The sequence below is a fragment of the Nitratireductor arenosus genome (assembly GCF_009742725.1).
Classification (GTDB): domain Bacteria; phylum Pseudomonadota; class Alphaproteobacteria; order Rhizobiales; family Rhizobiaceae; genus Mangrovimarina; species Mangrovimarina arenosa.
Genome location: NZ_WPHG01000001.1, coordinates 863402 through 918406, shown reverse-complemented (window position 1 = coordinate 918406; position 55005 = coordinate 863402). Strand labels below are relative to the sequence as shown.

Here is a 55005-nt window from a genome sequence, read left to right as displayed (position 1 = left end):
AGAACTGAAGGCGGACTGGCGCGCCAGGCTGGAAGAGGAATTCGAGGCCGGCCAAGCCTACAAACCCAACAAGGCAGACTGGCTCGACGGTGCTTGGTCGGGGCTGAGGACGGCCGACAACCAGGACGAACAGCGCCGCGGCAAGACGGCCGTGCCGCTCAAGACGCTGAAGGAGATCGGCAGGAAACTGACCGAGGTGCCCGAGGATTTCGAGGCGCACCGCACGATCAACCGTTTTCTGGACAACCGCCGCAAGGCGCTCGAGGCCGGCGAGGGCATCGACTGGGCGCTGGCGGAGTCGCTGGCGTTCGGCGCGATCCTTCTGGACGGCACACCGGTGCGGCTGTCGGGCCAGGATTCAGAACGCGGCACGTTCTCCCAGCGGCATTCGGTGCTCTACGACCAGAAGGAGGAGCGCCGCTTCATCCCGCTCAACAATCTCGGGCCGGCGCAGGCCCATTACGAGGTCATCAACTCGATGCTGTCGGAAGAGGCCGTGCTCGGCTTCGAATACGGCTATTCGCTGGCCGATCCGCGCGCATTGGTGCTGTGGGAAGCCCAGTTCGGCGATTTCGTCAATGGCGCCCAGGTGGTGTTCGACCAGTTCATCTCGTCGGGCGAGCGCAAATGGCTCAGAATGTCCGGGCTGGTCTGCCTGTTGCCGCACGGTTACGAGGGCCAGGGCCCCGAACATTCCTCAGCCCGGCTGGAACGGTTCCTGCAATTGTGCGCCGAAGACAACATGCAGGTCGCCAACGTCACCACGCCGGCCAATTATTTCCACATCCTCAGGCGGCAGTTGAAGCGAGACTTCCGCAAGCCGCTGATTCTGATGACGCCGAAATCGCTGCTGCGCCACAAACGCGCGGTGTCGACGCTGGCGGAAATGGCGGGCGAGAGCACCTTCCACCGGCTGTTGTGGGACGACGCGCAAATGCTGCCCGACCAGAAGATCAAGCTGGTCAAGGATTCCAAGATTCGGCGGGTCGTGCTGTGCTCGGGCAAGGTCTATTACGACCTTTACGAGGACCGCGAAAGCCGCGGCATCGACGACGTCTACTTGCTCAGGGTCGAACAACTCTACCCGTTTCCGGCCAAAGCGCTGATCAACGAGTTGTCCCGGTTCCGCAACGCGGAAATGGTGTGGTGCCAGGAGGAGCCCAAGAATATGGGTGCCTGGTCGTTCATCGACCCCTATCTGGAATGGGTGCTCGCCCATATCGACGCCAAACATCAGCGCGTGCGTTATGCCGGCCGTCCGGCCGCGGCCTCGCCGGCGACCGGTCTGATGTCCAAACATCTCGCGCAGCTCGAGGCGTTCCTCGAAGACGCGCTCGGCGAGTGAACCCGCCCGGGTCCAACTGAAGGCAACGGAAGTACATATCATGGCAAGCGAAATTCGCGTTCCCACACTCGGTGAATCGGTCACCGAAGCCACCGTCGGCCGTTGGTTCAAGAAGGCGGGTGAAACCGTCGCCGCCGATGAGCCGATCGTTGAACTGGAGACCGACAAGGTGACACTGGAGGTGCCGGCCCCTGCCGCCGGCACGCTCGACGAGATCACCGTTCAGGAGGGCGAGACCGTCGAGGTGGGCGCGCTTTTGGGGACGCTCGGCGAAGCCGGTGCCGCCACTCCGAAGGCGGACGACGATAAGAAGAGTGCGAAGGCGGAGGCGAGCGGCGAGAAGGCCGCCTCGGCCAGCAGCGGCAAGCTGATCGACGTCAATGTGCCGTCGGCGGGTGAATCCGTGACCGAGGCCCAGGTCGGCGAGGTCTACAAGGCCGTCGGCGATGCGGTGAAGGTTGATGAGCCGATCCTGGAACTGGAAACCGACAAAGCCGCCCAGGAAGTGATGTCGCCGGTCGACGGAGTGCTGCGCGAACTCGCTGTCAAGAAAGGCGACGAGGTCGAAGTCGGGGCGCTGCTTGCTCGCATCGAAGCGGGAGCCGCGGCCGGCGATGCCGCGCCGTCGGCGGCCCGCGATGCGCGCCACAGCGACGGTGGGACGGACTCCCCGCGCCCGCCGGCCCCGGCCGCGCAGAAGCTGATGGAGGAACACAAGCTCCAGGCCGGCGACATCGCCGGTTCGGGCAAGGACGGTCAGATCCTGAAATCCGACGTTTTGGCCGTGGTCGAGCGTGGCAAGGATGGCGGCACGCCCGCCAGGGGCGGCGACGAGCCTACCCGGCGTGCGCCGAACGCGCCGGCGGAGACGCCGAAAGCGGCGCGCGCGCCGACCTCGCAGGCGGACGAACCGCGCGAGGAGCGCGTGAAGATGACGCGGTTGCGCCAGACGATCGCGCGACGGCTGAAGGACGCCCAGGACACCGCCGCCATGCTGACGACCTTCAACGAGGTCGACATGAAGGCGGTGATGGAGTTGCGCTCCCGATACAAGGACCTGTTCGAGAAGAAGCACGGCGTCAAGCTCGGCTTCATGGGTTTCTTCACCAAGGCCGTCTGCCATGCGCTGAAGGAAATCCCGGCCGTGAACGCCGAGATCGACGGTACCGACATCATCTACAAGAATTTCTGCCACATCGGCGTCGCCGTCGGCACCGACAAGGGGCTGGTGGTGCCGGTCGTGCGCGATGCCGACCAGATGGAGATCGCCGAGGTCGAGAAGGAGATCGGCCGGCTGGGCGCGGCCGCCCGCGACGGCAAACTGGCGCTCGCCGACATGCAGGGCGGCACGTTCACTATTTCCAATGGCGGGGTTTACGGGTCGCTGATGTCGACGCCGATCCTCAACGCGCCGCAATCGGGCATTCTGGGCATGCACAAGATCCAGGAACGGCCGATGGTGGTGGGGGGCGAAATCAAGATCCGGCCGATGATGTATCTTGCGCTCTCCTATGATCATCGTATCGTCGATGGCAAGGAGGCGGTTACCTTCCTGGTGCGGGTCAAGGAAAGCCTGGAAGATCCCGAAAGGCTGGTGCTGGACCTCTAAACGTCCAAACGCCGGGAGGCGTCGCGATGAGTATCGAGTATCTGATTACCGCGCTGATCGTCATTCTGGTGCCGGGCACCGGCGTGGTCTACACGGTCGTGACTGGACTTTCGGCCGGGCGGCGGGCCAGCATCGCCGCCGCCTTGGGCTGCACGCTCGGCATCGTTCCCGCGATCCTCGCCTCCATACTCGGCCTGGCCGCGATCCTGCACACCAGCGCGGTTTTGTTCCAGGTACTCAAATATGCCGGTGCCGCCTATCTCCTCTACCTCGCCTGGCGCACGCTCAAAGACAGCGGCCCGATGCGGCTCGACGGCGATCGCCGAACGGACCGGGGTCTCCTGTCGACCGTGCGCACGGGCTTTCTGATCAATATCCTCAACCCGAAACTGTCGGTGTTTTTTCTCGCTTTTCTGCCGCAGTTCGTCGACCCGGCGGCGGCCTCGCCGATCGGCCGGATGCTGGGGCTGGGCGCGGTGTTCATGGCGATGACCTTCGCGGTCTTCGTCGTCTATGGCGGTTTCGCGGCGATGGTCGGCGCGAAGCTTTTGAAAAGTGAACGAGTGCTACGCTGGATGCGACGCGCGGTCGCCCTGACATTTACCGGGTTTGGTCTGCGTCTCGCACTCGCGGAGCGATAGGGCGCGGACGCCGCCATGCCCGGCGCATTGAAACCAACAACAGGACTGAGTTCATATGGCCTTCGAGCCGGACATTCCCCCGATCCAGTGTCATCTTTGCGTCAAGGACGGCAAGGCGGCGATCGCCTTCTACGAGGAGGCCTTCGGCGCGGTCGAGACGTTCGAGCAGATGGCCGAAGACGGCGAGCGCGTGCTGCATGCCAACCTGTCGATATTCGGTTCGGAAGTCATGCTGCAAGATGAGTTTCCCGAGTTCTCCAGCGACGTGCTGGGCCCGATCTCGCGCGGCGGCGCGAGCATGACGGTCAATATCAATCTCGCCAAGCCGGACGAGGTCGACGCGGCCGTTGCCCGCGCCGTCGCGGCCGGCGCGGAGATCGTCATGCCGGTCGACGACCAGTTCTGGGGTGCGCGCTACGGCAAGATCCGCGATCCGTTCGGCCATGTATGGTCCTTCAACGCGCCGCTGGAACAAGGCGGATAGAGATGGAGACCGCCGTGCAGAAGCGGTCCGCGTCCGCGCGCGGCCGGCGCGGAGCCCTTGCCGCGCTCGCGGTGCTGGCTTTGCCGGCCACCGAGGCGGGCGCGGCCTGTCCGCAGGAACTGGCCGTCTATTCCGAGCGTGAGGCGGCAGCGGCGATCGATTTCCGTCCCGCCCTGCCGGGCGCGGCCCTGCACGCGATCGAATTCAAGCTGACGTTCGCGCAGAACGGCGTCGTGCTCGACGGCATCGTGATGCACACCGACCCCGGCGCCCGGCCGTACGGTCTGGTCATGCACCAATGTCCCGAGGGCGACGTCACCGGCGAGGAACTGGCGGTGTGTACGATCTGGGAAGGGCCGATCTACGGCATCGACGCCGGTGGCACGGTCGCGACGATGCCGGAACGCGGGACGTCAGCGGCCGCGCAGCTGCTTTTGCCGGGTTTCGGTACCGCTGTGCGCCACTCGCGCATTTACGGCGCCGATGGCGTGAGCGTCCTTCCCTGGGACGTTTTTGCGCTCGGCGGGTGCCAGGAATGAGAGGCGGCAATGTGCTGCTGATTACCGGCGGGCTGTGTCCTGGCGGGAAGCGGCTCCATCTACGGACGCCGATCGGCTCTGGCGCCTGCGCGGAGCCGTGCCGATGAAACGGAAAGGCAGACCGGACGAAATTGCATCGCCCGTGCTCTGGCTTTTGTCAGACGAGGCGTCCTATACCACGGGCGCGATCCTCACAGTGGGCGGCGGCCGCTGAAAGAACCGAACGAAAGGAAGCAGGCATGACATATGACGTTGTCGTGATCGGGGGCGGGCCGGGCGGATATGTCTGCGCCATCAAGGCCGCGCAGCTTGGACTGAAGACGGCGGTGGTGGAAAAACGCCAGACCTATGGCGGAACCTGCGTCAATGTCGGCTGCATTCCCTCCAAGGCGTTGCTGCATGCCTCGGAGGCCTTCATGGAAGCCGGGCATGGCCTGGAGGCATTGGGTGTCGAGGTCGGCAAGCCGAAGCTCAATCTCAAGGCGATGATGGCGCACAAGACCCAAACGGTGGAGCAGAACACCAAGGGTCTCGATTTCCTGTTCAAGAAGAACAAGATCGACGGCCTGCGCGGCACCGGCCGGATCATCGGCGAGGGCAAGCTGGAAGTGACCGACGCCGATGGCGCAACCAAGGAGATCGAGGCCAAGAACATCGTGATCGCCACCGGCTCCGACGTTGCCGGCATTCCCGGGGTCGAGCTGGAATTCGATGAAAAGGCGATCGTGTCGTCGACGGGCGCGCTGGCGCTGGAGAGGGTGCCGTCCTCGATGGTGGTGGTCGGCGGCGGCGTGATCGGGCTCGAACTGGGCTCGGTATGGGCCCGCCTCGGCACCAAGGTCACGGTGGTGGAGTATCTCGACACCATCCTCGGCGGCATGGACGGCGAGGTCGCCAAGCAATTCCAGCGCATGCTCGGCAAGCAGGGTCTTGTCTTCAAGCTCGGCCAGAAGGTGACCGGGGTGAAGAAAGCCAAAAAGGGCGCGACCGTTACCTTCGAACCGGTCAAGGGTGGCGATGCCGAAACGCTCGACGCCGATGTCGTTCTGGTCGCGACCGGGCGCAAGCCGTTCATCGAAGGTCTCGGCTGCGAAAAGGCCGGCGTCGTGCTCGACGAGCGCGGTCGGGTCCGCACGGACGGTCATTTCCGCACCTCGATCCCGGGCATCTACGCGATCGGCGACGTCATCGCCGGACCGATGCTGGCGCACAAGGCCGAGGACGAGGGCGTTGCGGTTGCCGAGATCATCGCCGGCCAGGCCGGCCATGTGAACTATGACGTCATTCCGAGCGTCGTTTACACAAGCCCCGAAGTCGCCTCGATCGGCAAGACCGAGGAGGAGCTGAAAAAGGCCGGCGTCGACTACCGGGCCGGAAAGTTCCCGTTCTCGGCCAATGGGCGGGCGCGTGCGATGCTCAAGACCGACGGATTCGTGAAAATCCTCGCCGACAAGAAGACCGACCGCGTGCTTGGCGCGCATATTGTCGGTTTCGGTGCCGGCGAACTGATCCAGGAAGTCGCGGTTCTGATGGAATTTGGCGGCTCGTCCGAGGATTTGGCCCGTACGTGCCACGGTCATCCGACAATGTCGGAATCGGTCAAGGAGGCCGCGCTTGCGACCTTCGCCAAGCCGATCCACATGTAGTTCGAGGGTTCGCCCGGGCGGCTGTAACGACGTACGAAAAAGGCCGACCCCGAGGGGCCGGCCAGTGCTTGGGGGAGGAATTACTCGGCCGGAGCGGTCTCCACCGGCGCGTCGTTCTTCGGTTCGATCGGCGGGATTTCCTCCCGCGGCTGGTCGGCCTCGGTGCCGACCGCGCTCGTCGTCGTGTCGTCGACGCGTTCAGCCACGGGCGGGTTGCCAGTCGTGTCGGCGGTCTGCGTGTCGCCGCCGCCGATCATGCTGAAGACAACGATGGCAAGCAGCACGACGACAACCGCGATCGTCGCCGCCATCAGTCCGCGCGGGCCGGGGTTGATCTCGGTCTGAAGGCGCGGATCGTATGGTCGCGTCGGATCGGCGATATCACGATCGATGCCGCCGGGACCGAAAGGACGCGTCGGATCCTGTTCGGGACGTCTGTCTGGAGCGTTCATGACACACCTCCTTCGTGCATTGCTCGCCGGGTAAACGTGCTTGGAGGCGGCCGGTTTCATCACGAAGTGGCGCGGTCGATTATACATCGTGAAAGGCGGGGTTCGGCAAAACCCGGAAAAAACGCCTGCTAAATGCCCTCTCGCTTTGAGAGCCGACCTCTTTGAAGATCGATATCGCTAGCGTTGAAATTGCTAAAGGTCGCTTGTCGCTCGACATCCCAGCCGCGGATGCGCGCGTGCGGGCCCGTCCAATGCCGTCCGGCAGGCCATTGGCGGCCTTATTCCGCCAAGTCCGCTTTTGCGGCTTTCTCCGCCGGCTTCTCGATCGAGGCGGTCTTGGCGTCCTCGTCGACCGTTGTCATCGGCGCCTTTTTATCCTCGACGCCGGCAACCGTCATCTTCCCGGCGCTGGCCGAATTGTGATCGTTGTGCATCGAGCAAGCCTGCGCGCCGGCTGTCGAAAAACCCAGCGCCGCTGCCAAGAGGAGTGCGGTCTTCATGCGGAAGTCTCCCTGATCGTCGGATCGTACGGCGCATCATAGCAATGCGGCGCGAGCGCGCCAAATCACGCTTTTGGTGATCGGTCCGCACCGGCCTCGGCCTTGCCCGCCGGGCCAAGCCGGTTTCGCTCCGCACGGACGCCTCAGGGAATACGCGTTACGCGGTAGCCGCGTTCGCGTAGCAGGGCGACGAGCCCCTTTTCGCCCGGTAGATGAAGCGCACCGACGGCGATGAAGGCGTTGCCCTCGTCGAGAAAGGCAACGGTATTGTCGGCCATGGTGCGATTGCGCGTGGTGATCATCGCTTCCTCGAAAGCGGCGTAGCCAGTGGCATCTCCGTCGTCGCCGGCCGGGAGCACCACCTTGAACAGCGGCCAGATCATGTCGATGCGTTCCTGCTCGTAAAGCAGGATCATGGTCTCGAAAATATCGTCCATGCGTGGGCCGAGCTTGAGGGTCTCGATCAAGCCCCGCACGTGGAATTCCATCGGCAGGGACGCCATCGCGTCGAGCTGGCCGACCAACGTCTCGAGCCCGCCGAGCGTCTTGCCTTCTTCCTCGGCGCGCCTGGCAAGCTTGATGTCGAGGAACGGCGCGCCGGTCGCCTTGCGCGCCATCTCGCAGGCCGGCAGAGCGATCGCGGAGGCGAGCATCCAGGGTTTCATCTTCTGGATGCTCACGGGGGGAATGCCACGCTTTTCCAGCGCCGTGCGGACGTCTGTTTCCTCGTCGTCGCTCATGAAGGAAAAGATCGTCTTATCGTCCGTGAACATCATCAAATCCGGACGTTCCATCATCGCCGTCATTGCCACGGCGGGGTCGACCACCTCGGTGGTCTCGATGACGATGGTGGACGCGCCTTCAAAGGCGGCGTCGGCGGCGGGCGTGAGCTCGATCACGCGCGGATCGGTCAGGTGCATAGTGCCGAAAAGAAAGGAGGGCGCGGTGCCCTCCTTTTCGACTTTCCAGAGCAAACCCTGGCCGTTCGGCGTTCGTTGCGCCTCCGCCTTGAGCCGGTCGAGCGCGGCGGGATCCTCCTTCGCAAGCATTTCCAGGAGGTCCTGTCCGGTGCAGGCGGTCTCCTGCGCGTCGGCGCGTGTCATGGCGAGCGCCGTAACGAGAAGAAAGGTCAGCAAAAACAGGATGTTTACGGCCGCGATCAGCTTCAGCGACAGTCCTGCGAAGTGCTCGGCGGTGGCAATCGAACGGTTCATGGTCGAAAACCTAGTGGGAAAAAGCGGCGAAACCGTTAAAGCGAGGAGGTAAATTCGCGGGGTTCAATCCCGGTCAGGCGCGCGGATGGGCTTTGCCGTAGACTTCGAGCAGCCGCTCGGTGTCGACGCCGGTATAGATTTGGGTGGTCGACAGGCTGGCGTGGCCGAGCAATTCCTGGATGGTGCGCAAATCGCCGCCGCGGCCGAGCAGATGCGTGGCGAAGGAATGGCGCAGCGCGTGCGGGGTCGCATCGTCGGGCAGGTCGAGTGCGCCGCGCAGCCGGCGCATGGCGCGTTGCACGATCGCGGCGGCAAGCGGTCCGCCGCGCACGCCGCGGAAAAGCGGTCCGTCGTCAGCGAGCGCATAGGGGCACAGCCGGCGATAGGCGGCCACCGCCTCGGCGACCGCGGGCAGCACCGGTACAAGGCGCTGCTTGCCGCCCTTGCCGGTAATGCGCAGGCTGGCCGGCGGCCGCGCGCCGAAATCGCCGCCGGCCAGGCCGAGCGCTTCGGATATCCGCAGGCCACAGCCGTAGAGAAGCGCCATCACCGCAGCGTCGCGCGCCGCGATCCAGGGCTCTTCGGCGAGCTGTTCGTTCGCCGCCGTCAGCCGGCGGGCCTCGTCGGCCTTGAGGGGTCTCGGTAGCGAGCGCGGTTGTTTCGGCGCCCGGAGCGCGCCGGCGCCGGCGGCGTTGACCAGGCCGCGCCGTTCCAGATGCCTGAGCAACGAGCGAATGCCGGCCAGGCCACGGCCGAGGGAGCGCGCGCCCACGCCCTCGCGGCGTCGCCAGGCCAGAAAGGCGCGCAGATCGGCCGGGCGCAAATCGGCAATGGCCGCGAGCCCGGGCGCGCCGCCGCAATGGCCGGTCAGAAATTGCAGGAACTGGCGCGTATCGCGCTCATAGGCATCGAGTGTCAGCGGCGCGAGCCGCCTTTCATGCCTGAGCGTGCCCAACCATTCCTCGCGGGCGGCGATAAGGTCGGGCCGGGCGATGACGAGATAGTCGGTCATGCGTGAGATGCGAACTCCATCATGGGCACAGAGTGTCGCCCGCCCGGGTTAGCGCAAGGTGAAGCCGATGCGAATTGAATTGCCGGGCGTCAGCCGATAGGGAAGGAAACAGGCCGCCGGCGAGGGCGCGGCCTTCTCGAACGGTTCTGGAACAGGCGCGATGGCAAGACCCGAAACACCCGTGCAATTGGCCGTGATCGGAGCGGCGCAAGGCATCAAGGGCGCGGTTCGGGTCAAAACCTTCACCGGCGACCCGATGGCCATCGCCGACTACGGTCCGCTTTACGACGAGACCGGCAGGCGTTTCGATATTCTCGATCTGCGTCCGCACAATTCGATGCTGGTGGCGCGTTTCGAGGGGGTTTCGGATCGCACGGCGGCAGAGGCGCTCAACGGTACGGCGCTGTTCGTGGATCGCACCGCACTGCCGGGCGACCTTGACGAGGAGGAATTCTATCATGCCGATCTCGTCGGCCTCGACGCGGTCGACCGGGAGGGCGCGACGGTTGGTACGGTCAAGGCGGTGCTCAACTATGGCGGCGGCGACATTCTCGACATCACCCGGCCCGGTGGCGGCAGCGTGCTGGTGCCGTTTACCAAGGCGGCGGTGCCGTCCGTCGATCTCGGTGGGCGGGTCGTGGTGCTCGACCGGATCGCGGCCGGGCTCGACGACGCTGACGAGGATGGTGCACGACCCGGCCGGCGCGGACGCCCCACCGCGACCGGACGTTCGCGCGGGTCGAAAACGTCGGGGGGCAATCGCTGATGTTTCGGGTCACGGTTCTCACGCTCTATCCGGATATGTTTCCCGGCGCGCTCGGCCTGTCGCTGGCGGGCAAAGCGCTCGAACGCGGCGACTGGGCGCTGGAGGCAGTGCAGATCCGCGATTTCGCCAGCGACCGCCATCGCACGATCGACGACACGCCGGCCGGCGGTGGTGCCGGCATGGTGATGCGGCCCGACATTCTGGCCAAGGCGATCGACGCTGTCGCTCCGCAGGGCGACGCACGGCCGAAACTGCTGATGAGCCCGCGCGGCCGGCCACTGACGCAGCAGCGGGTGCGTACGCTGGCCACCGGTCCGGGCGCGATGATCTTGTGCGGGCGCTTCGAGGGCGTCGATCAGCGCATCATCGACGCGCGCGATCTGGAGGAGGTGTCGATCGGCGACTATATCCTGTCGGGCGGCGAGCCGGCGGCGCTGGTGCTGCTCGACGCCGTGGTGCGGCTCTTGCCCGGGGTGATGGGCAACGCGGCCTCCGGCACGGAGGAAAGTTTCGAGAACGGCCTGCTCGAACATCCCCATTATACCCGCCCGCAGGATTTCGAGGGCCGGCCGATTCCGGAGGTGCTGACCTCGGGCAACCACGCCAGGATCGCCGCCTGGCGGCGTGGCGAGGCGGAAAGGCTGACGGCCGAGCGCCGGCCGGACCTGCTGTCCGGGCCTCAGCCGGTGACGAAATAATAGCCGGCCAGGAACAGCCCGACCGCGATCACGAAGGCGCGTACGCTCCATAGCGGTACGCGCCTGGCCGCCCAGACGCCGGCATAGCCGCCCAGCGCCACGCCGGGCACCATGAAGGCGACCTCGAGCCAGGAGACCACGCCGCCGGAAACGAAAACCACGATCGCCACGATCGCGATGATGATCGACAGCATGTTTTTCAGTGCGTTGAGGCGGTGATAGTCGCCGTTTTCGGTCAGGCCGAGCGTGGCAAGCATCATGATGCCCATGCCGGCGCCGAAGAAACCGCCATAGATTGCGGTGACGAACTGGACCAGCCAACCCTTCAGCGAACCGGTTCGCGCGGGCGTGGCATCGCCGCGCGGTTTCGGTTTCAGCCACGGCCCGGCGGCAAACAGCGCGGTCGCGGCGATCAGCAGCCAGGGCACCAGCGCACGGAAGGAGGGGTTATCGAGCGACAAAAGGATCAGCGCGCCAGCCAGGCCGCCGACGGCCGAAACGGCGCAGAAGATCAGCACGCCGCGCCACATTTGGCGGATGTCGCTCCAATAGGCGAGCGTTGAGGTGACGTAGCCCGGAAACTGGGCGATCGAGGAGGTGGCGTTGGCCGAGATCGGCGCGACGCCGGCAAGCGTCAGCGCGCCGAACGTCAGGAACGTGCCGCCGCCTGCGACGGCGTTGATGGCGCCGGACAGGAACCCGGCCAGGAAAAGCAGAACGGCTGAAAGAATATCCAAGGTGCGATCCGGAACGATTTCGAGTGCAATGCGCCGGTGTTAGGCGCAGACGTCTTGCTAGGCAAGGGCGTGGCTCTATCTGGAGACGGGCAATGCGCGCCGCCGCGTCGATCCGGCGAGAAATCGCGGTTCGGCGGGTGACAAACCGGCTTGAAGCGTGTATGAGCCCGCCGACCGGAGGAACCGTCTTCCGGAGCCGTCAACAAGAACGGTGAATTCGCCCCTGCCGCCGCGCCTTTCGGCGTGACGGCATTGCCGCCCGGTCACAGGACTGAGGGCAAACGCTGGGCGCTCTGGCTGTCGAGAACAAGGAAGAGGTTTGAGACGATGGACATCATCCGTCAGCTTGAGGCCGAGCAGGCCGCGAAGATCGAAGAAAAGCGCAAGCTCCCCGAATTCGAGCCCGGCGACACCGTGCGCGTCCAGGTGCGCGTCACCGAGGGCACCCGCACCCGCGTGCAGGCCTATGAGGGCGTGTGCATCGCGCGTTCGGGATCGGGCTTCCAGGAAAATTTCACCGTCCGCAAGATCTCCTACGGCGAAGGCGTGGAGCGCGTCTTCCCGGTCTTTTCGCCGATGGTCGAGGGCGTTGAGATCGTGCGTCGCGGCAAGGTGCGCCGCGCCAAGCTCTATTATCTGCGTGACCGCCGCGGCAAGTCGGCCCGCATCACGGAGAACACCAGCGTGCGCGCGCGCAAGCTGAATGAAAACGATCGCCAGGCCATGCTCGCCGAAAAGGCGCGTGTGGAGGCTGAGAAGGTCGCCGCCGCGCAGGCGCTGGCTGCCGAAAAGGCCGCCGCGGAAGCTGCCGAAAAGAGCGGCGGCGAATAGAACGGAGCCTCGCTCCCAATCGAAAAGGCGGCCTCGGGCCGCCTTTTTTAGTGGTGTCGGCAGTATCGGCCGCTTGCAGCCTTGATGCTGTGAGGCGCGGCTATTGCGCGGCGAGCGCTTTTTCGATCGCGGGCATGAGATCGCCGGTCAGGCTTTGCGGGCTGAGCGGACCGACATGTTTGAAGCGGATGGTGCCGTCCCGTCCGACCACGAAGGTTTCGGGAACGCCGTAGACGCCCCAGTTGATCGCCGTGCGGCCGGTGCCGTCGGCGCCCACGGCGGCGTAGGGATTGCCGAGCTCGCCGAGGAAACGACGCGCGTTCTCGGCTTCGTCCTTGTAATTCAACCCGGCGATCGTGATCCGCTCGTCGCGGGCCAGTTGCATCAGCAGCGGATGTTCCTGGCGACAGGGCGCGCACCAGGACGCCCATATATTGACCACCGTCACGCGGCCGGCGAATTCCTTGCTCGACAGGCCGGGCATCTCGGTTCCCTCGATCGGCGGCAGGTCGGTCTCGGGCGCCGGCGCGCCGATCAGCGCGGAGGGGATGGTGGCGCCGTCGCGGCCCGACAGAAGCTGGAGCAGAAAAAGTCCGGCCAATGCGACGAACAGAGCCAGCGGCACGAACACCATCCAGCGCCGGCTGCTGCGCGGCGGCGTGACGGAACCGGTGCTCATGAGGATGCGTCCTTGGTCTTGGCGTCGGAACGACGGCGTACGCCCTGCGCCTCCAGCACGGCCAGTTCGGCCTTGCGGGCGCGCTGGTCGAACAGCGTCCATACAACCAGGCCGCCGATCGCAAGCGCGGACAACCCGTAGGCGGCGGCGACGTAGAGCGCGTGGGTCATGCTCCCGCCCCTTGCTTGCGGTCGGCGCGGCGCGCGCTGATGCGGTGCATGGCGATAACCCGGCGGCGCCAGATTTCGACGCGCATGGCCATCAGGTGCAGGGTGAAGAACAGCAGGGTGAAGCCGGCCGCGCATATTAGCAGCGGCCACAAAAGGCTGGAATGGATGGTCGGGCCGTCGAGCCGGAAGACCGAAGCCGGCTGGTGCAATGTGTTCCACCAGTCGACCGAGAATTTGATGATGGGGATGTTGATGGCGCCGACAAGCGTGACGATGGCGGCGGCGCGCGCCGAACGCCCCGGATCGTCGAGCGCGCGGGTCAGCGCGATCAGGCCGAGATACATCAAGAACAATACGAAGACGGAGGTCAGGCGCGCGTCCCAGACCCACCAAGTGCCCCACATCGGCTTGCCCCAGATCGAGCCGGTCAGAAGCGCTAACGCGGTGAAGACGGCGCCGATCGGCGCGGCCGCCTTCAAGGCGACGTCGGCGAGCGGATGGCGCCACACAAGCGTGCCGAGCGCGGAAATGGCCATCACCGAATAACACATCATGGCCAGCCAGGCGAAAGGCACGTGGATATACATGATCCTGACCGTGCTGCCTTGCTGGTAGTCCTCCGGTGCGGTGAAACCCAGATAAAGCCCGATCGCGATGACGAGCACGGCCAGGCCTGCCAACCATGGGATGACCGCGCCGGCAAAGGCGAGAAAACGCGTCGGATTGGCCAGATCCATCCAGCGCGAGGAAGAAATCGCGGTTTGGCTCATGGTCTTGTCAATAACTCCACTCGGTAGCCTCTGCAATCGACGTCAATCAAAGCAGCGTGATTGCAGCGGGCGGATTTGCCGTCAGCCGAGCCCGCCGCGCGCTTTTTCGGCGATCCCTTCCAGGATCGCCACCGCCTCACCGGCGCGGTCGGCCGGCACGAGAAGATGATCATGAAAATAGGCCGAAACCGGGTTTACGCCGATGCCCGCGGCAGCCAAAGGCGGCAACAACGCAGCCAGGAAGCCAACCGCCTCGAGCGCGGAATGGACCTCCAGTGTGATCATTTTGCAGGCAAAAACGGGATCGAGGCCACTTTGGAGCGCCTGCCGGCGCGGCACGACCAGCGTCGTGCCTTCCGGTTCTTCGAAGCGCAGAACCGGCTCGAGTCCGTCCGGTTCGGGCTTTCCCGGCGTTATCGTTACGTAGGCGAAAGCTTCGTCATGCAGCCTGGGAGCCATCGTGGCGAGCAGCGTTTCAAGGTTGGTTTCGCCCGGCATGGCGCGTCAATCCGTCGCCCATCGCAAGGCGGTGGCGGCTGCCACGGGGCCGATCACCGCGAAAAACAACGTCAGGGCCAGCATAAGCAGGAAAGGCGGCAAAAACGGGTCGGGATCGGCGATGGCGGCATAGCTGGCCGAGACGCCGAAGATCAGAACGGGGATCATCAGCGGCAGAACAAGCACGGAAACCAGCAGCCCGCCGCGCGGCAGGCTGATGGCAACGGCGGCGCCGGTGGCGCCGATGAAGGCGATCGCCGGCGTGCCGAAGAGAAGCGTCAGCGTCGCCGCGCCGATGCCTGCGGGCGACATGTTCATCAACAGGCCGAGCAGAGGCGCGGCAACCACCAGCGGCAGGATGCTCGCCGTCCAGTGTGCCAGGCATTTGACAAAGATGGCCAGGGCCAGCATCTGCCGGTCGCGGTTCAGGACCATCAGGTCGAGCGCGCCGTCGTCCCGGTCGGCTTGAAACAGACGGTCGAGCCCGAGCAGGCCGGCGAGCAGCGCCCCGATCCACAGGATTGCCGGACCGATGCGGGCAAGCAGGTTCAAATCCGGGCCGACGCCGAAGGGAATGACGGCGACGACGGCGAGGAAGAACAGGATGCCGACCAGCGCGCCGCCGCCGGCGCGGATGCCGAGCCTGAGATCGCGACGGAAGAGCGCTAGCATTGCGCGCCTCCCCCGTACGCTGGAAAAACGAGGTGCTGCATCCGGGCTACCCGCTCCCCATCCGCAGTTGCTGCGCGTTTTCCAAGGCGAGCGGCAGGTGAGTGGCGGCGACGATCATGCCGCCATCCTCGCAATGGGCGGCCATCAGGTCGGCGAACTGCGCCTCGGAGGCGCGGTCGAGGCCGGCCGTCGGCTCGTCGAGCAGCCAGACCGGGCGGTAGGCGACCAGCAGGCGGGCGATCGCGATGCGCCTGCGCTGGCCGGTCGACAGGTAGCCGAACGGCAGATGGCCGATATCGGCGAGGCCGACCATGTCGAGCGCATCGGAGAGCGGCAGATGCGCCTCGCCGAGGAAGTCGCGCCAGAAGGCAAGGTTCTCGGTGACCGTCAGCGCCGTCTTCATCGCGTTCTGGTGGCCGAGATAATGACATGCCGAGGCGAGGTTCGGCCATTTTTCGCCGCCGCCTTCCAGCGCCAAACGGCCCGCCGCCAGCGGCAGCAGGCCGGCCACGGCGCGCAACAGCGTCGACTTGCCGATGCCGTTCGGTCCGGTAACGACCAGCGCATCGCCGCCGCCAAGCGTGAAGCCGATGCCGGAAAAGACGGTTTCGCCGCCGCGTTCTCCGGCAAGGTTGTCGGCGACCAGACGCATTCCACCCCTGCCATTCCCTCCGGCGCCCGGCCGGCTATGCGGTGCGGCAAAATTCCCCGCACCCAGACTGGAAACCTGTTTAGAAAGTCTCTAAGAGATCGGCAACCGTGCCAGCGGTCGGCATGGTAACCAATTTGCGCCGAACCGGCGTCCGCCGCCTTGAACGGACGTGACGCCTGGGAGCGGACAGCGGAAATGGCCGTACCCGCACCTTTGCGCAGCATGCCACAGGAGTCCGTTCCCGCTTTGGCCGAACAGACCAGGATGGGATCGCACGTGTCAAAATCTCTCGACAGCTTCAAGTGCCGCCGCACGCTCAAGGTCGGCGACAAGGATTATGCCTATTTCAGCCTGACCGAGGCCGAGAAAAACGGACTGGACGGAATTTCGCGCCTGCCCTTCTCGATGAAGGTGCTTCTGGAAAATCTGCTGCGCAACGAGGACGGGCGTTCAGTCACCAAGGCCGATATCGTGGCCATAAAGTCCTGGCTGGACGATAAGGGCACGGCCGGCCACGAAATCGCCTACCGCCCGGCGCGCGTGCTGATGCAGGATTTCACCGGCGTGCCGGCAGTCGTCGACCTTGCCGCCATGCGCGATGGCATCAAGGCGCTTGGCGGCGACCCGCAGAAGATCAATCCGCTGGTGCCGGTCGATCTCGTCATCGACCATTCGGTGATCGTCGACGAGTTCGGCAACCCGAACGCCTTCGCGCGCAATGTCGAGCTGGAATATCAGCGCAACGGCGAGCGCTATCGCTTCCTGAAATGGGGCCAGCAGGCGTTCAAGAACTTCCGCGTCGTACCGCCCGGCACCGGCATCTGCCACCAGGTCAATCTCGAATATCTCGGCCAGACCGTGTGGACCAGGGACGAGAACGGCGAGACGGTCGCCTATCCCGATACCTGCGTGGGCACCGATTCGCACACCACGATGATTAACGGCCTGGGCGTGCTCGGCTGGGGTGTGGGGGGCATCGAGGCCGAGGCGGCCATGCTCGGCCAGCCGATCTCCATGCTGTTGCCGGAAGTCGTCGGCTTCAAGCTGACCGGCAAGCTGAAGGAAGGCGTGACGGCCACCGACCTGGTGCTGACCGTCGTGCAGATGCTGCGCAAGAAGGGCGTGGTCGGCAAGTTCGTCGAATTCTTCGGTGACGGTCTCGACGATCTCACCCTCGCCGATGCGGCCACCATCGGCAATATGGGTCCCGAATATGGCGCGACCTGCGGCTTCTTCCCGGTCGATTCGGAAACGCTGAACTATCTCAACGTGTCCGGCCGGACCAAGGAGCGCATCGCGCTGGTGGAAGCCTACAGCAAGGCGCAGGGCATGTTCCGCGAGACCGGCAGCGCGGACCCGGTCTTCACCGACACGCTGGAGCTCGACCTCGGCGAGGTCGTGCCGTCCATGGCCGGTCCCAAGCGTCCGGAGGGCCGCATTCCTCTCGAGGGCATCGCCGCCGGCTTCGAGGAGGCGCTGGTTTCGGAATACAAGAAGGACGCTTCCGAGAAGGACAAGCGCTGGCAGGTCGAGGGCCAGGACTACGATCTCGGCCATGGCGACGTGGCGATCGCGGCGATCACGTCATGCACCAACACGTCGAACCCATCAGTGCTGATCGGCGCCGGCCTTCTGGCCCGCAACGCCAACCGGCTCGGTCTCAAGCAGAAGCCGTGGGTCAAGACGTCGCTGGCGCCGGGCAGCCAGGTAGTGGCCGAATATCTGGAAAAATCCGGCCTGCAGACCGAACTCGACCAGATCGGTTTCAACCTGGTCGGTTTCGGCTGCACGACCTGTATCGGCAATTCGGGCCCGCTGCCCGGCCCGGTCTCCAAGACCATCAACGACAAAGGCTTGATCGCGGCCGGCGTGCTGTCGGGCAACCGTAATTTCGAAGGCCGGATCTCTCCGGACGTGCAAGCCAACTATCTGGCCTCGCCGCCGCTGGTGGTCGCCTACGCGCTCGCCGGTTCCGTCACCATCGACCTGACCAAGGAGCCGATCGGGCAGGACAAGGACGGCAAGAACGTGTTCCTGAAGGATATCTGGCCGTCCAACCAGGAAATCCAGAGCTTCATCCAGAAGCACGTCACGCGCGACCTGTTCGAGAAGAAATATGCCGAGGTCTTTGCCGGCGACGAAAATTGGCGCGCGGTCGAGGCACCGCAGTCCGAGACCTATGTCTGGGACGACAACTCGACCTATGTGCAGAACCCGCCCTATTTCGCCGGCATGTCGAAGACGGTCAGCGATATCAGCGACATCAAGGGCGCGCGCGTGCTCGGTCTGTTCGGCGACAAGATCACCACCGACCATATCTCGCCCGCCGGCTCCATCAAGGCGCAGTCCCCGGCCGGCAAATATCTGATGGATAACGGCGTCGGCGTGATGGATTTCAACCAGTACGGCACCCGGCGCGGCAATCACGAAGTGATGATGCGCGGCACGTTCGCCAATATCCGCATCCGCAACTTCATGCTGGGCGAGAACGGTCGCGAGGGCGGCTATACGATCCACTATCCCTCCAAGGAGGAGATGTCGATCTACGACGCCGCGATGCGCTACAAGCAGGAAGGCGTGCCGCTGGTGATCTTCGCCGGCGTTGAATACGGCAACGGGTCGTCGCGCGACTGGGCGGCCAAGGGCACCAACCTGCTGGGCGTGCGTGCGGTGATAGCCCAGTCCTTCGAGCGTATCCATCGTTCGAACCTGGTCGGGATGGGCGTGATCCCCTTCGTGCTCGAGGACGGCGCCTCCTGGGCGTCGCTCGGCCTGAAGGGCGACGAGACCGTCACGATCGAGGGATTGGAGACGATCAAGCCGCGCCAGAAGGTGACCGCCAAGGTGACCTATGCCGACGGTTCGCAGAAGGATGTGCCGATCCTGTGCCGGATCGATACGCTCGACGAGCTCGATTACTTCAAGAATGGCGGCATCCTGCAATATGTGCTGCGGGACCTGGCGGCCTGACGCCGCCGCAAACCGACAAAGACGAAACGCCTCCCCTGCCGCGGGCCGGGGAGGCGTTTTTGACAAGCGGACCGATCGGGGGGCTGAAATGAAGGTAAAACGTATCGTCGCCAATATCGCCACGCCGGACGCCGCCGCCGCCGGCCGGTTCTATGGCGACGCGTTGGGACTCGACCTACTGATGGACCATGGCTGGATCGCGACCTATGGTTCTCCGCAGGAGGCGCGCGTGCAGGTGAGCTTCGCGTCCGAAGGCGGTTCCGGCACGCCGGTGCCCGACCTGTCGATCGAGGTCGACGACGTCGAGGCCGCGCTTGAACGGCTGACCGCCGCCGGGTTCAAACCCGAATACGGGCCAGTCGACGAGCCCTGGGGCGTGCGGCGGTTTTATGTGCGCGACCCGTTCGGACGCCTCGTCAATATCCTGGCCCACCACTGAGGGTGGCCGACCGGAGGTCGGCGCCGTCAGTGCCGGTTGCCGGCAAAACGCGTCGTGGCGGCCAGAAGCACGCCCAGCATCAGCCCGTTGAGGGTGTGCCATAGGAAATGCGTGCCGATCGGCAGGGCCGAACACATATCGGGATCGATGGCGCGGAACGTTGCCGAGACGACGAAAAGCATCGCCGCAGCGAGATTGTAGCGACCGGCGGGGTGGCCGCGGACGACAAGCAAGGCGCCGAAGAACACGAGCGCCAGGAAAGCCGGCAAATAACCCAGCGTGCCGTTGGTCGCCGCGTTCAGCTGGTCCGGAACCAGCCACGTGACGAGGCCGGCCACGGCGTAAAACGCTACCAATGCTAGCAGTGACGAGGCCGGCGACAGGCGCAGGAAATGGCGTAGATTGTAGAGCGTGTAAGCGAGTACGAAGGTCGCGATCGGCACGATGTCGGCCCAGATGGTGAGGCGGTTGGCGAAGCTGTGAAACAGGCCCGAGCCGATGCCGATCGCTATCACCCACCAGCACAGGACGGTCGCGAAGAGACCGGCGTCGCAGCGTCGCGCCTCGCGCAGGCCCCAAAGACCGGCCGCGACGAAAGCCAGATTGGTCAGCGCGTTCAGCGGTTCAGACCACAATTCCGGCCCGGTGCGTTCGCAATAGATATCGATCGGATCGAAAAGCGCGCTCGTCATACCTTAACCTTCGGACCGTCGCGACGGCGGCAAAGGGTCACCGCAACGTGACTTCCTGTTGAAGTTCTCGCCGGCCTAGTCTTCAAGAGTTGGGTAACCGCGCATTGGCGCCGACGCAAGACGATCGGATACCGGATGGACCTCTTTCGCGGATTGAGGCTGGCGTTCGCCGCCGCCGCGTTCTTTGGCTTGGCTTCGGCCGCCAAGGGCGAAGAACAGGCGCGGCCGCGCGGTGTCGTTGAGCTCTTCACGAGCCAGGGCTGCAACTCCTGCCCCAAGGCCGATGCCTATCTCGGCGAACTGGCACGCAGCGGCGACGTGGTGGCGCTGGCCTACCATGTCGACTACTGGGACTATCTCGGCTGGCGCGACACGATGGCGACGGCGGACAATACCGGGCGTCAAAGCGAATATGCGCGCGCTCTCGGCGAACGGTCGGTCTATACGCCCCAGGCGGTCGTCAACGGCCGGGTCCACATGAACGGTGCCAGTCGAGGCAAGGTCGAAAAGGCGCTCGGCTCGCTCAAAGATGCCGGCAAGGGGCTGACGGTCGATCTTTCCCTGTCCGAGGGTGTCGAAAGCGTGATCATCGAGGCGGGTGCTGCGCCCGGAACCGCGCGCAAGGCGAACCTGCTTCTGGTGTTTTTCGATCCGGTCACGCCGGTCGAGATCAAGCGAGGTGAAAACGCCGGCAAGACGGTCACCTACTGGAACGCCGTCTCGGGCATCCAGTCCGTCGGCATGTGGAGCGGGCAGGAAATCCGCGTGGAGATTCCGGCGAGCGAACTCAAGAAACGCGGCGCAGCGGGCTGCGCGGTGCTGTTGCAGTCGCTCGACGAAGACGGCAATCCCGGTGCGATCATCGGCGCGGCGATCCTCGACACGCCGCAAGGCTGAGGTGGAGTTGCCGACCGCGCGGCCGTAGTGGCCGATTTTAGCAAGCGTTCGCTTTTTAAGGAATTGCCGCCTGAGGTTGGTTCGGCCCAGCGAGGACACCGTGGGCGGGGGGCTTGGGGTTACAGTGTCAGCGCCAGACCGAACCGTCTCAGGCAACGAGTGAATGTTCGCCATCTATTGGGGCCGGAAACGGGATAATTCGCGGCAGGAATGTGGCGGCCAATCACCAATTTCGACATCGTGTTCCCGAACGTGACCGCAGCCGCTGCGTCCACCGCCGCCTACGCGTTTGTCGCTCAGGTCAAGTCTTTGATGATACAAGATTTTTGCCCGAAGACTTGCAATTCCCCCATGAAAGGGCGACGCTTTTGTCGCGAAACTGTCATGGAAGGAAATCGCCCATGGTCGAACGCGCCGATTCCGCGGAGGATACGGACGGTTCCGCTATCCTGATCCCGCTTCACGAGGCGAGGCGGGATCGAAAAAAGGAAGGCCCCGTCACTTTCGAGCGACGCGAACTCGACCAGATCCTGAGGCTGTATGGCCGCATGGTCGCGGCCAATGAATGGCGTGACTACGCGATCGATCACCTCCCCGACCGGGCGGTGTTTTCCGTCTTCCGACGCGCCAGCGAGGTGCCCCTTTTCCAGATCGTGAAAAATCCGAAACTGGCGCGCAAGCAGGGCGCCTATTCGGTTGTCGCCGCGACCGGGCTGATCATGAAACGCGGCCACGAGTTGACGCGCGTGCTCGGCGTTTTCGACAAGCGGCTCAGCCTGGTGGAAGCCTGAGGAGCGCTTTCAGGCCGGATGGCGTCGTGACCGGTTCACAGCCCGTCGCGGAAATTGCGCTCAGGAAGGGAGTCCGGGTCGGGCGACGCGTCGGCGCCTTCATTCAGTGCCAACTGCATGAAAATGGTGTCGAGCCAGCGGCCATGCTTGAAGCCGGAGCCTTTGAGCTGTCCGGCATGGCGGAAGCCGAGCGCCTCGTGCAGTTTCACCGAGCCGAGATTGCGGGCGCCGTCGCCGATCACAGCCGCCATCTGACGAAAGCCGCATGCCGTCGTGTCCTCGATCAGGCGGGCAAGCAGCAGGCGGCCGAGCCCGCGCCCTTGTGCTGACGGGGCGAGATAGATCGAATCCTCGACCATGAAACGGTAGGCGCGACGCGGGCGGAACGGCCCCGCATAAGCGTAGCCGACGACGATGCCGTCGCCGGTTCGGGCGACGAGATAGGGGTATCCGGGTTCGCTGACGGCTTTGAAGCGAGCCGCCATGTCCGCTTCGCCGGGCGGCTCGAGCTCGTAGCTCGCCGTGCCATTTAGCACCGCGTCGGCGTAGATTGCGGTTATGGCCGGGATGTCGGAGACGGTGGCGGGTCTGATGGCGACGTCGGGCATGGATCACGCGCTGTCGGACGAAGGGGCAGAAACTCAAGCAGACGGGCGGGCAAAAGAAAAGGGCGGCCGCCGGGCCGCCCTCGTCGCTATCGTGCCTGTCCGGCCGAGCTATTCACGATTGCCCAGGAAGTGGAGCAGGAACATGAACAGGTTGATGAAGTCGAGATAAAGCCGCAGCGCGCCCATGATCGACTTGCGGCCGGCCACCTCGGCGCCATCGCCCTCATAGTACATTTCCTTGATCTGCTGGGTGTCGTAGGCGGTCAGGCCGGCGAAGATCAGCACGCCGATCACCGAGATCGCGAACTGCAGCGCGGACGATCCCAGGAAAATGTTGACGATCATGGCGATGATCAGGCCGAACAGGCCCATCACCAGGAACGAGCCCATCGCCGACAGATCGCGCTTGGTCGTGTAACCGTAGAGCGACAGACCGCCGAAGGCGGTGGCGGTGATGAAGAAGGTGCGTACGATGCTGGTCCCGGTATAGACCAGGAAAATCGTTGACAGCGACATGCCGACAAGGCCCGCATAGACCCAGAACGTCGTCTGTGCGGCCGAAACGCTCATCTTGTTGATCCTGAAGGACAGGAAGAACACCATCGCCAACGGTGCCAGGATCACGACCCAACGGAAGGCCGAGGCGTAAACGAGCTGCCCGAAGGCCGTAAGCTGCCCGTCGACGACGGCGAAGTTGAAGGTGCCCCATGCGGCGAGCCCGGTGATCGCAAGGCCGAGCGCCATCAGGTTGTACACCTTCAGCATGTAGGCGCGCAGCCCCTCGTCTATGTCCGCGCCGGCGCGGGCGGGCGCCGATGCGACACGCGCATTGTAGTTGCGAAGGTCAGCCATGTTTTCCTCTTAACTGCTCATGTCTCGTCCGGTGTCGGGCGGGACCGCGCGGTCATACGCCCAGGCGCCGCTGGCGAGACTCCAGCATGCCTGCGGAGAATATGATTATTCTTTAGGCCAAGAACAAGCCCTGTTCGCCGCGCCCGGGCGTCGCACAGGCCCGGTTTTTGAACTTTAGGCCTGCGTCGGATGAAAAAGGTTCATCAATGGTTAGCGCCGCCTACCGTCAGCTACAGATTGCGCAACACCGGCGCGGCCTTGTGGCCGAGCACCCGCCAGGTCCCAATCAGGCCGAAACCGACGGTCAGCACCAGCGCGATCAGGATGGTCGACAGCGCGATCTCGGGCATGAAAATGGCGGGCAGTCCCATGATCTGCGACAGTACATACCAGGCCGCCGCCCCGCCGGCGGCGAGGGCGAAGGCCGCCGTCGACAGGCCGATCAGCCCGTATTCGAGCGAAAAGGCGGTCATCAGGGTCCTGCGGGTGGCGCCGAGTGTCTTCAGGACCACGGCGTCGTGAATGCGCGCGCGGTTGCCGGCGGCGAGCGCGCCCGAAAGCACCAGCACCGAGGCGATCAGCGCCACCGCGGCCGCGCCCCGGATCGCAGTGGCGAGTTGCCCGACCAGCCGGTTGACGATGTCGAGCGCATCCTTCACCCGCACGGTGGTGACGGTCGGAAAGGCGCGGGTGACGGCGTTGAGGATGCGCGCTTCGTCCTGCGCGCTCGTATCCGGCGTTGTCAGCGTCGCAAGCCATGCGTGCGGTGCGCCGGCAAACGTGTTGGGTGAAAACACCATGACGAAATTGATTGCCAGCGATTCCCATTCGACATTGCGGAAATTGGCGATCCTGGCGGTGATGTTGCGGCCGAGTACGTTGACGGTGATGGTGTCGCCGAGTTTCAGGCCGAGCTCGCGGCCCTCCTCCGCCGCAAACGACACCAGCGGCTCGCCGGCGTGGTCGGGCGCCCACCAATCGCCTTCGGCGAGCGTCGAGTTCTCGGGAATATTCTTGGCATAGGTGATGCCGCGGTCGCCGCGCAGCACCCAGCGGCCTTCCGGCGGGACGTCGATCTTCTGCACGTCGACGCCGTTGAACTCCATGATGCGGCCGCGCAGCATCGGCACGCGGATCAGCTTGCCGTCGCCGGCCTCTGCCTGCACGAGTTCGGCGAAGGAGTCGACCTCGGTGTTCTGGATGTCGACGAAGAAGAAATTCGGCGCCCTTTCGGGAAGATTGCCGGCGATCTGGCGGCGCAGATTGCCGTCGATCAGCGCCAGCGCGACCAGGAGCGTGAGGCCGAGGCCGAGCGCCAGCACGACCGAGGGCGTCAAGGCGCCGGGACGGTGGATGTTGCCGATCGCCAGGCGAAGCGCGGTCGAGCGCACGCGCGGGCTGCGCCGGGCGAGCGCCTGTACCAGCATCCCGACGAGGCGCAGGACGATGAAGGTGACGATCGTGGCGCCGACGAACAAAGCGGCGAGGAGGCGGTCGGTCGAATACCACACGGCCAGTCCCGCCAGGAAGGCGCTGATCGCCAGTGTGGCGGCCAGATAGGCTGGAGCGGGCAGGCCGCGCGCCTCGAACCCCATTTCACGAAACAGGGCGGTGGCCGGCACGGCGCGGGCGCGCCCGAGCGGCAGCAGCGCGAAGGCGAGCGTGACCAACAGGCCGAACAGCGCCGCGATCGCCAGAGCGCCCGGATAGATTGCCGCCTCGGTGGGAACCGGCAGGACGGTGGCGAGCGCGGCGCCGGCGAAGAATGGTACCGCCACGGCGATGACCAGTCCGGCGGCGATGCCGAGCGCGGCAATGATCATGATCTGCACGAGATAGACGGTAAAGACCAGACCGCTCGAGGCGCCGAGGCTTTTCAGCGTCGCGATCACGCCGCGCTTGCCGTCGAGATAGGCGCGCACCGCATTGGCCACGCCGACACCGCCCACCACCAGCGCGGTGAGACCGACCAGCGTCAGGAATTGCGAAAAGCGGGTGATGTTGGACGACAGCGCCGGCGCGGCGTTGGCCCGCGAACGGATGCTCCAGCCGGCTTCGGGAAAGGCCTCGCGCGCCTGCGCGGCAAGCGCCTGGATGCCGGCCTCGCCGGTCGCCGCGGGCAGGCGCAGCTTGTAGGCGTGCTCGACCAGGCTACCGGGCTGCATCAGTCCCGAGACCCGCAGGCCGTCGAGCGAAATCATCAGCCGTGGCGCGAAGCCGAAACCGTCGGAAACGAGGTCGGGTTCGGTTTCGATCACCGCGCGTAGCTCGAATTCGGTGTTGCCCAGCTTGAGCCGCGCGCCCGGCTCAAGCGCCAGCCGCTCGAACAGGAGCGCCGGCGCGGCGGCGCCATGGACACCGTTGCGGGCGGAAAACAGTGCCTCGTGGTCAAGTTGCGGACTGGTGTCCAGCGCGCCGTAGAGCGGGTAGAGACCGTCGATCGCCTTGACCTCGACCAGCGTCTGGTCGGAACCGTCGGGCAGCCGCGCCATCGAGCGCATCTTGGCGCTGGAAGCGATGGCGCCGTAGCTCTCAAGGAAAGTGCGCTCCTCGGGCGTCGCTTCGCGATGAACCAGTTCGAAGCGGATATCGCCGCCCAGAAGCACCTGGCCTTCATTGGCCACGCCCGAAGTGATGGCGCGCGCCAGCGAGTTGACGCCCCCGATCGCGGCGACGCCAAGCGCGATGCAGGCGAGAAAGATCATGAAACCGGACAGGCCGCCGCGCATTTCGCGCAGTGAAAAGCGGGTGGCGAGGCGGAGCGTGCGGACAAGGCTCATCGGCGCGGCCTCAGGCGGAGACGGCGTGGGCCGGTGCCGGCTCGATGCGGCCGGAACGCATGGCGATCTGTCTGTCGCAGCGTTTGGCCAGCGCGGGATCGTGCGTGACCAGGAGCAGAGTCATGCCGCGTTCGGCCGCCTCGGCGAACAAAAGGTCGGCGATCTGGCGGCCAGTCGTCTGGTCGAGATTGCCGGTCGGCTCGTCGGCGATCAGGATTTTGGGATGCGGCGCGAGCGCGCGGGCGATCGCAACGCGCTGCTGCTCGCCGCCGGACAATTCGCCCGGATAATGGGTGACGCGGTCCTTGAGCCCGACCGCCTCCAATTCCGCCGCGGCGCGGGCGAACGGATCCTCATGGCCGGCAAGCTCCAGCGGCACGGCGACGTTTTCGAGCGCGGTCATGTTGGGAATGAGGTGAAAGGACTGGAAGACGATGCCGATATTACGGCCGCGAAAGGCCGCGATCTCGTCCTCGCTGCGGCCCACCAGCGCCTCGCCCGCGATATGGACCAAACCCGCATCGACGTTTTCGAGCCCGGCGATGACCATCAAGAGGGTGGACTTTCCCGACCCCGACGGCCCGACGATGCCTGCGCGCTCACCGGCCGCGACTTCGAGGTCGACGCCCTTCAGCACGTGAACGGACGACGCCCCGCGGCCCAGCGTGAGTGACACGTTCTTCAGTTCGATAACCGCTTTCGTCACGGAAAAGCCATCCTATATGGTGAAGCGACAAGGCGAAATCCCAGGGCGCGCCCGACAGGTCGCGTCCGGCTCATATGGGAAATACAGCATGGGTTTCAAAGGAATCTTACGCGCGTTCACGTTCGGTGGATTGGCCGTGCTTGTCCAGCTTGGCGTTGCCGCGGCCTCCACAACCATCGTCGGGCTCGGCGACAGCCTGATGGCGGGCTACCAGCTCGCGCCGGGAGAATCCTTTCCCGAACGGCTCGAAGTCGCGCTTCGCAAGAAGGGCCACGATGTCGCCGTGACCAATGCGGGGGTTTCCGGCGACACGACCAGCGGCGGCTTGGCGCGCCTCGACTGGTCGGTGCCGGACGATACCGATCTCGTCGTTCTCGAACTCGGGGCGAACGACATGCTGCGCGGCCTGCCGCCCGAGATCACCGAGAAAAATCTCGATACGATGATCGCCCGCCTGAAGGGACGCGGGGTCGAAGTGGTGCTTGCCGGCATGCTGGCGGCGCCCAATCTTGGCCCCGACTTTGCCGCTGCGTTCAACGCCATCTTTCCGCGTCTGGCCGAAAAGCACGATATCGCGCTGATCCCGTTCTTCATGGAGGGGGTCGCGGCCAATGGTGGTCTGCTTCTGGCCGACGGCATGCATCCCAATGCCGAAGGAGTGGACCGGATGGTTGAAATTGCGCTGCCGGTCGTCGAGGACGAACTCGGCGCTTTGCAGTCTGCGCCTGGCGGTCTCGATTGAGGCTAAATTGACCTAGTCCCGGCCTTGTGGGCTTGCCGGCGCGGCAAATCGATGATTCGCTGAGGTCCGAAGAGCGATTCGAGGAGGTAGCCATGCCGCGACTTTTCACCGCCCTCGAGATACCGCGCGATGCGAGCCTTTCGCTCTCCCTGCTGCGCGGCGGCCTGCCCGGCGCGCGCTGGGTCGACGTCGAGAATTATCACATCACCCTGCGTTTCATCGGCGATGTGCCTGGCCGCGTCGCGGACGACATCGTCAACGGCCTCGACCGGGTCCGTCGGCAGGGTTTCCAGATCAACCTGTCGGGCGTCGGCACGTTCGGGTCCAAGAAGCCGCATGCACTGTGGGCCGGGGTGGCGTCGTCGCCGGAGCTTTTCGCGCTGCAGTCGGAGATCGACCGGATTTGCCTGCGCCATGGAGCGTCGCCCGATCCGCGCAAGTTTACTCCGCATGTGACCCTGGCGCGCCTGCGCAACGCAGCCCCTCAAGAACTCGCGGCCTATCTTTCGGGGCGCGGAAACTTCGCAACGGTGCCGTTCAAGGTCGGCCGTTTCGTGCTGATGTCTTCGCGCGAATCGGTGGGCGGCGGCCCTTACCTCGTTGAGGAGGCGTGGCCCTTGTCGAGCCCGTCCCAGGGCACGGCGAGTTTTTCGGCCAAGGCCTCGGATGCCGTCCGGATCATGCGGTAGACCGTTTCGAAACCTTCGGCGCCGCCATAATACGGATCGGGCACGTCGCGTTCGTCGCCGAGCGCGACGTGCATCAACAGTTGGACCCGATCGCGATTTTGCGCTCCCGCCCGCGCCTTCAGCTCGGCCCGGTTGCTCCGGTCCATGGCAAGCACGAGGTCGAAGCGTGCGAAATCCTCGTCCGCGATCCGACGCGCGCGCTGCGCCGTCAGGTCGACGCCGTGCCGTGCGGCGATCTCGACCGAGCGCGGATCCGGCGGCGAACCGGCATGCCAGCCACCGGTTCCGGCCGAATCGACCAGAAAGCGCCCGGCGACGCCACGGTTTTCCAGCACATGCCGGAAAACGCCCTCGGCCAGCGGCGAGCGACAGATATTGCCGAGACAGACGAACAGGACGGAATGGCGGGGCTGCGCGGTCATGGCGTCTGGGTTATCATGAAAATCGGCAGCCGACAGAACGGGATTTGACGATGACACGCGAAAAACTCGATGCGGCGGCAGTTGCCGCGGCTCTCGCCAGCCTGGAAGGTTGGCAACGGGCTCCGGATCGGGACGCGATCCAGAAAAGCTTCGTGTTCAGAAACTTCAGCGAGGCTTTCGGCTTCATGACGCGGGTCGCGCTCGCGGCGGAAAAGATGGATCACCATCCCGACTGGTCGAACGTCTACAAGACGGTCGATATCGCGCTTTCGACGCATGATGCGGGCGGCCTGACCGAGCTTGATATCACGCTTGCCAGGAAGATCGATGCCTGCGCGGATGGCCGGAGCCGCCCATCCTGACGCGGATAACGCGCGATGGATCGCAGCGCGCTTCACTCGGGTTCGACGATGACGACGCCGATATTGAGCCAGAAATCATCGCGAAATCATTAGCTTGTCTGTGTCCGCGGCGATTCCTGGATGTCGGTCGGTCTTGCATGCCGGCGCAAACGGCACCACATTTGCGGCGATGGAGAGCATGATGGACGATAATCGCATCGCCGAGATGCTGGTCCCCGCCAGCGACGCCGAAAACGGCAGGCGCAGGCAGCGTGTGCGGGACAATCTGCGCCGTACGGTCCGGCGCGCGGCGCGCCAGATCCCGTTCATGGACGAGGTGATCGCCGCCTATTATTGCGCGCTGGACGACAAGACCCCGACCCGCGTGCGGGGCGTTTTGCTCGCCGCGCTTGCCTATTTCGTGCTACCGCTCGACACGATCCCCGATTTTCTGGTCGGGTTCGGCTTCACCGACGACATGGCCGTGCTGACGGCCGCAATGACGGCGATTCGCGGCCATATCAAGCCTGCCCATCGCAAGGCGGCGCGGGAATTTCTCGACGAACAGGACTGACGGCCTTTTGTCAGCCGTCGGCATCGACCTTGGGATCGGTTTCCAGTGCCCGGCGCAGCCGCGCGAAGGCGAGACGGATGCGCGACTTCACCGTGCCGAGCGGAAGTCCGGTGCGCTCTGCGATCTGGCTGTGGGTGAGCCCATTGAAAAACGCCAGCCTGATTAAGCCCATTTGCTCGTCGGGCACGCTGGCCAGCGCAAGGCGAACTCGCTCGTCGCGCTGGCGCCCGTCGAGACTCGTATCGGGCGCTTCGGCGGGGTCGGGCTGGAAAAATGGGTCGTGCGGATCGATCAGATGGGAGCGGTCGCGCCGCAACCCGTCGATGCGACGGTTGCGGGCGACACGAAACAACCAAGTTGCGAGCGAGGATTTCGCCGGGTCGAAAAGATGCGCCTTGTGCCACATCACCGCCATCACCTCCTGGGTCAGGTCCTCGGCGGCGCCGGTTTCCATGCCCTGCTTTTGCAGAAAGCCGTTGATGCGCGGGGCGAAATGGTCAAACAGGGCCGTGTAGGCATTCCGGTCGCGGCCGGCCGCCACCCGCGCCATGAGGCTGGCATGTTGTGACTGCGGCGCATGATCATGATCGCGCAATCTGCTCCCCGTCTTCGCCTGTCGGGCGACAGCCGCCCGTCACGACCCTACGGGTGCGGATGCTGTGGCGCAATATGGCCTTAGGCGTGTCGCGGCGGCGGGCCGGGTCGGACGCCTTTGCCTGACAAACTGTTGCCGTTTTCCTGCGCTCTTTCCTTGAATCATGATGTTTCGGCGCAAAATATGCCGTGAGCGCGGTTGTGCCGGAACCGGCGGAAACGGGCGCATTATCGTCGGTCGGGTTCACTCTTTGGTAACTCCGATTAATTAAAATTAAGGCAAGTGCGGCCCGCGAAGGGCGCCCGGCAACGGGTTGAACAGGCCAAACACAGGAAAAATGGTATCGACATGCGTGCACTGATTTCGTTCCTCGCGGGAGCAGCCGCCATTCTGGCGGTGGCAGGACCGGCCGGAGCGCAGACCGCGACGAAGGTGGGACAGCACAATGCCTGGGGGACCTATTCCTACCAGTCGGGAAGCGGAAAGGTCTGTTATGTGTTGTCGGTGCCGACCGACAAGCAGCCACCCTCGCTCGACCATGGCGATATCTTCTTTTTCGTCAGCCAGAAACCGGGGCAGAACATCGCTTACGAACCGCAGTTCATCGCGTCGTACAATTTCAGGGAAAACTCGAAAGTGTCGGTGAAGGTGGGCGACCGCTCCTTTTCGCTGTTCACCAAGGGCAAGTCGGCTTGGCTGGAGAACGCAGCGGAAGAGCCGCAGCTCGTGGCCGCGATGAAGGCTGGCTCCGAAATGTCGGTCAAGGCGGTGTCTGGCCGCGGCAACGACACCAATTATGCCTTTTCGCTGCGCGGCATCACCGCCGCGCTGCAATCCATCTCAAGCTGCAAATAAGACCGGACCTATCCGAAGGCGGTTCGCCGGCTCAGCCGGCGTTCCTGCGCAGATGGGCCAAGCCGGCCAGGATCAGTCCGGCGATCTCGGCCACGCGTCCAGGTGTGTCGGCTTCGTAAAACCGCATGATCTGCCCGGGGTCGCGGAAGCGCACCGTCATCGCCTCGACGAGGTTCGCCGCTTCGCCCGGTTCGCGGCCGCCGAGCAACCCTTTTTCACCGCAGCGCTGCATGATCGCCTCAAGCTGGGCGTGTATGCGGTTCAAATGGCGTTCCACGATCGACGCGTTGGCCGCGCCGAGCGCGAAATAGGCGCGAAACAGTTCCGGATCCTCGGTGTAGCGGGCGCGCTTCAGTTCGTACTGGCGCGCCACGAAACGCACCAACTGCTCGGCCGGGGGCTGGCGGGAGGCGGCGATGTCGGCGAGTTCGCGCTCGATCTCCGCGAACCAGCGTTCGCCGACCGCCTCGAGCAGATCACGCTTGCTGTGAAAGAAGCGGTAGGCGTTCGATTGCGACATGCCGCATTCGGCGGCGATATCCGACACGGTGAGCTTTTTCGGCCCATGGGCCTTGATGTGGCGCTCGGCTGCCTCGAGGAGTTTTTTCCGGACGGCGGCGATGTCGGTTTTCGGTCTCGGCAAATATCAGATCCATCCGCAGGTCCGGCGCCGGCAGCCGCAAACGGCCTCGCCGAAGAGCGACTGGACCCGCAGCCCTTGACGGCGGATTTTGTCAGAAGTCGCTGACGAGGGCCGAAGCGGCCGCGAGCGCGCAAGTGATCGGCGCGTTCACCTTGATTGCAAGGCCGAATGGCGCCAGCGCCAGACCGAAATACATCGGAATTCGGCAAATGGAATAAAATCCGTCGGTTATCAGCCTGTTTGGCCGTTGAAAGATGTGGATAGCCGTCCCGGCATGAGGAAACACCGCGTGCGACCAAAAACCCGAACCGGTGTGAAAACGATCAGCAGGGTTCCAGGAAAATTGGTGCCGCGAAGCGGGCACCACGGCCGCGCCGGACCTGGAATGTCGCGATTATCATCGGGAAACGGACTGGGGCCCATCAGTCATTTCCTCCCAGCTCACCGCCGACTGCAAGGAACGCTGAAACCTCATGGGCAGACGTTCATGATAAGAGATAGCGTTCATCAGGATTCTACAGCCCGCAGAGCGCTAGTCGCAAGGCGGATGACGCGGGCGCGCGGTTCTGATAAAGCCGCTGAAACTGGAAACCGGCATCAGCCGACCATATTTTGACGCCCATGGCCCTGACGATCGATCTGACCTCCGTCGAGACGCGCAACGCTCTCGCCGCCGAACGCGCAAAATCGGACACACCGACCCTGGTCGGCCTGACCCGGGAGGAGCTTGCCGCCACCCTGGTGGACAGCGGGCTCGTGCCCGAGCGACAAACCAGGATGCGCGCGCAGCAGCTGTGGCACTGGCTTTATGTGCGCGGCGTGTCCGATTTCGACGACATGTCCAATATTTCGCGCGATTTGCGAGGCGCGCTCGGTCGCCATTTCACCGTGGCGCGGCCGGAAATCGTCGAGGAGCAGATCTCGGCCGACGGCACCCGCAAATGGCTGTTCCGCTTTCCGCCACGCGGTGCCGGACGCCCTGTCGAGGTCGAAACCGTTTATATTCCCGAGCAAGGCCGCGGTACGTTGTGTATTTCCTCGCAGGTCGGCTGCACGCTGACCTGCTCGTTCTGCCACACCGGTACACAGAAACTGGTGCGCAACCTGACGGCCGAAGAGATCCTGTCGCAGCTTCTGACCGCGCGCGACCGGCTCGGCGATTTTCCCCAGCGGGATACGCCGATGGGGGCGATCGTGCCGGCGGAAGGGCGCAAGATTTCCAACATCGTCATGATGGGCATGGGCGAGCCGCTTTACAATTTCGACCATGTGAAAAAGGCGCTGCTGATCGCCTCGGACGGTGACGGGCTTTCCCTGTCGAAACGCCGGATCACCTTGTCGACCTCTGGCGTGGTGCCTGAAATCTACCGTACCGGCGAGGAGATCGGCGTCATGCTGGCGATCTCGCTACACGCGGTGCGCGACGATCTGCGCGACATGCTGGTGCCGATCAATAAGAAATATCCGCTGAAGGAACTGCTGGAAGCCTGTCGACGCTATCCGGGCCTTTCCAACGCGCGGCGCATCACCTTCGAATATGTGATGCTGCGCGACGTCAACGATTCGCTTGCCGACGCCAAGGAGCTGGTACGGTTGCTCAGGGGTATTCCGGCCAAGATCAATCTGATCCCGTTCAATCCCTGGCCGGGCTCGAACTACCAATGTTCTGATTGGGAAACGATCGAGACCTTCGCCGACTATGTCAATCAGGCCGGTTACGCCTCGCCGATCCGCACGCCGCGCGGGCGCGATATTCTCGCCGCCTGCGGGCAGCTTAAATCTGAATCCGAACGGCTGAAGAAATCGGAACGGCTGGCGCTCGAGGCGATGATGATCGCCGGGCACGGCGAGGCTTGATCCGCATCCTCGTCCTGCTGGTCCGCTTCGCGGTCATCATAGTCGGTTATGCGGCGGCCGCGCTGGCGGCGAGCGGGTTCTTGCATGCGATCCTGCTTGGCCGGGCCCAGACTGAACTCGGACAGGGTTCCGGTGCTCCCGGCGCCTGGTTCTTCTCGGTTCTGTTCGTGGCGCTGCTGGCCTCCTACTACGCCTTCATTCCCGCGATCGCGGCCATTCTGTTCGGCGAGTTTTCGCGCCGCCGTGAATGGCTCTATTACGCGGTCTGCGGCGCGGTGATCGCGGCCGCGGTGTCGGCCCTGCTGAATGGCGGGGGGATGGCTGATACCGGATCCTTGGCCGACAGGCCGATCCTGTCCCTGCTCGGGGCCGGCATCGTCGCAGGTATCGTCTATTGGGCCTTCTGCGGCCGAAGCGCCGGCCGCTGGCGCGACCGGGCCGAATTCAACGCGCCTGAGCAGTCAGAATCTTGATCGCAAAAGCGGAAAACACACCCGCGAAAAGATAGTCGATCAGGCGCGTCACCCGCGGACTTTTCTTCAAAAGCCCGGCAAACCCGTCGGCCGCCAGCACCATGGGGATGGTCAGCGGCAATGACAGAGGAATGAACATCAGCCCGAGAAAGAACAGTTTCCCCGACGCGTGCGGATCGGACACCGAAACGAATTGCGGCAGGAAGGTCATGAAGAACAATATGATCTTGGGGTTGAGCAGGTTGATGCCCAGTCCCGTCGCCCAGTTGCGGTAAAGCGAACGCGATTTGCGCGCACGGGTCTCCGGCGAAAAGGCCGAGCCGTTGCGGATCGCCTGCCAGGCAAGCCAGACCAGATAGCCGGCCCCGACGATCTTCAGCGCCAGAAAGGCCTGGGGCGAGGCGACGATGAGTGCCGACAGGCCGAGCGCGACCATGCAGGTGTGGATGACGATGCCGGTCATGGCGCCGAACATGCAGGCGAGGCCCGCCGCGCGCCCCTCCGACAATGCGCGACCCACAAACAGTGTCATGTCGGGTCCCGGTGTGATCGCGATGATGAAGGTCGCGACGGCGAACTGCAGCAGGACGGAAAATTCGGGTGCGAACATTGGAACCTGGCGCCGGAACGTTGTCACATTGTCGAGATCGCGTTCTACAGGACGGACGGCGCCGCGAAAAGACCACCGGTGACGCGCTCCCGGTTCCGCACGGCGTGAACTCGGGGTGAGGCTCATATCGGCCACCGTTCAGCCCACCCCTGCAGCCGGGTTCGCAGGCTACCGTGACGGCAAGCTGTTGAATCGAAGTGGTAATCCCCCATTCATCGCTGCTTTTGCAGTGCAAAATCGGATGATCACTTCCTAAGCTGCGAGTGTTCCGCCAAGTCAAACATTTGATAAAACATTTTCGGAATTAAAACTTTAGTATTAGACGCAGATGCAGTAAAATTGATCAAAATCACCGGATTGCGCAAATGTTCATATAGATTATTCTTGTTTTGCTGAAACATCGCGATACGCATATCAGGGAGGAAAAAATGACGACCGACAAAATTTCGCGGCGGCACTTTCTGAAAAACACCTCGATCGCCGGTGCTGGCGTGGCGGCGACGACCGCGCTGGCCGCTCCGGCCGTTCTCGCGCAGGCGCCGATCACGTTGAAGATGCAGTCGTCCTGGCCGTCCTCTGACATATTTCAGGAGATGGCCCAGCAATATGTCGAACGCGTCGAGGAGATGGCCGGCGGGCGACTGAAAATCGATCTGCTTCCGGCGGGCGCCGTCGTCGGCGCCTTCCAGGTCCAGGACGCCTGCCATGACGGCATCCTGGATGCCGCGCACACGGTTCCAGTGTATTGGTACGGCAAGAACAAGGCCGCCTCGCTGTTCGGAACCGGACCCGTCTTCGGCGCCAATGCGACCGAGATGATCGCGTGGATGTACCATGGCGGGGGCCACGAGCTTTACCGCGAACTCACCCAGGACGTTCTGGGTCTGAACATTGTCGGCTTCTTCGCCTTCGGCATGCCGGCGCAGCCTTTCGGGTGGTTCAAGGAGGAAATCACCAGCGCCGATCAGGTAGCGGGCCTGAAATACCGCACAGTCGGTCTGGCGGCCGATCTGTTCCAGGCGATGGGGGCGGCGGTGGCGCAATTGCCCGGCGGCGAGATCGTGCCGGCGATGGAGCGCGGCGTGATCGACGCGTTCGAGTTCAACAACCCGACCTCCGACAGCCGCTTCGGGGCGCAGGACGTTGCCAAAAACTATATGCTTGCGTCCTATCATCAGGCTTCCGAATCCTTCGAGTTCATCTTCAACAAGGACAAATATGAAAGCCTGCCGCCCGACCTCCAGGCGATCCTGAAATACGGCGTCGAGGCCGTGCATCTGGCAAACACCGCATTGGCTCTCAATCAATATTCCGCCGATCTGGAGAAGCTGCAGAACGAGGCGGGCGTTAACGTCAAGCGCACACCCGACGATGTGCTCAAGACCCAGCTCGACGCCTGGGACGAGATCCTGCCGCCGCTGATGGAAGATCCGTTCTTCGCCAAGGTGGTGGAAAGCCAGAAGGTCTGGTGCGAGCGTGTGGTATTCTACAGCCTGCAGAACGCACCGGACTACCGGCTGGCCTACCAGCATTATTATCCGGGTAAGCTCTGATCGTCTCGCAAGACCTAACCGAGGCCGATCTCCGTTCGGGATCGGGAACGTGGTATAGGTTGGAAGCGGCGGGTTTCGAACTGGAGACCCGCCGCGCGCCGCGCCCGCAACCCCGACGGCGACCGGCCTTGGTGCGTGACGCGGCCCGTCAGCGCTCGTGTCACGTCCGCACGGCTTCTCATCGAAGCGAGCGGGGATAGAAGCGGGGCAAAAGGCGATGCAAAGCTATATCCGATTTGCCGACAAACTGTCCGCCTGGTTCGGCAAGGTGTTCGCATGGTGCGTGCTCGTGATGACTTTCGGGGTCGGCTACGAGGTTTTCGTGCGCTACGCGCTCAACGCGCCGACACCGTGGGCGTTCGACCTGTCCTACATGATGTATGGCACCATGTTCATGATGGCCGGCGCCTACACTTTGTCGCGCGACGGCCACGTACGGGGCGATTTCGTCTATCGGCTGTGGAAGCCGGCGACGCAAGCCAAGGTCGAACTGGTCCTGTATTTCCTGTTCTTCTTCCCTGGCGTGCTGGCGCTGGTCATTTCCGGCTGGAAATATGCCGGGCGGTCCTGGCGCTATTTCGAAGTCTCCAGCATGAGCCCGGCCAATGTTCCGATCTTCCAGTTCAAATCGGTGATCATCGCGGCCGGCGTCCTGCTGGTTTTCCAGGGCGTGGCACAGGTTTTCCGCTGCGTGCTTACGATCCGCACCGGTGAATGGCCGCTTCGCGAAGAAGACATCGAGGAACTCGAGACGACGTTGCAGAAGGCCGGCCGCTCGGTTCTGGCGCACGGTTCCGAAGCGATCGACATCGTCACCCCGAAGGAAAGGCGCCCATGACCGATCCGCAAATCGCGATTCTTATGCTGGGCCTGTTCATCTTCGTGATCATGCTCGGCTTTCCGATCGCCTTCACCTTGATGGCGATGGGTATCGGTTTCGGTTACTACGCCTATTTCGACGCCGAGCGCATGCGCACGCTGGTCGACAACCGCATCTTCGACCTGTTCGTCAACCAGACCTACTCGGTGATGGCCAATGACGTGCTCACCGCGATCCCGCTGTTTTTGTTCATGGGCTACATCGTCGAGCGGGCCAATATCGTCGACCGGCTGTTCGAGACGCTGAGCGTGGCGAGCCGCCGCCTGCCCGGCTCGATGGCGGTCGCCGCGCTGATTACCTGTGCGCTATTCGCCACGGCCACGGGTATCGTCGGCGCCGTCGTGACCCTGATGGGGCTGCTTGCCTTTCCGGCCATGCTCAGGGCGCGCTACGACGAGCGTTTCGCCTCCGGCGTGATCTGTGCGGGCGGCACGCTCGGCATCCTGATTCCACCCTCCATCATGCTGATCGTCTATGCCGCGGCCTCCGGCGTGTCGATTGTGCGGCTTTATGCCGGCGCGTTGTTGCCGGGCTTCCTGCTGGCCGGAATGTATCTGATCTACATCGTCGGCCGCGCCACGCTGCAGCCGTCGCTCGCCCCGCGCCCGGAAGAGCCAGACGAACCGATCCCGACGACACGGCTGGTCGTGATGTTGCTGACATCCTTCTTTCCGCTGGCGATCCTCATCCTGTCGGTTCTGGGGGCGATCCTGTTCGGTCTGGCCACACCCTCGGAGGCGGCGGCGATCGGGGCGCTCGGCGGGCTCGTTCTGGCCGCCGCCTATCGCGCACTGACCTGGGACAGGTTGCGCGAGTCGGTCTATCTGACGGTGCGTACGACGGCCATGGTGTGCTGGCTGTTCGTCGGCTCGTGGACCTTCGCTTCGGTGTTTTCCTATCTCGGGGGGGAACAGGTGGTACGCGAGTTCGTCATCGGCATGGACCTGACGCCGCTTCAGTTCCTGATCCTGGCCCAGATCATCATTTTTCTGCTCGGCTGGCCGCTGGAATGGTCCGAGATCATCATCATCTTCGTGCCGATCTTCCTGCCGTTATTGCCGTTGTTCGACATCGATCCGTTGTTCTTCGGCATCCTGATCGCGCTGAATCTGCAGACGTCCTTCCTGACACCGCCAATGGCGATGTCGGCCTATTATCTCAAGGGCATCGCGCCGCCGCATGTGCGCCTGACGCAGATCTTCGCCGGCTCGCTGCCTTATGTCTTCATGGTGTTTATCACCATGGTCGTGCTTTATGTGCTGCCCGATATCGTGCATGCGCTGCCAAAACTGTTCTACGGGCGGTGACGATGGCCAAGCGCGGGTTCGGCCGCGGAACGAGGAGGCTCCATCATGCTCGTTGATCGCATATTCGCCCTGCTCGCCTATGCGCTTCTGGCCGGGTTCCTCGGTATCATCGCCATCAAGGTCCACCGGATCGATCTCTATGTCGCTTGCCTGGTTGGCCTCGGACTGGCCGGTTACGACATGTGGCGTTCGCTGTTTCGAGGCGACAGATAGCCGGAGGCGACCGGCTGGAGCAGATGTCAGTCGGCCGCGCGGAGGTCCGGCGGAACCTGCAGCGCGTAACCGCCGCCGTCCCAGAACCAGACGAATTCGTCGTCTTCGCCCGGCGGCAGGGTCACCAGATTGGGCCAGCCGTCGATCGCCGCGTCAGCGTCCCAATGAAGCGCCACGCCCTCGCTGTTGAAAACCTCGCGCCAGTCCGTCATGGCGTCCGAGCGGGCGTGTACGGTCACGTTGCAACCGGTGTCGCCGAAATAGGAGCTCGCCCCGCACAGGCTGGCGACCAAAAGCGCGCGTTGCACATCGAGATCGACGCGCCGCGCCTGGACCTGTGGGGCAAAGCCGGCGGCGGCGCGGAAACGCGCGATCTCGTCGGCAAGCAGCTTCGTTGCGGTGTCGACGGCCTCGCCGGTCTGTTCGAGCGTGATCGCCTCATAGGCCGACATGTCGCGCGGCGAGCATTCCGGCGCGACCGCTTCGATGGCCTTGCGCGAGCCGCGCAGCGACAGGCGCGCTTGCACGACAGTCAGGCCTTCCCCGACTTCAACCGACATTTCGCCGCCGCTCTTCAGCGGATCGAGCAGTTCGCGCGGTACCTTCAGCGCCACACCTCGCTCGCTGGAGAGGCGCGTAAGCTCGAAATCGGATCGGTCGATCCGCAGCCGGGCGGTGTCGGGCAGGGCCTGGGTGTCGGTGTCGGCGGCAACGCGCAACAGCAGCGTCCAGCGCTGTTGTCGGCAGTCGAGCTGCACGGCCTCGACGCCGCGGGCGGCAACAGGCGGGGGGGCGTATGCGATGGCGCCGAACGGGGAGACGGTCCAGCGTTCGGCTGCCGGTGCCGGATCCACCGGTGCGAGCAGTGCCAGCAGCGCGGCGCCCGCGAACGTCATGCCGCGAATCCGGCGGCCGCGCGGATGGCGCCGCGTGGCGCGTGTGTCAGTGTGTGGCAAGGTTGTGTCCCGCTTCCCGATTCGAGCCCGATAAAGATTAGCCGATCGCGAAACAGGCGCAAACCGGGCCTCGACAGCTGCGTCGGATGGCCGTCTCAGCCTACCAAGGGCGCCGCGGCCGAAGGCGCGGCGACAGCCTTGCCCGGCCGCGCTTTCCTGATAAAAGGGCAGCGACTTCAAGGGGCGCATCCGGCTTTGCCGTCCGGCGCCGGCAATTTGAAAGACGAGAAATCCCATGAGCAAGTGGAAAGACGTCAAGAAGGTCGTGCTCGCCTATTCCGGCGGCCTCGATACCTCCATCATCCTGAAGTGGCTGCAGACCGAGCTCGGCGCGGAGGTGGTGACCTTCACCGCCGATCTCGGCCAGGGCGACGAACTGGAACCTGCGCGTCGCAAGGCGGAACTGATGGGGATCAAAGACATTCGCATCGTGGACGTCCGCGAGGAATTCGTGAGGGATTTCGTCTTTCCGATGTTCCGCGCCAATGCGCTTTACGAGGGCGTCTATCTGCTCGGCACCTCGATCGCCCGGCCACTGATCGCCAAGCATCTGGTGGAGATCGCGCGGGAAACCGGTGCGGACGCTGTCGCGCACGGATCAACGGGCAAGGGCAACGACCAGGTTCGTTACGAATTGTCGGCCTACGCGCTCAATCCCGACATCAAGGTGATCGCGCCGTGGCGCGACTGGGAGTTCAAATCGCGCACGGCGTTGCTGGACTTTGCCCAAGCACACCAGATTCCCGTGCCAAAAGACAAGCAGGGCGAGGCGCCGTTCTCGGTGGACGCCAATCTTCTGCACTCCTCCTCGGAGGGCAAGGTGCTGGAAGACCCGTGGTCGGAGGCGCCCGAATATGTCTACCAGCGCACCATCTCGCCGATGGAGGCGCCCGACACGGCGACCGAGGTCACGATCTCTTTCGTCAAGGGCGATGCGGTTGCGATCGACGGCAAGGCGATGTCGCCGGCCGCGATCTTGACCGCGCTCAACGATCTCGGCCGCGCCAACGGCATCGGCCGCATCGACCTGGTGGAAAACCGCTTCGTCGGCATGAAATCGCGCGGCGTCTACGAAACGCCGGGCGGCACGATCCTGCTTGCGGCGCACCGGGCGATGGAATCGCTGACGCTCGACCGCGACGCGGCGCATCTGAAGGACGAGTTGATGCCGCGTTACGCCGAGTTGATCTATAACGGCTTCTGGTTCTCGCCGGAGCGGGAAATGCTGCAGGCGCTGATCGACAGGAGCCAGGACGATGTTGAGGGCGAGGTGCGGCTGAAGCTCTACAAGGGCAATGTCATCGTTACCGGCCGGCGCTCGCCGAAATCGCTCTATTCCGAAGCGCTCGTCACCTTCGAGGATGATCGCGGCGCTTATGACCAGAAGGATGCCGAAGGCTTCATCCGTCTCAACGCGCTGCGTTTGCGCACGTTGGCGGCGCGCGACCGGCAACGGTAGCGCGTCGCGGCGGTCCTGCCGCGCCGCCTCGGCAGGTTCTGGCGCAATCGTTGGCGGAACCTGTCGGTTGACGTTTTTCTAAATCGATTTAGAAAACACGGCGCAACAGGAGGCCTGCCGATGCCGGCAACCGAGACGTCCTTCGAAGATTTGCGGCGCGGCCGCTGGGCGGTCGCCGCGATCTTCCTGGTCAACGGGTTTCTGGTCGGGTCCTGGGCGCCGCAGATTCCGGTCACGCTCGACCGCCTGCAGATCAGCGAATTCACGCTCGGCCTTCTGATCCTGGGTTTCGGCGCCGGCGCGCTTATCGCCATGCCCACGGCCGGCTATCTTATCGCCCGGCACGGCTCTACGCCGGTGGTGCGCGCGCTGGCGTTCGCCTGCTCGTTCGGCCTCTTAGGCGTGGCGCTGGCGCCGGGTCTTGCCAGCGTAGCGCTGGCGCTGTTGGTGTTCGGGGCGCTGATCGGCGGCACCGATGTGTCGATGAACGCCAACGCGGTGGCGGTTGAGCGCCGGCTCGGCCGCGCCATCATGTCGTCCTCGCACGGCTTCTGGAGCCTTGGCGGTTTCGTCGGCGGCGGGCTCGGCGGGTTCGCCATCGTCGCGCTCGGTCATGTCGGCCATGCGCTTGTCGTGACCGCGATCGCGCTTCTGGCCACGCTGGTCGCCACGCGGCATTTGTCGGGCGAGGCCTCGCCGGAGGTGGCGTCCGGCAGGCGTTTTTCCCTGCCGCGCAATCCGCTCGTCTATCTGGTCGGCCTGATCGCGTTGTTTTCCATGGTGCCCGAGGGCGCGGTTCTCGACTGGGCCGCGCTTTATCTGCGCCAGGAGCGCGGCGCCGATCTTGCCACCGCCGGGCTGGCCTTCGCCGGGTTTTCCGGAACGATGGCGCTGATGCGGTTCGCCGGCGACATGGTGCGCGACCGGCTCGGCGCCGTCGCGACCTTGCGGGTTTCGGGGCTTGTCGCCGCGGCGGGCATGATGGTGGCGGCCTGGTCGCCAGATCCGGCGCTGGCGATCGTCGCCTTTGCCCTGTCCGGACTCGGTATCGCCAATATGGTACCGATCGCCTTTTCCGCCGCCGGCAACCAGGACGACATTTCCGCCGGCGCCGGGCTGAGCACGGTGACGAGTATGGGCTATGCCGGGCTGCTGGTGGCGCCGTCGGTGATCGGCTTCATCGGGGAGCACACCGGTTTTGCGCCGATCTTCGCTGTGCTTTCGGGGCTGCTGGTGCTGGTTGTACTGATGGCGGGCTTGGCCAGAAAAGCCGAATTCGCACAAGGCGGGCCGTCTCACTCGGCCGCGTAGCGCTTCAGCCCCTCATGCAAAAAGTCGGCGACCCGGCGGATGCGCGGGCTCGTGCGCACGTCGCGATGCATGGCGAGCCACATTGGCAATACCGGCAGCCGCATTCCGGGCAGCAACGCCTCGACACCGTCGTCGCGGTCGATCAGCGGCCGTTGAAAGAACCCGACACCGTTGCCGGCGCGGATCGCCTGCCAATAGACGATCTGGCTGTCGCAGCGGAAGCGGAAGGCATGACGGTCGGCCTCGACGCCGAAACGGGCAAAACCCTCGATGATGCTTGTGTCGCGGTCGAAGCCGACAAGGTCGTGGGCGACGAGTTCGTCGGGTTGTTGCGGCCGGCCGCGGCGCTCGAGATAGGCCGTGGCGGCGCAGGCGACGAGCGGGATGTCGGCGATCTTGCGCGCGACAAGGTCGAGCTGGGCGGGTTTTACCATGCGGATCGCGATATCGGCGTCGCGGCGCAGCAGGTTTTCGACCTGATTGGAGGCGACGATTTCGATCTCGATGCCCGGCTCCTCGAGTGCCAGTGCGGCGGCAAGCGTCGGCAGGGCGTAGGCGGCCATCACCTCGCTGGCGGCGATCCGCACCGTTCCCGAGACCTGTTCGCTCGCGCCCAGCGCAAGCCGGGACAAGGCCGCGGCCTGTTCGCGTACGGCCCGAGCCCGGTTGAGGAGCGCGGCGCCGTTCTCGCTCAGCACATAACCGCCGCGGCCGCGGCGGAACAATGTCACCCCGAGCGCACGCTCCAGTTCCGCGATGTGCCGGCCGAGCGTGGGCTGGCTTGCCCGCAGCGTGCGGGCGGCCGCCGACAGGCTGCCGGTCTCGGCCACCGTCACGAAACTCTTGATCAGGTTCCAATCGAGATCGTCGGCCATCGGTTCAAGGGTGTATTCATTTTCGAATAATTGAACTGCATTGATGGCAAATTTCAATTCAAGGAAGAATAAAGCACCTTACTCCCGACATGACAAGGGAGCTTCACATGCAGACAATCGTCATTCTCGGCGCGGCGGGGCGCATCGGTGACGCGGCCGCCCGTGCTTTCCTGGATGCCGGTTGGCGGGTGAAGGGCGTGGCGCGGGGTTCCAAGGGAACGGCTTTGGCGCCGGGCGTCGAAGCCGTGCAGGCGGACGCGTTCGATCGCGAGGCGCTGGCGGCGGCCTGTCTTGGCGCCGACGTTGTCCTCAACGCGCTCAACCCGGCCTATACGGAGTGGGAGGAAAAAGTGTTGCCGATGGCCGAAAACGTCATCTTCGCCGCTGAAAAGGCGGAGGCGACGCACATGGTGCCGGGCAATGTCTACAATTTCGGCTACGAAATCGGGATCGGCATGAAGGAGGACGCGCCCCAGGTCGCCTCGACGCCGAAGGCGCGCATCCGCATCGCCATGGAGGAACTGTTCGCGGCACGGGCTCGCGAGCGCGGCGTGCGCACGATCGTGCTGCGCGCCGGCGATTTTTACGGCGGACACCGACCGGAAAGCTGGCTCGACATCTTCATCCTCGCCAAGCTGCGCAAAAATATCTTCACGTGGCCGGGCCCGATGGACGTGCCGCACGCCTTCGCCTATCTGCCGGATCTGGCTCGTGCCTTCGTCATGCTCGCCGAGCGGCGCGCCGGGTTTTCCACCTTCGAGCGTTTTCATCTTGCTGGCCACACTCTTACCGGCGTCGACTTTAAGACAGCGACCGAAAGGGCTGTTGGCCGTCCGCTCACGCGGCGCGGCGTGCCTTGGACGCTGGTGCGCGCCGGCGGACTGTTCATGCCGCTTTTGCGCGAGGTGGCGGCGATGTCTTATCTATGGCGCACGCCGCATTCGCTGGACGGAAGCCGTTTCGCCCGACTGGTCGGGCCGGAGCCGGTCACAGAACCGGCCGCAGCGATCGGCCAGGCGATAGACGATCTCGGTCTCGACGGCCCGCGCCGGCGAGCCGCCTGAGACGAGAGACGGCTGCAAGCCGGATCAGATCCGGCCGAGAAGGGCCAGGACGAGGATCACCACCAGGATCACGCCGACAAGACCGGACGGGCCGTAACCCCAGGCGCGCGAATGCGGCCAAGCGGGGACCGCGCCGATCAGGATCAGGATCAGGATGATGATGAGAATTGTGCCGAGCGTCATGATGCTCCCTCCAATGCGTGGCTAACACACATCAATGCGCGAAGGGTCTGGTGGTTCCCGAGCGCTCGAGGAGAACCGGTACTTGATCGTCCGCCCCGGCCTGCTACTCCGCCGCCTTTGGATAGCCCGATGTCAGGTCGACGTCGGGTTTTCCGGCCGTCGGCTCGGCCTCTTTCCTTCCGCTGCGGCGACGGAAGATGCGATTGAGGAAAGCGGAGACCTTGGAATCATTGCTGCGGGTGAAGATCATCAGCAGCGATGGGGTGACCACCAGTGTCAGCACGGTGGAAAAGGCGAGGCCGAAGACGATCGAGCTCGACAGCGCGATCCACCATTGCGTCGACGGCGCGCCGTAGGTGGTTTCGTGGTTCATCAGTTCCAAATTGACACCGAAGGCGATCGGCAAAACGCCGAGGATCGCCGTCACCGCAGTCAGCACGACCGGCCGGGCGCGCTCGCGGCAGGTCTGCAGCACGGCATCGAGTTTGTCCCAGCCCTCGTGGCGCAGGCGGTCGTACGTGTCGATCAAAACGATGTTGTTGTTCACCACGACGCCGGCCAGCGCGATGATGCCGATGCCGGTCATGACCACGCCGAAAGGCTGGCCCATGATCAACAGCCCGAGCAAGACGCCAATGGTCGACATCACCACTGCCGACAGAACCAGGCCGACAGACATGAACTTGTTAAGCAAGGCGAGCAGGACCACGAAAATCAAGAAGATCGCGGCGCCGAACGCCTTCGACAGGAACTCGCCCGCTGCCTTCTGCTCCTCGTCCTCGCCCGCGAGCTTCCAGCGGATGCCGCTGGCGTCGAGATCCATCGCCTCGAGATTGGCGATCACCTTCTGACGCACGGCATCGGCCTGAACGCCCTCGCGGATGCCGGCGTCGACGGTGACGGTGCGCACGCCATCGATGCGGGTCAGAATGCCGGTGCGCAGCGCCGGCTCGCGGCTGACGAAGTTCGAGATCGGCACCGAGCCTTGCGCCGTCTCCACCCGCAACTGGTCGAGCGTGGCGAGCGTGCGCCGGTCCTCCGGCAGCCTCAGCCGGATATCGACGGCGTCATCGGCGCCCGCCGGACGATAATCCGACAGTTTCAATCCGGTGGTGACGAGCTGGACCACGGTGCCCACCGAGCCCGGACCGATGCCGTATTGTGCCGCCTTGGTGCGGTCGACCTGGATCTCCCAGTCGATGCCGGGCGGCGGCAGGCCGTCGCCGATGTCGATCACATCGGGAATGGTGGCGAGCATGGCCGCCGTCTTGCCGGCGACCTCGTCCAGCCCGGACGGGTCGTTGGCGGAAAGCTGGACCTGGATCGCCTTGCCGGTCGGCGGGCCGGCGTCGGGCACCGACACCTCGATCTCGGCGCCGGGGATACCGGTCATGGCGACGCGCAGGTCTTCCAGGATGGCGCTCGCCGGCTTGCGCTCGCGCCAGTCGAGGAATTCGTACTGGATGACGCCGACCACATCCTCGTCGACTTCGGCCCCGCCGCCGCGCACGCTGCCGACGCGGGTATAGACGGTCTCGATCCCGGGCCAGCCGAGGATGCGCTCTTCGGCCTGATGCACCAGCGCGTCCTGCTCTTCGAGCGAGAGGTTGCCGCGGGCATGGACGTAGAGAAGGCCGTATTCCGGCTCGACATTGGGGAAGAATTCGACCCCCTTGCCGTAGGTGCCGTAGGCATAGGGCACGGCGACCAGCGCGGCGAGCGAGGCGAAGGTGACGATGAAGGGGTGGCGTACGGCGCGTCGCACGAAACGCATATACCAGCCGTCGCGATGCTCTTCCTCGATCACCGGCTTTGCAAACAGCGCGCCGAGCGCGGGCGTGAAGACCAAGGCGTAGATCAACGACGACGATAGCGTGACGATCAGCGTGATCGGCATGTATTTCATGAACTCGCCGACGATGCCGGGCCAGAACAAGAGCGGCGAGAAGGCGGCCACGCGCGTCGCCGTCGCGGCCACCACCGGGCCGGCCATGCGCTTTGCGGCCAGCGAGAAGGCTTCTGCCTTGGGCATGCCCTCCGTCATGCGCCGCTCGGCGAATTCAGTCACGATGATGGCGTCGTCGACCAGCATGCCGACGGCCAGGATCAGCGAAAACAGGACCACGATGTTGACCGTGTAGCCGGCCAGCGACAGCCACATGATGCCCATCAGGAAGGATGCAGGGATCGCCAGGCCGATCAGCATCGAGGCGCGCCCGGACAGCGCGTACAGGATGACCACGAAAACCAGGATGACGGCGGTCAACACGCTGTTTTCGAGATCACCGAGGAGCTGGCGGATAACGGTCGACTTGTCCTGGCTGAAAGAGACTGTCGCGCCCTCGGGCAGGATCTGCTGGAACTGGGTGGCGACCGCCTTCACCTTGTCGACAGTTTCAACCAGATTGGCGCCCGTGCGCTTGGACACTTCGATCGCGATCGCGGGCCGCCCGTTGAGCCGGGTGATCGTCTCGGCGTCCTTAAAGGTGGAGCGAATGGTGGCGAGATCGCGGGCACGTACCACCGCGTTGCTGTCGGCGACGATCGGCAGGTTGGCGACGTCCTCCACCGTCTCGATCAGGGACGGCACCTTGACCGCGTAGCGACCCTGATCGCCCTGGAGCGCGCCGGCGGCGACGAGCGAATTGTTGGCGTTGACGGCGGCGATCAACTGGTCGAGCCGCAATCCGTAGGACGACAGTTTCACCGGATCGATGATGACCTCGACCAGATCGTCACGCGCGCCGCGCAGTGCCGCGTCGAGGACGCCGGTGACTTCCTCGATGCGGTCGCGCAGCTCGCGCGCCGCGGCCGTCAGCGCGCGTTCGGGCACGTCGCCTGACAACGTCACCACAAGGACCGGGAATTCCGAGATATTGACCTCGTTGACGCTCGGCTCGTCGACGCCCTGGGGCAGGTCCTGCTCGGCGTCGGAGACCTTGTTGCGCACGTCCTCGAGCGCCTTGTCGAGGTCGGCGCCGGCCTGGAACTCGACCACGACGTTGCCGCCGCCCTGATAGGCGCTCGACCGCATTTCCTTGATGCCGCTGATCGATTTCAGCCGTGTCTCGACCGGCCGCAGAAGCAGGCGTTCGGCATCCTCCGGCGAGATGCCCTGATAGGTCATGCTCACATAGATAATCGGAATCTGGATGTCCGGCTCGGCTTCCTTGGGGATGGCCTGATAGGCCATCGTGCCCGCCACCAGGAAGAACAGCAGGATCGAGATCGTCAGTCTCGCATTGCGAATGGCGTAGTCGACAATGCCCATGTCGCGACCGTCAGTTGACCGGGCCGGCCAACTGGCCGACCAGGCGTTTGACCGTTTCGGCATCGGCTTCCACGGCGTTGACCGCGTCGCCCGTCTTCACCAGATCCTGGCCGGCGACGATGATGCGCGCGTCGTCGGGAATGCCGCCCAGCACCAGACCTTGGGGGGTGTCGTCGATCAGGTCGATCGGCACGAAATCGACGATGTTGCGCGGCGTGACGATGCGCACACCGAGATCGCCGGTTTCCGACAGCGTGACGACGGAACGCGGCAGGAAGACCGATTGCACCTTGTCGGCATGCAGGCTGATCTCGGCGGTCATGCCGGCCGGTATCTCTAACTCCGGATTGGCGATCGCGATCTCGACGCGGAAGGTGCGCGTCTGGGGCGATGCCTCGCGGCTGATATAACGCAGTGTGCCTTCCAGACTTTTGCCGTTCACCAGCTTCACCTCGGCGGTGTTGCCGATCTCGAGTTCGGCGAGGTCATGTTCGCTGACCTGGCCGACTGCCAGGATCGGATCGAGGCTGAGCACCGTCGCGATTTCCGCACCCTGCATGATGGCGCTGCCCTTTTCGACCGGGACACGGTCGACAAGGCCGGCGAAAGGGGCGTGGACCTCGTTGCGGGCGAGCTCGGCGTCCGCCGCCTCCAGCTGCGAACGGGCCTGTGCCAGCGCGGTATGAGCACTGTCGAGCCGCAGCTTGGCCATATTACCCGATTTGGCCAGCCGCTCGGCGGCCTTGGCCTCGGCCTCGCGCTGGGCGAGCATGGCCTTCGCCATCTCCACGGCGGCGACCTTGCCCTCCGCGTCGAGCCGCATGATCAGGTCGCCCTCCCTGACGGGGCTGCCCTTGTCGACCGGCAGGTCGGAGACGATGCCGCCCACGCGGGCGGCCAGCTTGGTGTGCTTGTTGGCTTCCGTCGTTCCCGAAACGCGGATGGTGCGGGCATGCATGGCGCGCGGCGGCACGACCACGGCTACGGTGCGCAGAGGCGTCTCGACCGCAGCCTTCTTGTCCTGCGCCGGCGGGGCTTCGGGCTCGGGGATCGCGCTGCCGACCGAGGTGAATTCACCGGTCAGAATCCAGCCCGCAGTTGCGGCGAGCACCACGATCGCGGCGAGCTTGTGAAATCTGATCCTGGGCATGCGTGGTTCCCGCGCAAACGTTCCGCCATCGGCGCGCCGGATGTCGGGGCGCTGGGCTCATGTGGTCTCTGAAGCAGCCGGATTCAATCGGCGAGGGTTATCCACCTTCTCCCGGCGGCGGTTGTGTACCGCAATTGTTCCCGCGAAAAAAGTCACTTTTGTCGATTGACCGGATCGGTCCCGATGATGGGTGTTCAATCGGCGGGACAGGGGGCGCCGGCCGCGGCCCATCGTTCGATGGCCCGGAAAGTCTCATCGGCCGATCCCGGCGCGGGTTCGCGGCCGGGCCCCGGAACCCAGCCCCAGCCGACCAGCGGATCGTCGCGGACATGCGTCGCCACCTCGTCGAGCGTGCGCCCGCCATTGCGCTCAGGATCCTTGATCTGGGCGCAGATCTCAGCCGACGACTTTTGCCACCAGGCCATTTCCGCCGGCGCGAGATGCCACAGCGGTGCGCCGGGCGGTCCGTGCAACTTGCTGGAATTGCTTGAGAAATGACACGAGGTACAGCGCAGGGCGGCATTGCCGAAGCCCGAACCATCCTCGCCCCGGGAAATGTTGAAGGCGTGGATGCGCGTCGTGCCGTAATGCGCGCCGGACCAGCGCGGATAGGCATCCTCGACATGGCAATTGGCGCAGCGCGGATGCGACAGGACGGCGACGATCTTGTCCCATTCAGGCAGGCCCTTTTCGCGATCGACGGCGATCGCATCGTCGTCGACGGCCGGCGCATCCTGCGCGTGGACGGGGCTTGCCGCCAGCATCGTGATGACAGCTGCTGTCAGCAATCTCGCCAGAACGGTCATGCGAAATCGACCTCGCGCGTGAGCGGCAGCGAGCGAATTCGCTTGCCAGTCAATGCGAAGACGGCATTGGCGAGCGCCGGCACGGCGGGCGGCGTGCCGATTTCGCCGACGCCGCCCATCTTGTGGTAGTTCTGCAGGATCGCCACCTCGAAGGCCGGACACTGGTGGATGCGCATGGCGTCGTAGTCGTGGAAATTCGACTGCTCGGCCATGCCGTCGGTGAAGGTGATTTCCTGGCCGATCGCCGAGGACAGGCCGAAGACCGCGCCCGACGTCAATTGCGCCTCGATGATGCCGGGATCGAGCGCGGTGCCGACATCGGCGACGATCCAGACCTTTTCGATGCGGATGCCGGCGTCGGTTTCCGCGACCTCGACGACTTCCGCGACCCAGCTTCCGAAGGAAAGCGTAAAGGCGAAGCCTCTGGCGCGGCCGGCGGGAAGGGTTTCACCCCAGTTGGAGAGCGCGGCCGCCTTCTCGACCACTTTGACGGCGGCTGGATGGTCGGCCATCAGCGTCAGCCGCATCTGGACCGGGTCGAGGCCGCCTGCGGCCGCGACCTCGTCGAGGAAGGATTCGTGGAAATAGCCGTTGAAGGAATTGCCGACCGAACGCCAGAAGCCGACCGGCACGCCGGTATCGGCCTTGACCGCCGCCACCCGATAATCGGGGATGGTGTAGGGCTGGTCGAACGCGCCTTCGGCGATCGTCTTGTCGGGTCCCAGCGGCGAGAGCGAGGGGAAGGTGCGCCGCAAGGTGCTGGCGATCGTCGATGGCGAGGCGATCTTCATGTCGACCGCCTCGGGCAGTCCATCGGCGCCGAGGCGGGCGCGAAAACGCCCCATCGCCGCCGGGCGGTAGGTGTCGTGACGGATATCCTCCTCGCGCGTCCAGATGACCTTGACCGGCCGGCCGTCGGTTTCCCTGGCGAGCAGGGCAGCGAACATGGAATAATCCATCTCGCCGCGCCTGCCGAAGCCACCGCCCATAAAGGTTGTGTGCACGCGGGTATCTTCGGTGTCGACGCCGGCCACGTCGGCGCAGAGCTGACGGGTGATGGTCGGCATCTGGTTGGGCGACCAGACCTCCAGCAGGCCATCCTTCAGTCGCGCGGTCGCATTCATCGGCTCCATGCAGGCGTGGGCCAGGAAGGGCACCTCGTATTCGGCCTCCACGACCTTGTCGTGCGGCGCGTCGGCAAACGCGGTGTCGACATCGCCGTCGTCGCGCAGCGCATCGCCCGTGTCGGCGGCAAGCGCATCGCGCAGAAAGGCCGACATCGCGGCGCTGTCTTGCGGATAGTCTGCCTCACCCCATTCGACCTCGATCGCCTCGGCGGCGCGGAAGGCGGCCCAGGTGTTTTCGGCGATGACGCCGAAACCATGGCCGTAGCTGGTGTCGATCGGCACGATCTTGACGACGCCGGGCATCTTTTCGGCCTTGCTGAGGTCGGCCTTGACCGGCTCGACCCAGAAGCGCGGGCTCATCCTGACGGTGCCGTAAAGCATGTCGGGTAGGCTGACATCGACGCCGAAGATCGGTGCGCCGGTTACCTTGGCGTGCATGTCGGTGCGCGGTTGCGACTTGCCGAGCAGGCGCCAGTCGGCCGGCTGTTTCAGGCGCTGATCGGAGGGCGGGTCCAGGCGCGCGGCCTGTGCCGCGACCTCGCCATAGGAAAGCGTGCGGCCCGATGCCTCGTGGGTGATCGTGGCGTTCGCGGTCGCAAGCTCATCCGCCGGCACCTCCAGCCTTTCGGCGGCCGCGGCAAGCAACATCTGCCGGGCGACGGCGCCGGCGGTGCGCATCTTGTCAAAACCGTCGCGCACCGACGACGATCCTCCGGTACCCTGGAGGCCGAGAAACTTGCCGAAGGCGCCCATGCCGCCGCGCATCAGCTCGGCGACCACGCCTTCCTCGAAAAACGGGAACGGTCCGCCCTCGGCCAGCATCTCGGAATTGTAATAGGCATAGGAGGCCGGGCCGTGCTCGACGGTGACGGCTGCCAGATCGACGTCAAGCTCCTCCGCCACAAGGGCGGCCAGCGTTGTCGCCACGCCCTGGCCCATCTCGGCGCGCGGCGCGATCACCGTAATGGTATTGTCGGCGCCTATCTTGACATAGGGATTGAACGTCGCCTCACCCTCGGCGAGTTCGTTCTCGAGCGGGTTGGGATAGGGGCGGCGATAGACATAATAGCCGACGGCCACACCGCCGGCGATGGCGGCGGCGCCGATCAGGAAGGTGCGCCGGGCGATCTTTCCGAGATTGGCCATGGCTCAGGCTCCCGTCTTCGCTTTTTCGACCGCCGCGCGTTTGATGGCGGCGCGGATGCGTGGATAGGTGCCGCAACGGCACAGATTGCCGGCCATCGCGTTGTCGATGTCGTCGTCCGAGGGATCGGATATCTCCTCCAGTAGCGCATGCGCGCTCATGATCTGCCCGGCCTGGCAATAGCCGCATTGCGGCACCTGCTCGTCGAGCCATGCCTGCTGCACGACGGAAAGCCCGTCCGCGCCGGACAGCCCCTCGATGGTCACGATTTCTCCCTCGACCAAACCGACCGGGAGCGAGCAGGACCGCACCGGTGTGCCGTCGACAAGTACGGTGCAGGCGCCGCAGGCGGCGATGCCGCAGCCGAACTTGGGCCCGGTGATGCCGGCCAGATCGCGCAACGCCCACAGCAGCGGCATGTCCGGGTCGGCGTCGAGTTCGATAGGATTTCCGTTGACGGTGAGGCGCATGGGGATACCCTTCGTTGTCGTCCAGTGCCTTTCGGGCCTCGTCGAGGCGAGGGCGCCATTGGACATACTGACGTTTTCTGTTATTTTGTCAATTGATTTGGTTGCGGGGACTTCCGGGTATCGTTGTGAAGCGGGATTTGAAGACGGCGCAGGGCGCGGACGAGGCACGCCGCGAGCGCATCGTGGAGGGCGCGGTCAAGGTGTTTCTCGCTTATGGTTTCCAGCGCACGACCATGGACGACATCGCGCGCGCGGCGGATCTGTCGCGGCCGGCGCTTTATCTCGACTTCAAGAACAAGGGCGACATCTACCGGGCGATCGCCGCGCGGAAGTTCGCCGAATCGACGTTGGTGCTGGAACGGGCCCTGAACGGCGACGGCGATATCGAGGCCAGGCTGATGGACGGTCTGGAGCAAAGTCTGTTTTCGATGATGCGGGTGTTTTTCGAAGCACCGCACGGCGCGGAAATCCTCGATGCCAAGAACAGTTTGGCGGCGGTTGAAATGGCTGAATGGCGCCGCCGCTTCATCGCCGTCATCGCCACGGCGCTCGCCGCCGAGGCGGCCGCGCGTTCCGTCGACCTGGAGGCACGCGGCTTTACGGCCGACACGTTGGCGGGCCTCCTGCTCGACGGGATCGAGGGCATGAAGGCTCGCGTCGAGGGGCCGGATGAATGGGCGCCGGCGGCGCGCCGGCTGGTGCGACTGGTCGGTCTCGCCCTTCAGCCCTGATCGCGCATGGCCGCCGGCCTGGGCCGTCCGGCCAGGAATTCGCGCACCCTGTGGCCGAGGGCGCGCGGGTGTCCGAGCGGGGCCTTGTCGAGTTCCTCCTCGATCGGCAGGGTCTGACGCACGCCGACGGCATCGAAATTCTCGTCCAGCCAGTCCTGGGCGGCGGAACGGCCGAGATCGCGCAGATATTCCAGGAAAGCCCATTCGGCATTGACCTTGGAGGCCGCCGTCAGACCTTTCAGCGCTTCGTCGGCATCGATGCGGTGCATACGGATGTCGCGATAGTCGCCGTGGCCGAGCTTGCCGGTGGCGATCAGCTTCTTGACGAAAGCGATCGCGCGGAACTCGCTCAAAAGCGCGGCATTGAAGGTGATTTCGTCGATGCGGTTCTGGATCTCGGTCGCGGTGACCGGCGTGGTGTCGCGGGTGACCGGATTGATCTGAACCAGAAGCAGGTCCTCGACCCGGTTCGCCTCGAAGAAGGGGTAAAGGGCCGGATTGCCGCCATAACCGCCGTCCCAATAGGGGGTGCCGTCGATGGTCACCGCCTGGAACATCTGCGGCAGGCAGGCCGAGGCCATGACCACGTCGAGCGACAGATCGGCGGTGGAAAACACTTTCAGCTTGCCGGTATGGACATTGGTGGCGGACACGAAGAGCTGGATCGCGTCGCAGGCGCGCACGCGGTCGAAATCGATTTCGTGTTCGACCACGTCGCGCAGCGGGTTGATGTTGAGCGGGTTGGCGGCATAGGGCGACACGGTGCGCGACATGGCTTCGAACCACAGATAGCCGGGGGTGTTTTCCACCGACCAATTGCCGAGCGCCACATCCCACGGCATGCGCTGGACCGGGCTGAAGCGGCCCTTGCGGGCGACCGCGCGCCAGAAGTCGTGCAGCTTGGCGCGCGCGCCGTCGGCACCGCCCCGGACCCAGCCGTCGGCGAGCGCGACGGCGTTCATCGCGCCCGCGCTTGTGCCGGAGATCGCGGCAATGTCGAGCCGGCCGTCCTCGAGCAGGCAGTCGAGCACACCCCAGCTGAAGGCGCCGTGCGAGCCGCCGCCCTGAAGCGCGACATTGACCGACTTGCGCTCCGCCCCGTCGCCTTTTTTAGTCATCGGTCCAACTCTCGTCGTCGCCAGCGCACGGCCGGTTCACGCGGCCGTCCAGCCGCCATCGACCGATATATGCGTGCCGGTGATCTGGGCGGCGGCGTCGGAAGCGAGGAAGGCGGCGGTCGCGGCGATCTGCTCGACGGTGGCGAATTCCTTGGTCGGCTGCCTGTCGAGCATGACCTCGCGGATGACGGTTTCGCGGTCCATGGCGTGCGCCTTCATTTGGTCGGGAATCTGCGCCTCGACCAGCGGGGTCAGCACATAGCCGGGGCAGATCGCGTTGCAGGTGATCCTGTGCGTGGCGAGTTCGAGCGCCACCGTCTTGGTCAGGCCCATGATACCGTGCTTGGCCGACACATAGGCCGATTTGAAAGGCGAGGCGACGAGGCCGTGCGCGGAGGCGATGTTGACGATGCGCCCGGTTCCGGCCTTCTTCATCAGCGGCACGGTGGCGGCGATGGTGTGGAAGGCCGAAGACAGGTTGATGGCGATGATCGCGTCCCATTTCTCCGGCGCGAACTCCTCGACCGGGGCGACATGCTGGATGCCGGCATTGTTGACGAGCACGTCGACCGTGCCGAAACGCTCGGCGGCGGCCGCAACCAGCGCCTGGCACCGGTCGGGTTTCGACATGTCGGCCTGGATGTAAACCACCGCGCCCGCATGTCTTTCCGACAGTTCGGCGGCGAGCGCGTGATCCTGGCCGTCGTCGGTGTAGGAATTCAGCACCACGTTGAAGCCGTCTGTGGCAAACCGTTCGGCGATGGCGAGGCCGATGCCCGACGTGGACCCGGTGACGAGGGCGGTCTTGCGCTGGCTCATGGGTCGAATCTCCTTGCGTGTTCGATTGACTTCGTTGTCTTGCGCGTCATGCTGCGATGCATTAGCAAACTTTGTGCGATGCACAAATGGCGCGGCGGAACCGGCATTTCCAGTCGC

General features: G+C 64.6%; 60 protein-coding genes (1 of these 60 running past the window's edge). 29 read left to right on the top strand and 31 right to left on the bottom strand.

Annotated features, from left to right (window positions below):
• The 7 genes in view from GN330_RS04405 to lpdA are tightly spaced (at most 55 nt apart) and all read left to right on the top strand, a layout consistent with a single transcriptional unit that may run on beyond the window.
• Window positions 1–1345, top strand: the final stretch of a protein-coding gene (locus GN330_RS04405) for a 2-oxoglutarate dehydrogenase E1 component (protein ID WP_156711424.1). 1643 nt of this gene lie to the left of the window's left edge; only the last 1345 of its 2988 coding nucleotides appear in the window; its start codon lies beyond the left edge, outside the window; its stop codon occupies window positions 1343–1345.
• Window positions 1346–1385: 40 nt separating this feature from the next.
• Window positions 1386–2954 carry a 2-oxoglutarate dehydrogenase complex dihydrolipoyllysine-residue succinyltransferase gene (gene odhB / locus GN330_RS04400; protein WP_156711423.1) on the top strand — a complete coding sequence of 523 codons (1569 nt, stop codon included), beginning with the start codon at window positions 1386–1388 and terminating at the stop codon, window positions 2952–2954.
• 26 nt (window positions 2955–2980) lie between these two features.
• Entirely contained in the window at window positions 2981–3595 is a 615-nt protein-coding gene (locus tag GN330_RS04395; protein ID WP_156711422.1) for a LysE family translocator, read from the top strand.
• Window positions 3596–3650: 55 nt separating this feature from the next.
• Window positions 3651–4079 carry a VOC family protein gene (locus tag GN330_RS04390; RefSeq protein WP_156711421.1) on the top strand — a complete coding sequence of 143 codons (429 nt, stop codon included), beginning with the start codon at window positions 3651–3653 and terminating at the stop codon, window positions 4077–4079.
• A gap of 14 nt (window positions 4080–4093) precedes the next feature.
• On the top strand, window positions 4094–4618 hold the full coding sequence (locus GN330_RS04385; protein WP_343040255.1) for a hypothetical protein: 525 nt from the start codon (window positions 4094–4096) through the stop codon (window positions 4616–4618).
• A gap of 34 nt (window positions 4619–4652) precedes the next feature.
• Window positions 4653–4832 carry an SDR family oxidoreductase gene (locus GN330_RS04380; protein ID WP_425487151.1) on the top strand — a complete coding sequence of 60 codons (180 nt, stop codon included), beginning with the start codon at window positions 4653–4655 and terminating at the stop codon, window positions 4830–4832.
• Window positions 4833–4857: 25 nt separating this feature from the next.
• Entirely contained in the window at window positions 4858–6264 is a 1407-nt protein-coding gene (lpdA, locus tag GN330_RS04375; protein WP_156711419.1) for a dihydrolipoyl dehydrogenase, read from the top strand.
• 80 nt (window positions 6265–6344) lie between these two features.
• Here the strand turns inward: lpdA and GN330_RS04370 are convergent, their stop codons facing one another.
• From GN330_RS04370 to GN330_RS04355, 4 genes are all read right to left on the bottom strand, one after another.
• Window positions 6345–6716, bottom strand: a complete 372-nt coding sequence (locus GN330_RS04370) for a hypothetical protein (protein WP_156711418.1) — start codon at window positions 6714–6716, stop codon at window positions 6345–6347.
• A 278-nt stretch (window positions 6717–6994) separates the two neighbouring features.
• On the bottom strand, window positions 6995–7216 hold the full coding sequence (locus GN330_RS04365; protein ID WP_156711417.1) for a hypothetical protein: 222 nt from the start codon (window positions 7214–7216) through the stop codon (window positions 6995–6997).
• Between the two features lie 143 nt (window positions 7217–7359).
• Window positions 7360–8430, bottom strand: a complete 1071-nt coding sequence (locus GN330_RS04360) for a TraB/GumN family protein (protein ID WP_156711416.1) — start codon at window positions 8428–8430, stop codon at window positions 7360–7362.
• Window positions 8431–8503: 73 nt separating this feature from the next.
• Window positions 8504–9442, bottom strand: coding sequence for a tyrosine recombinase XerC (locus GN330_RS04355; protein WP_156711415.1), 939 nt, complete (start codon window positions 9440–9442; stop codon window positions 8504–8506).
• Between the two features lie 160 nt (window positions 9443–9602).
• Between GN330_RS04355 and rimM the strand changes: the two genes are divergently transcribed.
• Window positions 9603–10208: a ribosome maturation factor RimM gene (gene rimM, locus GN330_RS04350; protein WP_156711414.1), complete on the top strand. Its 606-nt coding sequence runs from the start codon at window positions 9603–9605 to the stop codon at window positions 10206–10208.
• Complete coding sequence (gene trmD / locus GN330_RS04345) at window positions 10208–10906, top strand: tRNA (guanosine(37)-N1)-methyltransferase TrmD (protein ID WP_425487150.1); 699 nt, start codon at window positions 10208–10210, stop codon at window positions 10904–10906. The genes rimM and trmD overlap by 1 nt, the downstream gene beginning before the upstream one ends.
• On the opposite strand, the gene GN330_RS04340 is transcribed toward trmD, so the two are convergent.
• On the bottom strand, window positions 10888–11643 hold the full coding sequence (locus GN330_RS04340) for a sulfite exporter TauE/SafE family protein (RefSeq protein WP_156711412.1): 756 nt from the start codon (window positions 11641–11643) through the stop codon (window positions 10888–10890). The two genes, trmD and GN330_RS04340, sit on opposite strands and share 19 nt — an antisense overlap.
• A 327-nt stretch (window positions 11644–11970) precedes the next feature.
• On the opposite strand from GN330_RS04340, the gene rplS reads away from it, so the two are divergent.
• A complete protein-coding gene (gene rplS, locus GN330_RS04335) occupies window positions 11971–12474 on the top strand; it encodes a 50S ribosomal protein L19 (protein ID WP_156711411.1) in 504 nt (167 codons plus the stop codon).
• 100 nt (window positions 12475–12574) lie between these two features.
• Here rplS and GN330_RS04330 read toward each other — a convergent pair whose 3' ends face one another.
• The 6 genes from GN330_RS04330 to ccmA form a co-directional block, all read right to left on the bottom strand.
• Complete coding sequence (locus GN330_RS04330; RefSeq protein ID WP_156711410.1) at window positions 12575–13153, bottom strand: DsbE family thiol:disulfide interchange protein; 579 nt, start codon at window positions 13151–13153, stop codon at window positions 12575–12577.
• Window positions 13150–13323: a heme exporter protein CcmD gene (gene ccmD, locus GN330_RS04325; RefSeq protein ID WP_156711409.1), complete on the bottom strand. Its 174-nt coding sequence runs from the start codon at window positions 13321–13323 to the stop codon at window positions 13150–13152. Before ccmD ends, GN330_RS04330 begins: the two co-directional genes overlap by 4 nt.
• A complete protein-coding gene (locus tag GN330_RS04320; protein ID WP_156711408.1) occupies window positions 13320–14093 on the bottom strand; it encodes a heme ABC transporter permease in 774 nt (257 codons plus the stop codon). The genes ccmD and GN330_RS04320 overlap by 4 nt, the downstream gene beginning before the upstream one ends.
• 81 nt (window positions 14094–14174) lie before the next feature.
• Window positions 14175–14591 carry an ACT domain-containing protein gene (locus GN330_RS04315; protein WP_156711407.1) on the bottom strand — a complete coding sequence of 139 codons (417 nt, stop codon included), beginning with the start codon at window positions 14589–14591 and terminating at the stop codon, window positions 14175–14177.
• Between the two features lie 6 nt (window positions 14592–14597).
• Window positions 14598–15263, bottom strand: coding sequence for a heme exporter protein CcmB (gene ccmB / locus GN330_RS04310; RefSeq protein WP_156711406.1), 666 nt, complete (start codon window positions 15261–15263; stop codon window positions 14598–14600).
• 46 nt (window positions 15264–15309) lie between these two features.
• The gene (ccmA, locus tag GN330_RS04305; RefSeq protein ID WP_156711405.1) at window positions 15310–15915 is read right to left on the bottom strand and encodes a heme ABC exporter ATP-binding protein CcmA; all 606 of its coding nucleotides are present in this window, start codon (window positions 15913–15915) and stop codon (window positions 15310–15312) included.
• A gap of 276 nt (window positions 15916–16191) precedes the next feature.
• On the opposite strand from ccmA, the gene acnA reads away from it, so the two are divergent.
• Together acnA and GN330_RS04295 are read left to right on the top strand one after the other, a co-directional pair.
• Window positions 16192–18885, top strand: a complete 2694-nt coding sequence (gene acnA, locus GN330_RS04300) for an aconitate hydratase AcnA (protein WP_343040254.1) — start codon at window positions 16192–16194, stop codon at window positions 18883–18885.
• Between the two features lie 88 nt (window positions 18886–18973).
• A complete protein-coding gene (locus GN330_RS04295) occupies window positions 18974–19324 on the top strand; it encodes a VOC family protein (RefSeq protein ID WP_156711403.1) in 351 nt (116 codons plus the stop codon).
• A 26-nt stretch (window positions 19325–19350) separates the two neighbouring features.
• Here the strand turns inward: GN330_RS04295 and GN330_RS04290 are convergent, their stop codons facing one another.
• Window positions 19351–20016 carry a ceramidase domain-containing protein gene (locus tag GN330_RS04290; protein WP_156711402.1) on the bottom strand — a complete coding sequence of 222 codons (666 nt, stop codon included), beginning with the start codon at window positions 20014–20016 and terminating at the stop codon, window positions 19351–19353.
• Between the two features lie 135 nt (window positions 20017–20151).
• Between GN330_RS04290 and GN330_RS04285 the strand changes: the two genes are divergently transcribed.
• Both GN330_RS04285 and GN330_RS04280 read left to right on the top strand, forming a co-directional pair.
• Window positions 20152–20913 (top strand): DUF1223 domain-containing protein, encoded by a 762-nt coding sequence (locus tag GN330_RS04285; protein WP_156711401.1) that lies wholly within the window; start codon window positions 20152–20154, stop codon window positions 20911–20913.
• A gap of 401 nt (window positions 20914–21314) precedes the next feature.
• Complete coding sequence (locus tag GN330_RS04280) at window positions 21315–21704, top strand: DUF2794 domain-containing protein (protein WP_156711400.1); 390 nt, start codon at window positions 21315–21317, stop codon at window positions 21702–21704.
• A gap of 35 nt (window positions 21705–21739) precedes the next feature.
• Here the strand turns inward: GN330_RS04280 and GN330_RS04275 are convergent, their stop codons facing one another.
• From GN330_RS04275 to GN330_RS04260, 4 genes are all read right to left on the bottom strand, one after another.
• A complete protein-coding gene (locus GN330_RS04275) occupies window positions 21740–22312 on the bottom strand; it encodes a GNAT family N-acetyltransferase (RefSeq protein WP_156711399.1) in 573 nt (190 codons plus the stop codon).
• Window positions 22313–22420: 108 nt separating this feature from the next.
• Window positions 22421–23164, bottom strand: a complete 744-nt coding sequence (locus GN330_RS04270) for a Bax inhibitor-1/YccA family protein (protein ID WP_156711398.1) — start codon at window positions 23162–23164, stop codon at window positions 22421–22423.
• 230 nt (window positions 23165–23394) lie between these two features.
• On the bottom strand, window positions 23395–25944 hold the full coding sequence (locus GN330_RS04265; protein ID WP_156711397.1) for an ABC transporter permease: 2550 nt from the start codon (window positions 25942–25944) through the stop codon (window positions 23395–23397).
• A gap of 10 nt (window positions 25945–25954) precedes the next feature.
• Window positions 25955–26650 (bottom strand): ABC transporter ATP-binding protein, encoded by a 696-nt coding sequence (locus GN330_RS04260; RefSeq protein WP_343040252.1) that lies wholly within the window; start codon window positions 26648–26650, stop codon window positions 25955–25957.
• An 88-nt stretch (window positions 26651–26738) separates the two neighbouring features.
• Here GN330_RS04260 and GN330_RS04255 point away from each other — a divergent pair, with 88 nt between their 5' ends.
• Together GN330_RS04255 and thpR are read left to right on the top strand one after the other, a co-directional pair.
• Window positions 26739–27392: an arylesterase gene (locus GN330_RS04255; protein ID WP_156711396.1), complete on the top strand. Its 654-nt coding sequence runs from the start codon at window positions 26739–26741 to the stop codon at window positions 27390–27392.
• A gap of 92 nt (window positions 27393–27484) precedes the next feature.
• On the top strand, window positions 27485–28081 hold the full coding sequence (thpR, locus tag GN330_RS04250; protein WP_156711395.1) for an RNA 2',3'-cyclic phosphodiesterase: 597 nt from the start codon (window positions 27485–27487) through the stop codon (window positions 28079–28081).
• Here thpR and GN330_RS04245 read toward each other — a convergent pair.
• Window positions 27985–28503: a low molecular weight protein-tyrosine-phosphatase gene (locus GN330_RS04245; RefSeq protein WP_156711394.1), complete on the bottom strand. Its 519-nt coding sequence runs from the start codon at window positions 28501–28503 to the stop codon at window positions 27985–27987. The two genes, thpR and GN330_RS04245, sit on opposite strands and share 97 nt — an antisense overlap.
• Window positions 28504–28553: 50 nt before the next feature.
• Here GN330_RS04245 and GN330_RS04240 point away from each other — a divergent pair, with 50 nt between their 5' ends.
• Both GN330_RS04240 and GN330_RS04235 read left to right on the top strand, forming a co-directional pair.
• Window positions 28554–28865: a 4a-hydroxytetrahydrobiopterin dehydratase gene (locus tag GN330_RS04240; protein ID WP_156711393.1), complete on the top strand. Its 312-nt coding sequence runs from the start codon at window positions 28554–28556 to the stop codon at window positions 28863–28865.
• Between the two features lie 181 nt (window positions 28866–29046).
• Window positions 29047–29418, top strand: a complete 372-nt coding sequence (locus GN330_RS04235; RefSeq protein ID WP_156711392.1) for a YkvA family protein — start codon at window positions 29047–29049, stop codon at window positions 29416–29418.
• 10 nt (window positions 29419–29428) lie between these two features.
• Here GN330_RS04235 and GN330_RS04230 read toward each other — a convergent pair whose 3' ends face one another.
• Entirely contained in the window at window positions 29429–30013 is a 585-nt protein-coding gene (locus GN330_RS04230; protein ID WP_343040250.1) for a sigma-70 family RNA polymerase sigma factor, read from the bottom strand.
• 348 nt (window positions 30014–30361) lie between these two features.
• Here GN330_RS04230 and GN330_RS04225 point away from each other — a divergent pair, with 348 nt between their 5' ends.
• Complete coding sequence (locus GN330_RS04225) at window positions 30362–30868, top strand: invasion associated locus B family protein (protein WP_156711391.1); 507 nt, start codon at window positions 30362–30364, stop codon at window positions 30866–30868.
• A gap of 31 nt (window positions 30869–30899) precedes the next feature.
• On the opposite strand, the gene GN330_RS04220 is transcribed toward GN330_RS04225, so the two are convergent.
• Both GN330_RS04220 and GN330_RS23685 read right to left on the bottom strand, forming a co-directional pair.
• Window positions 30900–31511 (bottom strand): TetR/AcrR family transcriptional regulator, encoded by a 612-nt coding sequence (locus tag GN330_RS04220; protein WP_156711390.1) that lies wholly within the window; start codon window positions 31509–31511, stop codon window positions 30900–30902.
• Between the two features lie 91 nt (window positions 31512–31602).
• Window positions 31603–31875: a methyltransferase family protein gene (locus GN330_RS23685; RefSeq protein WP_343040360.1), complete on the bottom strand. Its 273-nt coding sequence runs from the start codon at window positions 31873–31875 to the stop codon at window positions 31603–31605.
• A 257-nt stretch (window positions 31876–32132) separates the two neighbouring features.
• On the opposite strand from GN330_RS23685, the gene rlmN reads away from it, so the two are divergent.
• Together rlmN and GN330_RS04205 are read left to right on the top strand one after the other, a co-directional pair.
• Window positions 32133–33368, top strand: a complete 1236-nt coding sequence (rlmN, locus tag GN330_RS04210) for a dual-specificity RNA methyltransferase RlmN (RefSeq protein ID WP_156711388.1) — start codon at window positions 32133–32135, stop codon at window positions 33366–33368.
• The gene (locus GN330_RS04205) at window positions 33365–33841 is read left to right on the top strand and encodes a hypothetical protein (protein WP_156711387.1); all 477 of its coding nucleotides are present in this window, start codon (window positions 33365–33367) and stop codon (window positions 33839–33841) included. Before rlmN ends, GN330_RS04205 begins: the two co-directional genes overlap by 4 nt.
• Here the strand turns inward: GN330_RS04205 and GN330_RS04200 are convergent.
• On the bottom strand, window positions 33813–34451 hold the full coding sequence (locus GN330_RS04200; protein WP_156711386.1) for a LysE family translocator: 639 nt from the start codon (window positions 34449–34451) through the stop codon (window positions 33813–33815). The two genes, GN330_RS04205 and GN330_RS04200, sit on opposite strands and share 29 nt — an antisense overlap.
• 428 nt (window positions 34452–34879) lie before the next feature.
• Between GN330_RS04200 and GN330_RS04195 the strand changes: the two genes are divergently transcribed.
• The 4 genes from GN330_RS04195 (at window position 34880) to GN330_RS23395 (ending at window position 38404) form a co-directional block, all read left to right on the top strand.
• Window positions 34880–36004, top strand: a complete 1125-nt coding sequence (locus GN330_RS04195) for a TRAP transporter substrate-binding protein (RefSeq protein WP_156711385.1) — start codon at window positions 34880–34882, stop codon at window positions 36002–36004.
• Between the two features lie 217 nt (window positions 36005–36221).
• The gene (locus tag GN330_RS04190) at window positions 36222–36842 is read left to right on the top strand and encodes a TRAP transporter small permease subunit (RefSeq protein ID WP_156711384.1); all 621 of its coding nucleotides are present in this window, start codon (window positions 36222–36224) and stop codon (window positions 36840–36842) included.
• Complete coding sequence (locus tag GN330_RS04185; RefSeq protein ID WP_156711383.1) at window positions 36839–38191, top strand: TRAP transporter large permease; 1353 nt, start codon at window positions 36839–36841, stop codon at window positions 38189–38191. The genes GN330_RS04190 and GN330_RS04185 overlap by 4 nt, the downstream gene beginning before the upstream one ends.
• Before the next feature lie 45 nt (window positions 38192–38236).
• Window positions 38237–38404 (top strand): hypothetical protein, encoded by a 168-nt coding sequence (locus GN330_RS23395; RefSeq protein ID WP_197435026.1) that lies wholly within the window; start codon window positions 38237–38239, stop codon window positions 38402–38404.
• 26 nt (window positions 38405–38430) lie between these two features.
• Here GN330_RS23395 and GN330_RS04180 read toward each other — a convergent pair whose 3' ends face one another.
• On the bottom strand, window positions 38431–39300 hold the full coding sequence (locus tag GN330_RS04180; protein WP_156711382.1) for a hypothetical protein: 870 nt from the start codon (window positions 39298–39300) through the stop codon (window positions 38431–38433).
• A 295-nt stretch (window positions 39301–39595) separates the two neighbouring features.
• Between GN330_RS04180 and GN330_RS04175 the strand changes: the two genes are divergently transcribed.
• Together GN330_RS04175 and GN330_RS04170 are read left to right on the top strand one after the other, a co-directional pair.
• Window positions 39596–40819 (top strand): argininosuccinate synthase, encoded by a 1224-nt coding sequence (locus tag GN330_RS04175; RefSeq protein ID WP_156711381.1) that lies wholly within the window; start codon window positions 39596–39598, stop codon window positions 40817–40819.
• Window positions 40820–40939: 120 nt separating this feature from the next.
• The gene (locus GN330_RS04170; RefSeq protein ID WP_156711380.1) at window positions 40940–42130 is read left to right on the top strand and encodes an MFS transporter; all 1191 of its coding nucleotides are present in this window, start codon (window positions 40940–40942) and stop codon (window positions 42128–42130) included.
• Here GN330_RS04170 and GN330_RS04165 read toward each other — a convergent pair.
• A complete protein-coding gene (locus tag GN330_RS04165; RefSeq protein ID WP_156711379.1) occupies window positions 42115–43005 on the bottom strand; it encodes a LysR family transcriptional regulator in 891 nt (296 codons plus the stop codon). The genes GN330_RS04170 and GN330_RS04165 overlap by 16 nt on opposite strands.
• A 107-nt stretch (window positions 43006–43112) precedes the next feature.
• Here GN330_RS04165 and GN330_RS04160 point away from each other — a divergent pair, with 107 nt between their 5' ends.
• Window positions 43113–44069: an NAD-dependent epimerase/dehydratase family protein gene (locus GN330_RS04160; RefSeq protein WP_197435025.1), complete on the top strand. Its 957-nt coding sequence runs from the start codon at window positions 43113–43115 to the stop codon at window positions 44067–44069.
• A gap of 24 nt (window positions 44070–44093) precedes the next feature.
• Here the strand turns inward: GN330_RS04160 and GN330_RS04155 are convergent, their stop codons facing one another.
• From GN330_RS04155 to GN330_RS04130, 6 genes are all read right to left on the bottom strand, one after another.
• Entirely contained in the window at window positions 44094–44252 is a 159-nt protein-coding gene (locus tag GN330_RS04155; RefSeq protein WP_156711377.1) for a DUF3309 family protein, read from the bottom strand.
• A gap of 103 nt (window positions 44253–44355) precedes the next feature.
• Entirely contained in the window at window positions 44356–47523 is a 3168-nt protein-coding gene (locus GN330_RS04150) for an efflux RND transporter permease subunit (protein ID WP_156711939.1), read from the bottom strand.
• 10 nt (window positions 47524–47533) lie between these two features.
• Window positions 47534–48673 (bottom strand): efflux RND transporter periplasmic adaptor subunit, encoded by a 1140-nt coding sequence (locus GN330_RS04145; RefSeq protein ID WP_156711376.1) that lies wholly within the window; start codon window positions 48671–48673, stop codon window positions 47534–47536.
• A 194-nt stretch (window positions 48674–48867) separates the two neighbouring features.
• Window positions 48868–49479 carry a hypothetical protein gene (locus tag GN330_RS04140; RefSeq protein WP_156711375.1) on the bottom strand — a complete coding sequence of 204 codons (612 nt, stop codon included), beginning with the start codon at window positions 49477–49479 and terminating at the stop codon, window positions 48868–48870.
• Window positions 49476–51752, bottom strand: coding sequence for a xanthine dehydrogenase family protein molybdopterin-binding subunit (locus GN330_RS04135; protein ID WP_156711374.1), 2277 nt, complete (start codon window positions 51750–51752; stop codon window positions 49476–49478). Before GN330_RS04135 ends, GN330_RS04140 begins: the two co-directional genes overlap by 4 nt.
• Window positions 51753–51755: 3 nt before the next feature.
• Window positions 51756–52220, bottom strand: a complete 465-nt coding sequence (locus GN330_RS04130; protein ID WP_156711373.1) for a (2Fe-2S)-binding protein — start codon at window positions 52218–52220, stop codon at window positions 51756–51758.
• Window positions 52221–52357: 137 nt separating this feature from the next.
• Here GN330_RS04130 and GN330_RS04125 point away from each other — a divergent pair, with 137 nt between their 5' ends.
• Window positions 52358–52951 carry a TetR/AcrR family transcriptional regulator gene (locus GN330_RS04125; RefSeq protein ID WP_156711372.1) on the top strand — a complete coding sequence of 198 codons (594 nt, stop codon included), beginning with the start codon at window positions 52358–52360 and terminating at the stop codon, window positions 52949–52951.
• On the opposite strand, the gene GN330_RS04120 is transcribed toward GN330_RS04125, so the two are convergent.
• Together GN330_RS04120 and GN330_RS04115 are read right to left on the bottom strand one after the other, a co-directional pair.
• Window positions 52942–54069: a patatin-like phospholipase family protein gene (locus GN330_RS04120; RefSeq protein ID WP_156711371.1), complete on the bottom strand. Its 1128-nt coding sequence runs from the start codon at window positions 54067–54069 to the stop codon at window positions 52942–52944. The genes GN330_RS04125 and GN330_RS04120 overlap by 10 nt on opposite strands.
• A 36-nt stretch (window positions 54070–54105) precedes the next feature.
• Complete coding sequence (locus GN330_RS04115) at window positions 54106–54888, bottom strand: 3-hydroxybutyrate dehydrogenase (RefSeq protein WP_156711370.1); 783 nt, start codon at window positions 54886–54888, stop codon at window positions 54106–54108.
• Window positions 54889–55005 lie beyond the last annotated feature (117 nt).

Coding starts and splice junctions, on each gene's coding strand:
- odhB (WP_156711423.1), top strand. CDS start 1,386: ATGGCAAGCGAAATTCGCGTTCCCACACTCGGTGAATCGGTCACCGAA.
- GN330_RS04395 (WP_156711422.1), top strand. CDS start 2,981: ATGAGTATCGAGTATCTGATTACCGCGCTGATCGTCATTCTGGTGCCG.
- GN330_RS04390 (WP_156711421.1), top strand. CDS start 3,651: ATGGCCTTCGAGCCGGACATTCCCCCGATCCAGTGTCATCTTTGCGTC.
- lpdA (WP_156711419.1), top strand. CDS start 4,858: ATGACATATGACGTTGTCGTGATCGGGGGCGGGCCGGGCGGATATGTC.
- GN330_RS04370 (WP_156711418.1), bottom strand. CDS start 6,716: ATGAACGCTCCAGACAGACGTCCCGAACAGGATCCGACGCGTCCTTTC.
- GN330_RS04365 (WP_156711417.1), bottom strand. CDS start 7,216: ATGAAGACCGCACTCCTCTTGGCAGCGGCGCTGGGTTTTTCGACAGCC.
- GN330_RS04360 (WP_156711416.1), bottom strand. CDS start 8,430: ATGAACCGTTCGATTGCCACCGCCGAGCACTTCGCAGGACTGTCGCTG.
- GN330_RS04355 (WP_156711415.1), bottom strand. CDS start 9,442: ATGACCGACTATCTCGTCATCGCCCGGCCCGACCTTATCGCCGCCCGC.
- rimM (WP_156711414.1), top strand. CDS start 9,603: ATGGCAAGACCCGAAACACCCGTGCAATTGGCCGTGATCGGAGCGGCG.
- trmD (WP_425487150.1), top strand. CDS start 10,208: ATGTTTCGGGTCACGGTTCTCACGCTCTATCCGGATATGTTTCCCGGC.
- rplS (WP_156711411.1), top strand. CDS start 11,971: ATGGACATCATCCGTCAGCTTGAGGCCGAGCAGGCCGCGAAGATCGAA.
- GN330_RS04330 (WP_156711410.1), bottom strand. CDS start 13,153: ATGAGCACCGGTTCCGTCACGCCGCCGCGCAGCAGCCGGCGCTGGATG.
- ccmD (WP_156711409.1), bottom strand. CDS start 13,323: ATGACCCACGCGCTCTACGTCGCCGCCGCCTACGGGTTGTCCGCGCTT.
- GN330_RS04320 (WP_156711408.1), bottom strand. CDS start 14,093: ATGAGCCAAACCGCGATTTCTTCCTCGCGCTGGATGGATCTGGCCAAT.
- GN330_RS04315 (WP_156711407.1), bottom strand. CDS start 14,591: ATGCCGGGCGAAACCAACCTTGAAACGCTGCTCGCCACGATGGCTCCC.
- ccmB (WP_156711406.1), bottom strand. CDS start 15,263: ATGCTAGCGCTCTTCCGTCGCGATCTCAGGCTCGGCATCCGCGCCGGC.
- ccmA (WP_156711405.1), bottom strand. CDS start 15,915: ATGCGTCTGGTCGCCGACAACCTTGCCGGAGAACGCGGCGGCGAAACC.
- GN330_RS04295 (WP_156711403.1), top strand. CDS start 18,974: ATGAAGGTAAAACGTATCGTCGCCAATATCGCCACGCCGGACGCCGCC.
- GN330_RS04290 (WP_156711402.1), bottom strand. CDS start 20,016: ATGACGAGCGCGCTTTTCGATCCGATCGATATCTATTGCGAACGCACC.
- GN330_RS04285 (WP_156711401.1), top strand. CDS start 20,152: ATGGACCTCTTTCGCGGATTGAGGCTGGCGTTCGCCGCCGCCGCGTTC.
- GN330_RS04280 (WP_156711400.1), top strand. CDS start 21,315: ATGGTCGAACGCGCCGATTCCGCGGAGGATACGGACGGTTCCGCTATC.
- GN330_RS04275 (WP_156711399.1), bottom strand. CDS start 22,312: ATGCCCGACGTCGCCATCAGACCCGCCACCGTCTCCGACATCCCGGCC.
- GN330_RS04270 (WP_156711398.1), bottom strand. CDS start 23,164: ATGGCTGACCTTCGCAACTACAATGCGCGTGTCGCATCGGCGCCCGCC.
- GN330_RS04265 (WP_156711397.1), bottom strand. CDS start 25,944: ATGAGCCTTGTCCGCACGCTCCGCCTCGCCACCCGCTTTTCACTGCGC.
- GN330_RS04255 (WP_156711396.1), top strand. CDS start 26,739: ATGGGTTTCAAAGGAATCTTACGCGCGTTCACGTTCGGTGGATTGGCC.
- thpR (WP_156711395.1), top strand. CDS start 27,485: ATGCCGCGACTTTTCACCGCCCTCGAGATACCGCGCGATGCGAGCCTT.
- GN330_RS04245 (WP_156711394.1), bottom strand. CDS start 28,503: ATGACCGCGCAGCCCCGCCATTCCGTCCTGTTCGTCTGTCTCGGCAAT.
- GN330_RS04240 (WP_156711393.1), top strand. CDS start 28,554: ATGACACGCGAAAAACTCGATGCGGCGGCAGTTGCCGCGGCTCTCGCC.
- GN330_RS04235 (WP_156711392.1), top strand. CDS start 29,047: ATGGACGATAATCGCATCGCCGAGATGCTGGTCCCCGCCAGCGACGCC.
- GN330_RS04225 (WP_156711391.1), top strand. CDS start 30,362: ATGCGTGCACTGATTTCGTTCCTCGCGGGAGCAGCCGCCATTCTGGCG.
- rlmN (WP_156711388.1), top strand. CDS start 32,133: ATGGCCCTGACGATCGATCTGACCTCCGTCGAGACGCGCAACGCTCTC.
- GN330_RS04200 (WP_156711386.1), bottom strand. CDS start 34,451: ATGTTCGCACCCGAATTTTCCGTCCTGCTGCAGTTCGCCGTCGCGACC.
- GN330_RS04195 (WP_156711385.1), top strand. CDS start 34,880: ATGACGACCGACAAAATTTCGCGGCGGCACTTTCTGAAAAACACCTCG.
- GN330_RS04190 (WP_156711384.1), top strand. CDS start 36,222: ATGCAAAGCTATATCCGATTTGCCGACAAACTGTCCGCCTGGTTCGGC.
- GN330_RS04185 (WP_156711383.1), top strand. CDS start 36,839: ATGACCGATCCGCAAATCGCGATTCTTATGCTGGGCCTGTTCATCTTC.
- GN330_RS23395 (WP_197435026.1), top strand. CDS start 38,237: ATGCTCGTTGATCGCATATTCGCCCTGCTCGCCTATGCGCTTCTGGCC.
- GN330_RS04180 (WP_156711382.1), bottom strand. CDS start 39,300: ATGACGTTCGCGGGCGCCGCGCTGCTGGCACTGCTCGCACCGGTGGAT.
- GN330_RS04175 (WP_156711381.1), top strand. CDS start 39,596: ATGAGCAAGTGGAAAGACGTCAAGAAGGTCGTGCTCGCCTATTCCGGC.
- GN330_RS04170 (WP_156711380.1), top strand. CDS start 40,940: ATGCCGGCAACCGAGACGTCCTTCGAAGATTTGCGGCGCGGCCGCTGG.
- GN330_RS04165 (WP_156711379.1), bottom strand. CDS start 43,005: ATGGCCGACGATCTCGATTGGAACCTGATCAAGAGTTTCGTGACGGTG.
- GN330_RS04160 (WP_197435025.1), top strand. CDS start 43,113: ATGCAGACAATCGTCATTCTCGGCGCGGCGGGGCGCATCGGTGACGCG.
- GN330_RS04155 (WP_156711377.1), bottom strand. CDS start 44,252: ATGACGCTCGGCACAATTCTCATCATCATCCTGATCCTGATCCTGATC.
- GN330_RS04150 (WP_156711939.1), bottom strand. CDS start 47,523: ATGGGCATTGTCGACTACGCCATTCGCAATGCGAGACTGACGATCTCG.
- GN330_RS04145 (WP_156711376.1), bottom strand. CDS start 48,673: ATGCCCAGGATCAGATTTCACAAGCTCGCCGCGATCGTGGTGCTCGCC.
- GN330_RS04140 (WP_156711375.1), bottom strand. CDS start 49,479: ATGACCGTTCTGGCGAGATTGCTGACAGCAGCTGTCATCACGATGCTG.
- GN330_RS04135 (WP_156711374.1), bottom strand. CDS start 51,752: ATGGCCAATCTCGGAAAGATCGCCCGGCGCACCTTCCTGATCGGCGCC.
- GN330_RS04130 (WP_156711373.1), bottom strand. CDS start 52,220: ATGCGCCTCACCGTCAACGGAAATCCTATCGAACTCGACGCCGACCCG.
- GN330_RS04120 (WP_156711371.1), bottom strand. CDS start 54,069: ATGACTAAAAAAGGCGACGGGGCGGAGCGCAAGTCGGTCAATGTCGCG.
- GN330_RS04115 (WP_156711370.1), bottom strand. CDS start 54,888: ATGAGCCAGCGCAAGACCGCCCTCGTCACCGGGTCCACGTCGGGCATC.